The sequence below is a fragment of the Actinoplanes philippinensis genome (assembly GCF_900113015.1).
GTDB classification, from domain to species: Bacteria; Actinomycetota; Actinomycetes; order Mycobacteriales; family Micromonosporaceae; genus Actinoplanes; species Actinoplanes philippinensis.
In genome coordinates, this window is record NZ_FONV01000019.1 from 57,672 (window position 1) to 114,080 (window position 56,409).

Consider the following 56,409-nt stretch of genomic DNA (forward strand, 5'->3'; position numbering starts at 1 on the left):
CCGCCGACCGGCTCCGGGTGATCAGCGACAACGGGCAGAACCTGCGGCACAACCTGGCCGACCACAGCACCGTCGAGGACACCACGCTCACCACCCCGCCGCTGACCGGCCCGGCCCGGGGCGTCACGGCCGCCGCCTACACCAACAACGACCTGGACGCCGCCACCAACACCACTCTCTTCGACATCAACACCACGACCGACCAGGTGATCATCCAGTCACCGGCGAACAACGGCCTGCTGGTGGCGACCGGCAACCTCGGCTTCAACGCCGACGCCAACGCCGGTTTCGACATCTTCAGCGACCTCACCAACGGCCGGACCACTGGTGCGATCGCCTTCGCCAGCCTCACCCCGGTGGTGCCGGCCGGTCAGATCCCGGTGCAGAACTTCTACCGCATCGATCTGCTCACCGGCACGCCGACCCTGATCGAGACCTTCCCGCTGGACGTCACCGACGTCGCGATCGCCCTCGACAAGTAGCGGGGCCGCCGGCCGCCGGCGTGGGGCGCCGGGACCCGCCCTACGCCGGCAACCCGGCGAGTCCCTTCTCGGCGCGCGACTGCTCGTAGCGGAACCCGATCTCCCCGGCGATCCGCAGCGCCGACAGATGATGCGCCCGCGCGTCGGCCAGCCTGCCGGTCGACGCCGCGGCAGCGCCGAGACTGTTGCTCACCCGGGCCTCACCGGCGCGCTCACCGATCCGGCGGAACAGGGCGAGCGCCTCACCGAGCCGGTCCTCGGCCCGCCGGTGCTCGCCGCGCAGCACGTCGACACCGCCCAGACCGTCCAGCGCGTACGCCGTGCCGGCCACCTCGGCAGTGCCGGCGAACACCGACAGCGCCCGCTCGTAGTGGTCGGCCGCCTCCGCGGAACGGCCCGAGGAGGACTCGACATGACCGAGATAGAGCAGGGCGTACGCCTCACCGATCGCGTCGCCGATGTCGTGACAGATCGCCGCCGACGCCCGCAGATCCCGCGCCGCGTCCTCGTGACGGCCCTGCCGCAGCCGTACCTGACCGAGGTTGCCCAGGCCACGCGCCTCCCCGGCCCGGTCCCCGCTGTGCCGGGCCACCGCGACCACCTCGCCGAGGAACCGGGCCGCCTCCGCGTACCGTCCCTGCCACTGGTAGAGATGACCGAGGTTGCCGAGCGCCCGCACCCGGACCAGCGTGTCGCCGACCTCGCGCGCCAGCTCCACGGCCCGCTGCAATTCGGCGCCCGCCTCCTCGTACCGCGCCTGCTGAACGTGCAGCACCCCCAGGTTGATCCGCAGCTGCGCCGCACCGCGCGGGTCCGGCAGGCTCTCCGCGGCCCGCAGCGCGTGCTCGTGCAGCGCCACCGCATCGGTGTAGTGGCCGCCGCTCTCCAGATACCGCAGCAGCACCTGGGCCAGCTGCACCGCATACCACTCCTGGCCGTGCGCCACCGCGTGTACGGCCGTGGCCACCAGGTTCGCCCGTTCGGCGTCCAGCCAGGCCAGCGCGGTCGTGTCCCGCAGCACCGGCGGCGGGCCCGGCGGCTGCGGCACGTGCGGACGCCGGCCACGTTCGGCCGGATACAGCAGATCCATCGCGGTGGCCGCGGTGTGCAGGTAGAAGTCCAGCACCGCGCGGGGCAGACCGGCTTCGCCGGCCTTCAGAGCGAGATCCCTGGCGTACGCCCGGAGCAGGTCGTGCATGCCGAACCGGTCCCCGCCGCGCTGCACCAGATGACTCCCGGCCAGCAGCTCCAGATGCTCCCGCGCCTGCTCCCGGGTCCCGCCGATGAGCGCGGCCACCGCGGGAACGTCCACGTCGGTGCCCGGATGGTGCCCGAGCAGCCGGAACGTCCGAGCGGCCCCGGACGGCAGATCCCGGTACGACCAGGAGAACACCACGGCGATGTCGGAGTGCGGATCACCGGTCGACAGCAGGCCCAGCCGGCCCCGGTGATCGGCCAGCTCACCGACCACCGACGCCAGCGTCGCCGGCGCCCGCCGGTGCACCAGCTCGGCCGCGATCCGCAGCGCCAGCGGCAGCCGGGCACAGTGCGCGGCCAGCTCGTCGGCGGCCGCGGGATCCCCGGCGACACCCTCCCCGGCCAGCCGGCGCAGCAGGGCCAGGGCGTCGTCGCGGCGCAGCACGTCCAGGCTCAGCCGCCGGGCGCCGTGCCGCACGACCAGGCCGGGCAGCCCGTCCCGGCTGGTCACCACCACCACACTGCCGGCCGAACCGGGCAGCAGCGGGCGCACCTGGCCGGCCGACGCGGCATTGTCCAGCAGCACCAGCATCCGGCGCCGGTCCAGCAGGCTCCGGTACAGGGCGGCACGCTCCTCGGCGTCGGCGGGCATCTGCTCACCGGGCAGGCCCAGCGACCGCAGGAACCGGGCCAGCGCCGCCTCCGGAGAAACCGGCTGCTCCGGGTCGTACCCCCGCAGGTCGATGTAGAGCTGACCGTCCGGGAACCGGTCCCGCGCCCGGTGCGCCCAGCGGGTCGCCAGGGCGGTCTTGCCGACACCGGCGGTGCCCGACACGATCGCGATCATCGTCGGGTCCGGTGGGCCGGTCAGCCGGTCCAGCTCGGCGAGCTCCCGGGCCCGGCCGGTGAACCCGGGCACGTCGGCGGGCAACTCGGCCGGCGCGGGGCGGCCCGCCGCCACCGACGGGCGGGCCGGTGCGCTCGCGCGGGCGTCCTCGGTGAGCAGGTCCTGGTGCGCGGCGGTCAGCTCGGCGCCCGGATCCACCCCCAGTTCGTCGGCGAGCCGCCGCCGTACCGTGTGGAACGTCGCGAACGCCTGCGCCCGCCGCCCTGCCGCGGCCAGCGCCCGGATCAGCCCGGCCTGGCCCGCCTCGTCCAGCGGATCGGCCGCCGTCACCTCCTCGAACGCGGCGATCGCCCGGCCGGCCTGCCCGGCCGCCAGCAGGGCCGCGCCGAGCCGGGCCAGCGCGGCCCGGTGCTCGGCCACGATCGACCGGACCCGCGGATGTCCGGCCAGCTGCGGCAGATCGGCGAACGGCTGCCCCTGCCACAGCGCCATCGCCTCGCTCAGCGTCTCCGTCGCGCCGGTGTCGGCGGCCCGGCGCAGCAGGCGGCGGAACCGCAGCAGGTCGATCCGGTCCGGCGGCACCACCAGGTGGTAGCCGTCGCCCAGATAGGGGAGCAGCTCACTGCGCGAGTGCGGGGCGCGGGACGGCTCTAGCACCCGGCGCAGCCGCTTCACGTGGGTCTGGATGACGTTGACGGCGCTGGCCGGGGGATCGTCGCCCCAGATCGCGTCGATCAGGCCCGGCAGGCCGACCGGCTGACCCCCGGCCAGCACCAGCAGGCCCAGCAGGGTCCGTTGCGCGGGCGGCCCCAGCACGATCGGCTCGTCGTCGTGCCAGGCGCGCATCGGCCCGAGCACCTGGATCCGTAGCGTCATCCCGCCGTCCAGTCCCCGTCCAGTCGAGTGACCCACAATGCATCGACGTGAGTTTATCGAGTCGGACCGGGTGGAAGGAGCCGAACATGTCGCGAATCGGACGGGCGCTGGGGGTCCTGGTGGCGCTGGCGGGAGTCGCCGGGCCGGCCGGAGCCGCACGGGCGGCCGGGGCGGCGTGCGCGGTGGAGTACAAGGTGTCGCCGTACACCGGCGGCTTCACCACCGCGATCACCGTGTTCAACACCGGCGACGTGGAGATCCGGGGCTGGACCTTCCGGTTCCCGCTGGACCCGGGCGCCACGGTCGCCGAGTTCTACAACGCCAACCTGGTCTCGCCGAGCACCGTCGTGGTCACCACGGCCAAGGACTGGAACTCGCTGGTGAAGCCGCTCACCAACATCTCGCTGGGTTTCCGGGCGATCGGCACGCCCGGAGCCGACCCGGCCTGGTTCACCGTCAACGACCTCCCCTGCAGCCGCGTCGGCTGACCTACCCATGACTGATCTCGCCCGGCATCGGGTCCTCTTCCGCGGTCTCGGCCGGACAACGGCGTCCCGGTAAAGCCTCACCGTCGGCCGCCCGGCCGACCGGGCACACGGGTCGGACGTCCTGGCTGGTACGGGCGGTCCGCCCGGCCGATCCGGGCGCGAAAGTGGCCCGGCCGGGACATGCCCCGCCGCACACTGAGCCGATGTGGCGAAATGTCCTGGCCAAGGCGCTGGCGCTGGCCTCGGTGATCGGAGCCCTGGTCACCCTGGCGGACCTGTTCGTGAATCAGAAGGTGCACGATCCGGGACTCGGGCCGAGTGGGCTGGCAGCCTTGGCCCGCCTCGCCACCGTCGCGCCCGTGCTGTTCTTCGCGACAGCCGGAACCGTCATGGTGACGCGCAGTCCCCGCAACCCGCTCACCTGGCTGGTGCTGGGCATCGGCGTCACCCTGTCCGGCTGGGAGTGGTACGACACCGAGGTGGCGAGGTGCTCGATGCCGGGGCCGTCCCGGCAGCATGCGCTGGCCGCAGTGCTTTACGGCACGGTCGCTCTCGGCGTCCCGATCGTCATCCTCGCCAGGTATCCGGACGGCCGACTGCCCGCGCGCCTGCGGCATTGGCCGTTCGCGGCAGGCTACGCCGGCGCCGTGGTCCTGGTCCTGCGGGATCTCGGCCCTCTCGATGCCTGTGGCCGATGGGCGTTCGCTCACCAGGGCGCCGCTCAGCCCGTCATGGTGTCGGCTGTCGTGGCGGTGACCGCCGGCGCCGTCCTGAGCAGGCGGCGCTCGGTTGCCCGGCGCCGCCGTCCGCTGGCCTGGGTCATCGGCTGCGGCCTGATCTCGTGTGCCTTCCAGATCCACCATCACGGTCAGGTCCCCGGGCAGAACTCCCACGACATGCTGTCGTTGCTGGCGCATCCGCTCGTCGTGGTGCCGCTCGCCGCCGCCTACGGGAGAGCCCGGCCCGACCGGGTCCAGGTGCGGGCCGTCGTCCGCCGGACGGTGGTCTACGGGACGGTCAGCAGCCTCGTCCTCGTCGTCCACTCGGCCGGGGCCCGGATCTACGAGGGCGTCTGGCGGCCGGCTCAGTTCGCGGTCGCTCTCACGCTCACTGTCGTCCTGGTGGCGGCCTGGGACCACCTGCAGCATGCGGCCAACTACCTTGCCTACGGCATCCGGCGTGACCCCTTGCGGACCCTCGCCGACCTGCGTGCCGGGGTGGCCTCCGGCACGGACTCCGACCTGCTGCCCACTGCCGTCCGGACCGTCGTCGCGGCGGTCCGGGCACAGGGAGCGGTCCTCGTCCTTCCCGATGGCACGGTGTCGGTCCGGGCCGGTGACGAGCCGGACGACCGGTACGTGACCTTTCCCCTCCGTTACGGCGGCACGAAGGTCGGCGAGTTGCGGGTGGCGTGCCGGAACCGGGAGACGCGATATTCGCGCATCGAGGTGGAACTGCTCGAAGCCCTGGCCGCCCAGGTCGCCGTGCTGGTCAAGGCCACCGAACTGGGCGAGGCCCTGGAGGCGGAGCGGGCTCGGGTCCTCGCCGCGACCCGGGATGAACGGGATCGGCTGCGCCGCGACCTGCACGACGGTCTCGGCCCGTCGCTGGCCGGCATGGGCCTGGGCCTCCGGGCGCTGTCCAGCCTGGTCGACGACGACACTCCGGAAGCGGAGATGGTCGGCCGGTTGCGGGAGGCGACGGATCTCGCTGTGGGTGACATCCGCCGGATCATCGACGCGCTCCGTCCCACCGTCCTGGATGCCGAGAACCTCGTCGGAGCCGTCGAGCGGCACGCGGTGGCACTGCGTTCCGCGCTGGCGGTCGAACTCACCGCCGGAACACTGCCGGCGCTCGGCCCCGACGTGGAGGTCGCCGCCTACCGGATCGTCACCGAGGCGCTGACCAATGCCGCCAGGCACGCCCGGGCCGAGCGCGCCTGGATCCACATCACCGCCAACGACGTGCTGCACATCTCGGTCCGCGACAACGGGCTCGGGATCCGGAACGAGGCCCCGCGTCACGGCGTCGGGCTCGTCTCGATGCGCCGCCGGGCCGAACTGCTCGGCGGCGGCTTCTCCGTTCATTCGACGGGGAGCGGGACCACGGTCACAGCCACGCTGCCTTTGAGGAACTCGTGATGCCGATCCGGACCCTGATCGCCGACGACCATCCGATGTTCCTGTACGGGCTGAAGATGAACATGGACATGGCGCCGGAGATCGAGCTGGTGGGTCACGCCGCCTCCGGCACCGAACTGCTCGACCTGGCCGGCCAGACGGCGCCCGACGTCGTCGTCACCGATCTGGTGATGCCGGGTATGGACGGCGCGACAGTGACCCGTCTGCTCCGGGAGCGGCATCCGGAGACAGCGGTGCTGGTGCTGACCATGCACGATGACGACGACGCAGTGTTCGGGGCGATCCGGGCCGGGGCGAGAGGCTATCTCCTCAAAGGGGCGGACGTCGACGACATCGTGCGGGCGGTGCTCACCGTGGCGCGGGGGGACGTCGTCTACGGCACGGGTGTCGCCCAGCGGATCACCGACTTCTACGTGGGCGCGCACCGCGACCACGTGACCACCGTGTTCCCGTCGCTGACCGGCCGGGAGCGGGAGATCCTGGAACTGGTGGCCGGCGGCCTGACCAATCACGGGATCGCCCGCACGCTGGTGCTCTCGGAGAAGACGATCCGTAACAACGTCGCGTCGATCCTCACCAAACTGCAGGTCAACAGCCGTGCGGCAGCGGTCGCCCGGGCGCGGGACGCGGGTCTGGGGCGGGCTCGGTGAGGCCGGCCCCTCACCGGCGACGGTGAGTCGCGCCCTTGGGGAGACGGCCGAGGGCCGCAGCCGACGGTGAGCCTCGTCATGGTGGGTGGCAGGTGGACGCTCGGTCACGTAATTTCGTTAATCAGCGAAATGCCGAAGGATGGTGTGCGGGATGCTGGAGGAGTGCAAGGCGCTGTCCAACGAGACGCGCCTGGCGATCCTGGAGTGGCTGAAGGATCCGGCCACGCACTTCCCGGGGACCGAGGGTGACGAGGCCGGCGTCTGCGTGGGGCTGATCCAGCGCCGGGCCGGGTGCTCGATCTCCACGATCTCCGCACATCTGGCGATCCTGATGCGGGCCGGGTTCCTGCGGGCGACCCGGCGCGGCCAGTGGATCCACTACCGGCGCGACGAGGACCGCATCCGCGCCTTCACCGCACGCCTGCACCGCGACCTGTGACATCGGAAGGCGACACGATCATGCCCACCGCACTCTCCCTGCTCGACCTGGCGCCGATCTCGCCCGGCCAGACCGCCCGCGACAGCTTCGAGGCGAGCATCGCGCTCGCCCGGGCCGCCGAGCGTGCCGGCTACCAGCGGGTCTGGTATGCCGAGCATCACAACATGTCGGTGATCGCCTCCTCGGCGACGAGCGTGGTGATCGGCCACGTGGCAGCGCACACCGAGTCCATCCGGCTCGGCGCGGGCGGCATCATGCTGCCCAACCACTCGCCGCTGGTCATCGCCGAGCAGTTCGGCACCCTGGAGACGCTCTTCCCGGGCCGGATCGACCTCGGGCTCGGCCGCGCGCCCGGCAGCGACCAGGTCACCATGCGGGCGCTGCGCCGCGACCACCTCTCCGCCGACACCTTCCCGCAGGACGTCGTCGAGTTGCAGGGCTACCTGGCCGGCAAGTCGGTGATCCCGGGCGTGCAGGCGGTGCCCCGGGCCGAGCAGCCGGTCCCGCTCTACATCCTCGGGTCGTCGCTGTTCGGGGCCCAGCTGGCCGCCCGGCTCGGCCTGCCGTATGCGTTCGCGTCGCACTTCGCCCCGGAGGCCCTGCACCAGGCCGTCCGGGTGTATCGGGAGACGTTCACCCCGTCCGGGCAGCTCGCCCAGCCGTATGTCATCGCCGGGGTCAACGTCGTCGCGGCCGAGACCCACGACGAGGCCATCGCCCAGATGACGGCGGCCTACCGGGCCCGGACCCGGGCGTTCATCGCCCGCGGCGCCGGCGGCCGCAACTACACCGACGCCGAGATCGACGCGTTCCTGGCCTCGCCCGGCGGGCAGAACCTGGCGGCGATGACCCGGTACACGGCCGTCGGCACTCCCGGCGAGGTGCGTGACTACCTCACCGAGTTCGCCGCGACCGCGCAGGCCGACGAGCTGATCACCGCCCACCACGCGCAGTCCCTGCCGGACCGGCTGCGCTCGGTTGAGCTGACCGGCGCGGCCATGGCGGCCCCGGCGGCCGCCCACTCCTGACGCGTGTTCCGGCCGGGGGCAACCGGCTGCCCCCCTGCCGGAACGGGCGCCGGCTAGACCAGGCCGAGGGCGAGGGCCACGGTGCCGACCGTGGCCATCAGCAGCGTCGTTCCGGCGTGCATGCCGATCGACAACCGGATGTCCTGCTTGCGCCAGACCAGCCAGACCGCCGGGAACAGGAAGATCACCTTGGACAGCACCGTCCACGGCGCCCAGAAGTGGTAGATCGAGAACAGCACCGTGTTGAGCACCGGCGCGCCCGCTCGCAGGTGGGCGATCCGGGGGAGCAGGAACCCGCGGAAGTAGAGCTCCTCGATGAGCGGCAGGGCGAAACCGGTGAGCGGCAGGCAGATCAGCATGGTGGTGACCAGGAGCGAGTGGGCGTACCCGTCCAGGTAGGTCGTCGCGCTGCCGCCCGCGCCCTCGAAGGGCACCCAGGTGAAGAACGTGTCGAAGATCAGGTTGTCCAGCGGGGTGAGCGCCAGCGACACCACTGTCATCCAGACGATCAGCCCGGCGACCGCGGCGATCAGCCGGCCACGGGGGATCGGCCGGCCGGTGTAGCGCAGCACGCCGCGCAGCGAGAGCCGGCCGTTGTCGTGGGCGCCGAGCCACAGCAGGCCGAACAGGATCGGCACGAGCACCACGACCAGCGCGATCGCCCAGGCCAGGAAGATCGGGTAGCCGATCGCCGTCACCAGCGGCGCGGCCAGGAACTGGTAGGCGGCGACGATCAGGATGCCGGGCACGAGGTGCAGCGCGATGGACAGCGGCAGGGAGTGACGGTCGGCGAGCAGCAGCTTTCTCATGCCGTCGACGATCGGCGGGTCCGCAGACACCGCCCTGTCACGGCGCTGACACCGCCCTGACCCCGCATAGGCTGCCGGTATGACGATCGCCCTCACCGGGTTCACGGCGCTCAGTTTCGACTGCTACGGCACGCTCATCGACTGGGAGGCCGGCATCGGCGCCGTGCTCGGGCCGTGGGCCCGCCGGCAGGGGCTGGACGTCACCGTCGAGCGGCTGCTGGCCGGGTATGCCGAGCACGAGGCGGCGGTCGAACGGGAGACGCCGTTCCGGCTCTATCCCGAGGTGCTCGCGGAGGCGTTCCGGCGTACCGGCGCCGCTCTCGGCCGTCGCGTCGACGACGGGTGGGCGGACCGCCTGGGCGGCTCCGTGCCGGACTGGCCCGCCTTCCCGGACTCCGCGGAGGCGCTGGCCCGGCTGGCGCGGCACTACCGGCTGATCATCGTCTCCAACGTGCACCGGGACGGGTTCGCCGGCAGCAACGAGCGGCTGCGCGGCGACTTCGCGGCGATCATCACGGCCGAGGACGTCGGCGGGTACAAGCCGGGGGACCGGCATTTCCGGGCCCTCGACGCGGCGCTGCCCGGCCTCGGCGTGCGGCGCGGTGAGCTGCTGCATGTGGCACAGAGCCTCTTCCACGACCACGTGCCGGCCCGGCGCGAGGGCCTGCCGTCGGTGTGGATCAACCGGCGGCACGACCGGCCGGGGTGGGGCGCCACCCCGGAACCCGGCGAAGATTACACCTACGACCTGGAGTTTCCCTCGATGGCGGCCTTCGCCGACGCCGTCGACGACGCGTTCGCCGCTGTCGTGTAGGCCCGGAGCAGGGCGGCCACCGCGACGGTGAGATCGGCGCGGTTCTCCGGCGTGCCCGGCGGCGGCGCGGTGCGGGCGCCGGCGCCGGCGACCCGGTCGAAGAGCAGACCGTCGATGCAGGCCACGAGATGGTCGCCGGACCGCTCCGGGTCGGGGGCGCCGGCCGCCGCGAGCATCGCCCGGGCCTGGGCGCGGGAGGCGTCGCCGTACGCCAGGATGGTCCGCAGCTCCGGATGGTGGGTGGCCTCCAGCAGGCACGCGTAGCGGGCCAGGGTGCGGGCCCGGCCGGTGCTCATCCACCGGTCGAGCACCGCCGCGATCCCGGCGGCCGCGGCGTCCGGATCAGTGACGTCGAGGGACGGCCCGCCGGCCTCCAGATCGGCCTGGTCGAGGTCGGCCAGCCGGCGCACCACCGCCTCGATCAGGGCCTTGCGGGTGCGGAAATACGCCGAGGTGGTGCCCTGGGCCAGCCCGGCGCGGGCGTCGACCGCGCGGTGGGTGAGCCCGCGCATCCCGAGCTCGGCGACGAGCGCGACGGCCGCGTCGGTCAGCACAGCGAACCGGTCAGTGGCCACGACGTATTATGGCTTTCTACATCTGTAGAAGGCGGGTGAGGGTTGATGACACGGACAGCGGTGGTGATCGGCGCCGGCATCGGCGGGCTGGGCGCGGCCCTCGGCCTGATCCGGCACGGCTGGACGGTGACGGTGCTGGAGCGGGCCCCGGAGTTCCGCCCGGTCGGCGCCGGGCTGGTGCTCCAGGCCAACGGGCTGCGCTGCCTCGACGCGCTGGGCGTGGGCGACGCGGTCCGGGACCACGGCCGTCCCGACGTCTCCGGTGGCACCCGGCGCGCCGACGGCCGATGGCTGGCCCGCGTTCCCGCCGGTGAGCTGGAGCGGGCACTGGGCACCCCGGCGCTCGGCGTGCACCGCGCCACCCTGCACGAGCTGCTGCTCGGCGCCCTGCCGGCCGGTGTCGTGCGGACCGGCGCCCCGGTCACCGCGGTCACCGCCGAGGGCCAGGTGACCTACGACGGCCCGGCCGGCCCGGTCCATCTCGGCGCCGACCTGGTGGTCGGCGCGGACGGCATCAACAGCGTCGTCCGCCGTACGCTGTGGCCGGACGCGGCCGGGCCGGCCCCGATCGGCGTGCGGGCCTGGCGCGGCGTGACCCCACCGTGGAGGGGCGACCTCGTCGTCGCGATCACCTGGGGTCCCGGAGCGGAGTTCGGCATCGTCCCGCTCACCGACGGCCGGGTCTACTGGTTCGCGGCCGTCAACGCCGCACCCACCGCGCCCGCCACCGGGGTGCCCGATCGCTTCCACCGCTGGCACGACCCGATCCCCGCCCTGATCGCCGCGACCGGCACGGTCCTGCGTGACGACCTCGCCTGCCTCGACGAGCCGCTGTCCACCTACGTCCGCGGACGGGTGGTCCTGCTCGGCGACGCCGCCCACGCGATGACCCCGAACCTCGGCCAGGGCGCGAACCAGGCCCTCGAGGACGCCGTGGTGCTCGCCGCCGTCGCGGACCGGCCCGGCGGGCTCGCCGCCTACGACGCCCGGCGCCGTCCGCGCAGCCAACGGGTGGCCCGTGCGTCCCGGGCGATCGGCCGCTTCGGCCAGCAACTGGAGCACCCGGTCGCGGTCGCCGCCCGCAACACCGTCGTGCGGCTGACCCCGCCCCGGCTGGCGCTGCGCTCGATGGCGCGGTATGCCGACTGGCGGCCACCGGCCCCGTCCTCGGGTAGGTTGTGACGCTGGTCGAGGGGAGCAACAGGTGACCACAACCGAGAACGCGGCAGCCCGTGCCGACGAGTCCGGCACACCCGAGCCGGAGTCGTGGCGGATCGGATCGCTGGAGACGCTGGCCGTCGTGCTGGTGCTCCTGCTGCTGGTCCGCAACCGGCTCGCCGGCTGGCTGACCGGTCCCGGCCTGCAGACGTGGACGACGGTGTTCGTGTCGGTGATGGTGCAGGCCGTGCCGTTCCTGGTGTTCGGGGTGGTGCTGTCCGCGGTGATCGCGGTGTTCGTGCCGCGCAGCTTCTGGGCGCGTGCGCTGCCCAGCCATCCCGCGCTCGCCGTCCCCGCCGCCGGCATGGCCGGTGTGGTCCTGCCCGGCTGCGAGTGCGGCAGCGTCCCGATCGCCGGCTCCCTCATCCGCCGCGGCGTGACCCCGGCCGCGGCGCTCGCGTTCCTGCTCGCCGCCCCGGCGATCAACCCGATCGTGCTGACCGCCACGGTGATCGCGTTCCCCGGCCAGCCGCAGATGGCGGTCGCCCGGGGCGTGGCCAGCCTGGTGGTGGCGGTCGCGATGGGCTGGCTGTGGCTGCGCCTCGGCAAGGCCGAGTGGATCAAGCTGCCGCACCGGCCCGATCTCGACGACACCTCCAAGGCGCGCGCGTTCTGGGCGGCCTGCCGGCACGACGTCATGCACGCGGGCGGCTTCCTGGTCCTCGGCGCCGCCGCGGCGGCCACCATCAACGTCGTCGTCCCCGGCGCCTGGCTGCAGAAACTCGCCGACGACCCGATCATCTCGATCCTGGTGCTGGCGACTCTGGCCGTACTCCTCTCGATCTGCAGTGAGGCCGACGCCTTCGTCGCCGCCTCGCTGACCCAGTTCTCGCTGACGTCGCGCCTGGTCTTCCTGGTCGTCGGCCCGATGGTCGACCTCAAACTGATCTCGATGCAGGCCGGGGTCTTCGGCCGCCGGTTCATGCTGCGGTTCGCGCCGACCACCTTCGTCGCCGCGATCGTCGTCGGCACGGCCTTCGGGGCGGCGCTGCTGTGAGCCGGATCACCCAGGCGGTCGTGATGCTGCTCTTCGGCGGCGCGATCATCAAGTCCACCGTCACCGACACGTTCCTGCGTTACGTCAAGGAAGGCCTCCGGCCCTTCCTGCTGGCTGCGGGTCTGCTGCTGGTCGCCGCCGCGATCATGACCATCTGGTACGACCTGCGTGCGGCCCGCCTCCGCAAGGCGGACACCGCTCCCGCTCATCACGACGATGACGACGGGCACGGGCACGCCGGCCACGAGCCCCGCGTCGGCTGGCTCATCCTCGCGCCGGTGATGGCGTTGCTGCTGCTCTCCCCACCGGCGCTGGGCTCGTTCGCGGCCGGCCAGTCGGGCAGTGTCGGCCCGGCCGCCGCCTCCGACTACCCGCCGCTGCCGGCCGGCGACCCGGTCGAGGTGGGCCTGCTCGACTACGCGGGCCGCGCGGTCTTCGACGGCGGCCGCAGCCTCTCCGGCCGCACCGTGAAACTGACCGGTTTCATCACCCCCGGCCCGGACGGCAAACCCATGCTGGCCCGCATGGTGCTGGCCTGCTGCGCCGCCGACGGCCGCCCCATCAAGATCGGCATGACCGGCGCCCCGATCGACGCGCCCCCGGACGCCTGGGTCGACGTGGAAGGCGTCTACAGCCCCGAGGTCGGCACCGACCCGGTCAACCAGGCGCAGATCGCCTACCTCGACGTCCGCTCCTGGCAGGAGATCGACCAGCCGAAACAGCCTTACGCCTGACCGGTCTGCCGAGGTGACCCCGGGCCGCCCCTCGGACCTATTTCAGCATCTCGATGTAGGTCGCCTGGTAGCGGTCGAGGAACGGGGCCACGGGAACTGCATGCCCGTCGAGCAGATCGAACGTCCGGCGGTAACTTGTCACATCCCTGTCGCTCCGGGACAGGAGGCCCGTGTTGTAAAGATCGACCACGACCAGAACATCGTCGATCACGGTGAATCCGTGCAACAGGGGGATGACGGTAGGCGCGTCGTCGGGAATTACTTTCAAGCTCACGTTCGGATGGTGGGCATCGACCTCGCGCAGATGACTTATCTGGGCCAGCATCTCCACCGGAGGCCGGCTCCCGCGTTTCAGCGCTGCCTCGCCCATGACGAATTCGAAGGAGATGGCGGGGTCAGCGAGGGCTTCCTGCCGCCGGAGACGAGCGGAGACCGCAGCCAGTAACGCGGCCTCGGATCGGTCCTCGTCGGTCAGGACGAGAAGTTGCCGAAAGACGCGAAGGATGAGTTTCGCATACCCATGGGTCTGTAGCGATCCGGGCACGAGCGACGGTTCGAACACGCGGATGCAACTGGCGCCGGCCTCCCAATCAGCGAGCGTCTTCTGCTGAACCGCCATCCCGGTCGAGGCCGGCCGCCAGTCGGTCATCCGGTCGAACGTGTGAACCGCGCGGGCCACCAGAGCTTGTGTCTCTGTGTCGTCCGCGCCGAGGGCCCGGGCGATGACGTCGACATCGTCCGGGTTGAGTCCACCTACGCCTCGCTCTATTCGCGAGATCTTGGCCTGGCTCATGCCCACGAGCCCGGCCAGTTCGGTGCCGCTCATTCGCTTGATCCGGCGCATGCGAGCAAGGACGGCCCCGATCGGCTCGTCGTCCCCGAGAGCGCCGATGGCTGTGGGGATGCTACGCCTCCTTCCTCCTGGTTCGATCCCTCTGCAGATCCGAAACATGGAGTGCCGCCTCGGTCAGCAACTCGAGGGGAATGCGCACCAGCACCTCACCGTCGGCGAGAGGGACGCCCGCGCGCTCCGCATCGACCAAGTGTCCCTGCACCACCGCAGTGGTCTGCCCGCCCGCCTCGGAAACGTAGACGGTAGGGCAATTTCCTGCCGTGCACCTGTTCGCGATGGGTTGAAGTGGCGCCAGCGGTCCATCAATGACGTACGAGGAGGACGTGATAGGTGAGAGTGATCTAGTCATCGCATTCAACCTTACTCATCTGTGCGGAAGATCGAAAGATGCCATGCATGGCGGGACGTTCTAGCCGCAATTGTCACTAATTCGCACCTTGTTTAGCTGCCATACGGCAGAACCGGTGCGCAGTCAGATCGACTGGCAGCATGTGAAGGAGACTAGATTAGTCACCAGGTTGAATAGACACTGAGGGGGCCGAGGAAGCCTGATTCGCTTAGGTGGATGCCATGAGTGACCGACCTTCGCAGTACTTTCCTGTGAAGACCGACCCCGAGCCGCCCGTCCGCCGTACGAGGAGGCCCCTGCGGATGCTGTTGCTGCGCATCCTGCCCGCCTCCACTCTCATCAGCGGCGCTGCGGTATGGCTGTCGATCGCCGCGGGGAGCAACGTCCCCGCCGCTGTTCTCACCGGGGGCGGCGCTTTCGCGGGAACAGCCGGTCTCCTTCTGGCGGTGGCGCACTACACGACCACGGGCGAGTGAACCCCGCTGCCGTCAGACGGTACGGAGATCCAGGGAGTTGCGGACGTAGGAGTTGCGGTCGCCGGTCGACCACCACAGCACGCCGGCCCGGTACGAGATGTCGGCGGCATCCGGGCTGACCAGGACGGTGCTGCGGTCGGTCAGGTCGTGGAGCAGCAGCTCCTGGTTGCCGCTCAGCTCCGACTGCGGCCCGACGCGGCCCATCACCTCGAAGCGGTCCAGCACCACCACGTCGCTGATCACCGTGCCGACGGTGCCCTCGGCGATCGTGCGGCGGGCCGACCCGTCCGGATGGGACAGCTCGATGCGGGTGTCGCCGTCCTCGTTGATCGACACCAGCTCGCACCAGGCGGGACTGCACGCGGTGACCGAACGCCGCCCGGTCGGCACGGCCACGGTCTGCCCGGTGTCCAGGTTGCGCAGGGTGCTCGCGCCGGTGGCCGCGGTCTGCCCGTCGACCGCCCACGGCCACGCCGACAGGCCCCAGTCACCGGCCGCACGCTGTGTCGTCACCGGCCCGCCACCGACCGGGACCGACCGGAACTCGGTGCCGTCCCGGTCCGCCGCCGCCCACCGCACCAGGCCGTCGGTGAGGGTCAGGTCGTACTCCGAGTCGTACAGTCGCAGCGCCCCGACATCGGCGGTGAGCAGGCGGGCGGGCGTCCTGCCGGCGCGGTCACCGGTCCACAGCTCCGGCTTGCCCTTGACCGTCTCCACCCACACGAGCGTGTCGCCCGAGCCGGTCAGCGCGGTGAACGGGCTGCGGTCGGCCGACGGCACCCGCCGCAGCTCGCGCACGGGCCGGTCGGGCTCGACGACGACCAGCCGCAGGAACTTGGTGTCCGCGGTGCGGGCGGTCCCGGCCGAGGTGCGGGCGTCGAAGAACAGGCCCGGTGTGTAGAGGCTGCCGTCCGGAAGGTGCGACGGGACGCTGCCACGCTGCGCCCGGGGCCAGGCCGCCGCCACCGACAGCGGCTGCGGTGAGCCCGACTGCGCGGGCGCGCCGAACAGCAGGGCCGCCCCCGCGACCAGCGTCACGGCGAGAGCGACCAGCGTACGCATCAGATGGCCACGCTCCGGCATCCGGCGATGGTAGCTCGCCCGGCTCCGGCACGGTCAGCCCTGTGTGAGGTCGATGACGGCGCCGTCCGGGTCACGCAGCGTGGACGTGCGGGGCTTCCACGCGTACTCGGCAGGCGGCGCGACCTCCACCGCGCCCGCCGCCACGGCCCGGCTGTGTGCCGCCTCCAGATCGTCGGCGAGCAGTCCGAACCGTACCCCGCCGCGGGGCTGCCCCGGACCGGCCTCCTCGAAGGTGATCAGGAAGAACCGGTCGCTGCGATACGTGCCGAACTGCACCGAGGAGATCGCCTCGTTGAAGACGACGTCGAAGGCGGCGGTGTAGAAGGCGGCCGCGGCGGTGACGTCGGCGACCGGGATGCGGATCTGCACGGGACGCGGACTCTGCGGTACGGGCATGGCGGTTCCCTTCTCGATGAACTCGTCGACGGCGACGATCCGCTGCGACACCTCGCGCAGCTGCGCGACCAGCCGGTCCCGGTGCACGTCGAGCGCCGACCGCACGTGCCCGCCGGGCCGTCCCACCACGGCGCGCACCTCGTCGATCGGCACGCCGATGGCACGAAGCCCGCAGACCAGGCGCGCCTCGTCGATCTGGTCCCGCCGATAGCGCCGGTAGCCGCTGCCCGGGTCGACCCGGGCAGGCCGGAGCAGACCGATCTCGTCGTAGTGGCGCAGCGCCGGAATGGTCAGCCCGGTCGCCGAGGCGAACGCGCCGATGTTGAGCAGATCCTCACCGTTCACCCCCACAGCTTCGGACCTCAGGCCACCGGAGAGTCAACCGGCTGCTCCGGCGCCTGGTCGGCGCGGCTTGACTCTCCACCCGCTGGAACGATGAGCCTGTGGGCATGAACGGCGGCCAACCGACGCTGCGGACCATCGGGCAACTGGCCCGGCGGGCCGGGCTGCCGGTGCGCACCGTGCGTTTCCGGTCCGACGCTGGCATCCCGCGCCGTCCTCAGCACGGTGACCCGCCGCGGAAGCACCCCACAGGAGGTGACACGCATGCTGATCACCGCCGTCCGGGCGCGTCGTCCCGGCTGAACCGGTGGCGGTACTCGCTCGGCGTCAGGCCGGTCTCGCGACGCACCAGCGCGCGCAGGTTCGTCGCGGTGCCGAGCCCGCTGCGGCGGGCGACCACGTCCAGCCGTGACTCGCCGCGTTCGAGCAGCCGGCGGGCGAGGGTGACCCGCTCGCCGGTCAGCCAGGCCAGCGGGGTGGTGCCCAGCTGGACCCGGAAGCGGCGGTGCAGCGTCGCCGGGCTCACCGTCATGCGGGCGGCCAGGTCGGCGACGCTCAGCGGACGGTCCAGGTGTTCCCGCGCCCAGGCCAGCAGCGGGGCCAGGGAGTCGTCCGGGATGTCGGGGATCGGGCGTTCGATGAACTGCCGCTGGCCGCCGTCGCGGTGGGCGAACACGAGACGGCGGCTCACCGCGTTGGCGATCTCCGCGCCGTGGTCGCGCCGCACCAGGTGCAGACCCAGGTCGAGGGCGGCGGCGCTCCCGGCCGAGGTGAGGATGTCACCGTCGTCGACGAACAGGACGTCGGTCTCCAGATGTACGCGAGGGAAGCGCGACCGGAACCGGGCGGCCCACTGCCAGTGAGCGGTGGCCCGCCGCCCGTCGAGCACCCCCGCCTCGGCCAGCGTGAACGCCCCGCTGCAGAAGCCGACCAGCCGGGCGCCGCGGGCGTGGGCCCGGCGGATCGCGTCCAGAACGGCCGGCCGGCGGGGGACGTCGATGTCCGGCCGGTTCGGCACGATCACCGTGTCCGCCTCGTCGACGGCGTCCAGCGGGGCGATTCCGGCCAGTTCGAAGAAGCCGTCACGCATCCGGATCCGGCGGGTGGCCGCGCACAGCCGGAAGTCGTACAGGTCGCGGCCCAGCTCGGGGCGGCGCAGCCCGAACACCTCGGTGGCGCAGCCGAGCTCGAACGGGTTGGAGCCGGCGTCGACCAGGGCCACCACCCGGTGCAAGGATTCTTGCGTCATGTGCGATTCCTAGCACTCACGTCGTACCCCGCAAAGATCGCACGATGAGACGGTGAGCGAACCGATCTCCCTGACCACGGCCCTGGCGTCCTTCGCGGAGCTGTGGAGCCCGCGCATCGTGACCCGGGTCAACGACCACGACGTCCGCATCGCCAAGGTGCGTGGCGAGCACATCTGGCACACCCACGAGCACAGCGACGAGTTCTTCCTGGTGCTCGACGGGGACCTGACGATCGACCTGCGCGACCGCAGCGTGGTGCTGCGGCGCGGGGACGTCTTCACGGTGCCGCGCGGCGCCGAGCACAAACCGTCGTCCCAGGCCGGCGCGTCGATTCTCATGGTGGAGCCGACCGGCACGCTGACCGTGGGGGACCGGCCGGGCGACGTGCCGGATCACGTCGACGCGACGATCGGGCACGCGCTGTAGCGCGGGTCACCTGTCCGGGGGGAAACGGCCTCTTTGGTGCCCCGAGGTTTGCGGCGGGGTACACCGGTCGATACACCTCTGCACCGAACGGGGAGGAGTGCCGGATGAGACCAGCGGCCGTGGAGTACATCGCCGCGCGGGAGGTGGGCGAGGTGCTCGCCGCGCTGGCCGACGGGGAGACGTCGGTGCTGGCCGGCGGGCAGAGCCTGGTGCCGGTGGTGACCCGGCCGGGGGCGCCGCCGTGCCGGCTGGTGGACATCAACCGGGTCGGCGGGTTCGACACGCTCGCCGAGGACGACGGCTGCCTGCGGGTCGGGCCGCTGGTCCGGCACCGGGCGTTCGAGTCCGGTGTGGTCGGCGGGGCGCTCGGCGACCTGCTGCGAGTGGTGGTGCAGCACATCGGGCATCCGCCGATCCGGGCCCGCGGGACGATGCTCGGCAGTCTCGCCTACGCCCATCCGGCCGCCGAGTGGCCGGCCGTGGCGGTGACGGTCGGCGCGCGGATGGTGCTCGACGGGCCGGACGGGCGGCGTACGGTGCCGGCGGACACCTTCTTCACCGCGCCCTTCACGACCGCCCGCCGCCCGCAGGAGCTGCTGGTCGAGGCACGGCTGCCGACGCTGCCGGACGGCACCGGGATCGGCTACGCGGAGGACCGGCGCTCCTCGATCTACCCGCAGGCGGCGGCCATGGCGGCGGTGACCGTCACCGGCGGCGTGGTCAGTGCGGCGGCGCTCTGCCTGGTCAACTCCGGGCCCCATCCGGTACGCGCCGTCGCCGCCGAGAACGCCCTGCTCGGCACCAGGTTCTCGGACACCGCGATCGCCTTGACCGCGGAGGTCGCCGCCGAGCAGGACACCCGCCGGCTCGACGACGACGCGACCCGCCCGGCCCGGCGGCAGGCGTACCGGGTGCTGGCCCGGCGGGCGCTGCGGCACGCGCGGCAGGGAGCCGGCCGGTGCGGGTGAGGCTGATCGTCGACGGCGCCCGGCACGACCTCGACGTGGCGCCCGGCCGTACCCTCGCCGACGTGCTGGCCGCCGAGTGCGGGCTGCCCGGATGCCGCGTGGCCTGCACGGACGGCACCTGCGGCGCCTGCGCCGTGGTGGTCGACGGCGATCCGATCCGCTCGTGCCTGATGCTGGCCGTGCAGGCTTCCGGCACCCGGGTGCGGGGAATGTAGGCCGCCGCGGGCGGCGTTGGAATCCGCTGTGACACTTGCCTTCGCCGTCCTCGGGGACTCCATCGCGTACGGGCAGGGCGCCGCACGGCCGGCCGACACCCTCGGCGCCCGGCTGACCGCCGTCCTGGCCCGTGACGGCCACACCGTCGACCTGCGGGTGCACGCCGTGCCGGGCGCCGACAGCCGCGGACTGTCCGCCCAGGTCGCCCGTGCCGCCGCCGGGGCGCCCGGCCTGGCGCTGATCGTCATCGGCGCGAACGACCTCACCCACCTGGTCCCGCCGCGGCAGGCGGGGGAGCTGCTCGGCGACGCGGTCCGGCGTCTGCGGGACGCCGGGGCCCAGGTGGTGGTGGCGCCGGCGCCGGATCTCAGCGTGGTGCCGTGGGTGCCGCCGCAGATGCGGATGCTGGTCAGCGCCGGCAGCCGGGCGATGCGGCAGGAGCAGACGCGTGCGGCGACCGTGGCCGGCGCCCGGGTCGCCGACGTCGACGCCGTCACGTCGGTGGCGTTCGCCGCCGACCCGGCGCTGTTCAGCGCCGACCGGTTCCACCCGTCCAGCGCCGGTTACGCGGTCATCGCCGACGCGCTGGCCCCGGCGATCCGTGACGCCGTGGCGGCCCGCCGGGTCAGCCCCTGACCGGCGGTCACGGGGCGCGGGAGCCGCGGGCCCTCTCCTGCTCGACGAGGGCGTCCAGGTCGGTGAGCCGGCGCAGGCCGCGCAACGGCTGGGCCATCCGGTGGTTGCCGGCCAGCTCCCGCTCGTGGCGGGCCAGGAAACTCCAGTACCCGGCCGTGTACGGGCACGCGTCCGCGCCCGCCCGCACCTTCGGGTCGTAGCGGCAGCCGCCGCAGTAGTCGCTCATCCGGTGCACGTAGGCGCCCCCGGCCGCGTACGGCTTGCTGCTCATCCGGCCGCCGTCGGCGTACTGGCTCATCCCGACGACGTTGGCGGTCATCACCCACTCGTAGCCGTCGACGAAGCACCGGTGGAACCAGTCGGCCACCGCGCCGGGCCGCCAGCCGCGCTGCATCGCGTAGTTGCCGAGCACCATGAGCCGCGGGATGTGGTGCACCCAGCCGCGGTCACGGACCCCGGCGAGCACGTCGGACAGACACCGCGCCTCGACCGCGTCCGCGTCCAGCTCGGCGAACCACTTCGGCAGCTCGGTGCGGGCGTGCAGCTCGTTGACGGCCCGGTACCGCGGCTCGAAATACCAGTACAGGTGCCAGACGAAGTCACGCCAGCCGAGGATCTGCCGGATGAAGCCCTCCACCCCGGCCAGCGGCGCCGCCCCGGACCGGTACGCGTGCTCGGCCTCCTCGATCACCTCCGCCGGGTCGAGCAGCCCCAGGTTGATCGCCGGGCTGAGCAGGCTGTGCGCCATCCACGGGTCACCGGCGAGCATCGCGTCCTCGTAGGGGCCGAACGCGGGCAGCCGGTGCGCGACGAAGTGCCGGAGCCGGGCCAGCGCCTCCTGCCGGGTGACCGGGAACAGGCGGGGGCCGTCCGCGCCGGCGAACGCGATGCCGTCGTCGTGCTGCCAGCGGTCCAGCTCCTCGCGTACCTCCTGGTCGATGTCGTCCTCGGTGATCGCCGGCGGCGCCGGCACGTCCAGCTGCCGGGCACCGCGCGGTGGGGGCTGCCGGTTGTCGGTGTCGAGGTTCCACCGGCCGCCGGCCGGCTCGCCGCCGTCCATCAGCACGCCGTGCAGCCGCCGCGCGTGCCGGTAGAAGTCCTCCAGCCGCAGGTGGTCGCGGCCGCCGGCCCACGCGGTGAAGTCCTGCGGGGAGGTGACGAAGCCGCGCGGCGGCAGCATCTCGACGCCCGGCAGACGCCGGACCAGGCCGCGGGCGGCGCGGGAGGTGGGATGGCAGACGGTCAGCGGTTCGTCGATCACCTCGGCGTACGTCTCAGCGCGCACCAGCCGCACGTCGCCGTCGCGGGCCCGGTGCCGCAGCGCGGAGAGCACGAGGTGCGCCTTCTGCCGGTGGAAGACGCGCCGCCGGAAGACGGCCTTCGACTCGACCAGCAGGACCGGCTGCCCCGGATCGTCGAGGAAGTGCGGCCCGAGCTGGTCCGCGAACAGCCATCGCCTCCGCATGCCGCCCACGCTACGCCGCCGGGATATCGGTTGTCCGGATTGCGCCGGTGCGGCAGCCTGCACGCATGATCGCGACGAGGGTGCTGACCACCGACGACTGGAAGATCTGGCGGGAGCTGCGGCTCGCCGCGCTGACCGAGGCGCCCTACGCCTTCGGGTCGCGGCTGGCGGACTGGCAGGGCGACGGCGACCGGGAGGAGCGCTGGCGGGACCGGCTGGCGATCCCCGGCTCGTACAACCTGGTGGTGACCGTCGACGGGCAGCCGGTCGGGATGGCCAGCGGGGTGCCGGCCGGCGAGGACGGGGTGGCCGAGCTGATCTCGATGTACGTGGCCCCGGCCGGGCGCGGGCGCGGCGTCGGCGACGTGCTGATCGCCGCGGTGGAACGGTGGGCGCGGGACCGCGGGGCACACACGCTGCGGCTGGCCGTCGCCGAGGGCAACCACCACGCGATCGCCCTGTACCGGCGGGCCGGGTTCGGCGACACCGGCGAACGGGGAGATCTGATGGCCGACGGGGTGCGCCACGAGCAGATCATGGCGAAGGCCCTGGAGCCGGGCGCCGACGTGGCGCCCGGCCCGCGGGACTGACTACAGGTCGGCCTGACCGGCGGCGGCCGCCTCGGTCTCGGCCGCCGTCCGCCGCTGCTCGGCCCGCCGGTCGCCGGCCTCCTCGCGGTCGGTGACGGCGGCCGTGGCCCGGCGCTGCGCCGACGCGGTGGCGCCGGACGCCTGCTCACCGATCACCCCGCCGCGGATGCGGTTGTTCGCCGCGACCCGGGCGGCCGGGCTGTTGCCGGTGACCGTCAGCGCGCCGTCGATGATCGTGTCGTCGACGGTGACGCCGCCGGTGGTGCTGGTGATGCTGACGTCGCGTCCGAAGTAGCCGCCGGACGCGCAGCTGTCGAGCCCGCCGTTCGGTCCGAGCTGCACCCCGCCGAGGTTGCCGGAGAAGGTGGACCGGCCGCGGACGGAGCCGCCGCACACCACGGTGCCGGTCGAGCTGTTCAGCACCGACAGCACCCCGTCGACGAACGAGTCGTGCACGTCGGTGTAGTGGGTGTTGGTGGTGCTGACCCCGCCGGACACCTCGCTGCCCTTGTCCAGGCGTACCTCGCCGGCCTGGGCGTTGACCGAGCCGGTGATCGTGGTGCCCTCGGCGAACAGGAAACCGTCGATGGTGGCGGTGCCCTTGGGGCGTACCGTCACCGATCCGGTCGCGGCGTCGCGCAGGTAGAGGCCGTAGCCGCCGGCGGCGAGGATCACCGACCCGGCGACGGTGCTGCCGGAGGCGTCCAGGTATCCGTCGGCGGCGACCCGGATCTCGCCGTCGACGCGGCCGCCGTCGATGACCAGGTTGGCCCCGGCGGCGACGCTGACGTTTCCGGTGATCACGGTTCCGGTCAGGTCGCAGGACTCCCCGGCCGGGACGAGCAGGTCATTGGGTACGGTCACCGCGCCGCCCGTGCCGATGCAGTGGGTGACCAGCGCGGCGCCGGCCGGGACGCCGGTGAGCGCGGTGGTGAGCAGGACGGCGCCGACAGTGGCGGCGATGAGCCTCATGCTGGTTCTCCCTTGTTCGATGCCGCCGCGGCGCGGACGATCGTCCCCGCCTGCCGCTGGGTGAGCTTGCCCGCCGTGACCAGGGTGGTCGTGACGGCCTCCACGTGCCGGACGAAAGCGGCGTGGGTGGGGTAGACGGCCCGTTCGGCGATCAGGTCGTTGATGGTGCAGCCGTTGCCGGTGTCGGTGTTGCGGATCCGGGTGTCGACGCCGTCGATGACGACGGTGTCGCGGGTGTCGGAGTCGGGGCAGGAGTCCGCGCCCCGCTCGGCGACGGTGAAGGCGGCCGACTTCTCCGCCGCCGTGTTCCCGGCGTTGTCGCTCGCCCGGTACCGGACGGTGTGCGCGCCGAGCACCGCGACGGCGACCGGCACGGTGTACGCCGTCCAGGCCCCGTCGTCGAGCCGGTACTCGATCGACTTCACCCCGGTCCCGGCGTCGGTGGCGGTCACGGTGACGGTCGCCGTGCCCAGGTAGTCGCCGTTGCCGGCCCGCTCGCCGGTCACCGTCGCGCCGACCACCGGCGGGGTGGTGTCCGGCACCGGCGGCGTGACGATCGTGAAGTGCGCCATCTGCTCGGCCGACGTGTTCCCGGCGTTGTCGGTGGCCCGGTAGTGCAGCATGTGCGCGCCCACGGCGGTCACCGTGACCGGCGCGGTGTAGACCGTCCACGCGCCACCGTCGAGCTGGTACTCGATCCGGGCCACCCCGGAGCCACCGCTGTCGGTCGCGGTGACGGTGGTGGTGGCCGTGCCGAGGTAGTTCCCGGCGCTGTCCCGGTCACCGGCGACCTGCCCGGACACCACCGGTGGGGTGGTGTCCTGCTGCTGGGCCGGCGCCACCCGGAACGACACCGACCCGGCCGCCGACGTGTTCCCGGCGTTGTCGGTGGCCCGGTACTGCACCGCGTGGTCGCCGGCGGCGCTCACCACGACCGGCGCCGTGTACGCCTGCCAGCCGGTGTCGTCGACCTGGTACTCGACGGCGCGTACCCCCGAGCCGGTGTCGGACGCCGCGACGGTCACGGTGGCCGAGCCCAGGTAGGCGCCCTGGGTGTCGCGGCTTCCGGAGACCTGCGCGGTGACCGTGGGCGCGGTGGTGTCCGGGTCGCCGCCGCCGGCGGTGACGGTCAGCTCGCCGACCATCGTGCTGTGCCCCGGGATGGTGCAGAAGTAGCGGTACTTCCCGGGGGTGAGGGTGACGGTCGTCTGGTGCCGGCCGTTGTTCGCGTCGAACGGGCTGGCCAGGATGTTGACGGTGACGTCGTGGTTGTAGCCGTCGGTGCTGGTGTCGAAGGTGAGCGTGTGCGGCATGCCGGTGGTGTTGCCGGTGGCCGCGCTGTTCTCCCAGACGATCGTGGTGGCTCCGGCGACGGCGGTGGTGGGCGCGGAACGGTAGGCGGTGATGTCGTCGCTCGCGGTCCAGGTCAGGGTCTGCGCGGCGGCCGCCGGTGGGGTGGCGCCGGCGAGGACCGCCAGCAGCAGCGCGACGATGAGCGCCGCCCCGGCCCGCAGGCGTGGGATGGTTCGGTTCATGGCACCTTCCTGACTTCGCTAGAGGGCGCGCACCCGGACGTTGCGGAACTCGGCGATGTCGCTGTCGCCGTGGTTCTGGAGCCCGATGTGCCCGCGCAGGAACTGCCGCAGGTCGGTCGGCGGATCCCCGGCCCTCGACGACTGCTTGCCGGGGGTGTTGTCGAACTCGTTGATGACCACGCCGTTGCGGATGATCGTGTAGTGCTGCCCGACGACCCGGATCTCGTAGTCGTTCCACTGGTTCTTCGGGGTGACGCGGGCGTCGGCCAGGGTCACCGGGTCGAAGTTGTAGATCGATCCGGTCTTCTGCGGCTCGCCGGTGTCCCCGTCGTAGATCTGCACCTCGTGACCGCAGAAGATGGCCACCCAGGCCTGCGACGTCCGGGCCGATCCGACCGTGCCGCAGCTGCCCGCCGGCCGCTGGTCGAGCGGGATCCGCGGGTCGGGGAACCGGGTGAACACCCCGGTGTTGGCCCGGCCGGAGCCCGGCGCGATGTCGCGGAACTGCAGCTTCAGGGAGAAGTCGGCCAGCTCCCGGGTGTGCCACAGCATGCCCAGGCCACCGGCCGGCCGCAGCGAGCCGTCGGGCTGGACGGAGAACGATCCGGTCGGCGCCTGCTGCCAGTCCCGCAGCGACGCGGCGGTCCCGTCGAACAGCGGCTCGTACCCGGTGTGACCCGGCCGGCCGATCGGTGACGCCGCCGCCGCCCTGGTCAGCACGCCGGCCTGCCGGGTGTCGAGGTGCTCGCGGGCGATGCCGGTCACGTGCCGGACGAAACTGTCGTGGTCGGGCCAGGTGCTCTCGTCGTCGATCAGGTCGTTGACGGTGCAGCCGCCACCCACCTGCTTGCTCGGCACCCCGGTGTCGGTGTCGCCGAGCCACACGGTGGCCCGGGTGTCCGGCACCGCACAGCCGGCCTCGACGGTGACCGGCACGGTGACGGTCTCGCCGTCGGCGTAGGTGACGGTGTGCCGGGCGGTGTAGGTGCCCGGTTTCGCGTACACGTGCCGCGGGTCGGCGTCGGTGGAGTTGGTGCCGTCGCCGAACTCCCACCGGTGGCCGACGCCGCCGGACCGCGAGCCGGTGAAGGCGTACGTGAGCGGCTTGTTCTGCACGGCGACCGAGGTGGCCTGCGGCGCCGGGGTGGCCGCCCCGCCGGTGTAGGTGACGCGCAGCAGTTTCTGTGCCGCGTGCAGGCTGAAGAACCCGCCGCCGTAGTCGAGCAGGTAGAGCGCGCCGTCCGGGCCGAACTTGGCGTCCATCCAGCTCATCAGCCGGTTGTCGGCGTTGCCGCCGGGCAGGATGGCGCGCAGCGTCTCCCCGAACAGCGGCGGCCTCTGCTGCGGCACCCCGGCCGGGTCGACGGTGATCGCGACCCGGTTGGCGGCGTTCGACTGGTCGCCGATGAACCACTTGTCGTCCCAGTAGACCGGCCACTTCACGGTGCTGGCCGGGTCGGCCCGGTCGTGGTGGTAGGTCGGGCCGGACATCACGGCCTGGCCGCCGCCGCGCAGGTACGGCTGGGTGTAGACGGCGTCCGCGTTGACGTAGCTGGGGACGCCGCTGCCGTCGGCGCGGGGCGGGAAGACCGGGCCGCCACCACCGGGGGCGTACCAGATCATGTTGTCGCGGGCCGGCGGGATGTCGACCAGGCCGGTGTTGCGCGGCGAGGTGTTCTTCAGGTTGCCGCAGTCGTACCAGCCGGTGAGCTGAGTGGCGTCGGTGCTGCTGCGGTCGCGGTACGGCTGCCGGTTGCCCATGCAGTACGGCCAGCCCTGGTTGCCGGCCGAGGTGATGATGGTGGCCGTCTCGTACTTGGCCGGGCCCAGCTCCGGGCTCGGGTTGGTGGCGTCGGGGCCGACCCAGCCGGCGGTCAGCCAGTCGGTCTCCGGGTCGATCTGCAGGCGGGCGATGTTGCGTACGCCCATCACGTAGATCTCCGGACGGGTCTTGTCGGTGCCCGGCGGGAACAGGTTGCCCGAGGGGATCGTGTAGGTGCCGTCCGCCTCCGGGTGGATGCGGATGATCTTCCCGGCCAGGTCGTTGGTGTTTCCGGAGGTACGCCGCGCGTCCTGGAACGAGATGCCGGCGTACTCCTGGGTCCAGTTGTTGCCGGAGTAGCCCTGCGAGCCCTCGGACGAGTTGTTGTCACCCGAGCCGATGTAGAGATTGCCCGCCTTGTCGAACGCCATGCCGCCGCCGGCGTGGCAGCAGCTGTGGATCTGCACCGGGAACTTGAGCAGGTCCTTGCGGGTCGCCTGGTCGATGGTCTGCGCCTGCGCGTCGTAGGTGAACCGGCTGACGGTCCGTTCCCCGGTGCGTTTGGTGCGGTCGATCGAGTCGTGCGGCATCCAGTAGACGTAGAGCCAGCCGTTCTCGGCGAACTTCGGGTCCGGCACGATGCCGAGCAGGCCCTCCTCGTTCTTCACCAGCTCGGTGCCGCTGCCCCGGTTGCCCATCACCGGCAGCGTGGTCAGCAGCTTCACCTGCTTGGTCCGCGGGCTCCACGAGTGGATGGTGCCGCAGCCCAGGCCCACCTTCGGATCGTCCCAGCTGACGACCGGCCCGCTCGGGCAGGCGGCCTTGCCGACGTAGAAGACGGTGCCGTCGCCCGTGATGGTCAGGCCGTGCGGCTCGCCGATCTGGTCCAGCTGCCCGGTCTGGTTCGCCGTGGTCAGCCGCTCGGTCCTGTAGTTCGCCGCGATGGTGGCCTGGCAGTCTCCGCGTACCACGCCGGAGGCCCACTTCAGGGCGCCGGTCAGGTGCTTGCGGAAGGCGTCCTCGTCGTAGCCGCCCGCGGTGTGGCCCATGCCGGTGTAGAAGGACCGGCCGCCGTCGTAGTCACGGCACCAGGAGATCGGGTGGAACGGACCGTTGGCGCTGGTCCCGGCGTTGTAGTGACGCTCCTCGACCTGCGCGACGGTGTGCACGGCGCCGAGCGGGTTCGGGTCCCAGTTGTACCAGCGGTCCGACCGGGTGAGGGTGCGCGGCAGGCCCGCGGTGGACGGGTGCCGGGTGTCGAGCACGTCGACGACGGCCTGGTTGACAGTGGGCGGCGGGGGAGTGACCGACTCGGCGGTGAACAGCCGCAGGTTCGCCAGCTGGATCAGCGGCTCCCCGCTGTTGGCGGTGACGTCCAGCCGGAAGAACCGGTAGTTCTGCGGCGCGGCCAGGTCGAACCGGCGGGTCTGGAACCGGTCGGCGAACGTCTGGCCGGTCCGCTTGTCCACCTCGGTCCAGGCCTGCCCGTCGGCCGAGGCCTGCAGCGTCCAGTCCTTCGGGTCACGACCGGGGAAGTCGTTGGCCGACGTCAGGGCGTACCCGGTGATCGCCTTCGCGGCGGCCAGCTCGTAGGTCACCCAGCCGGTCGCGGTGCGGACCAGCCACTTGGTGTTGTTGTCGGCGTCGGTCAGCTTCTCCTTGGTCTCGTTGGGCGGGTTCTCGCCGCTCGCGGTGACCTTGCTGACCGGCTCCGACGCCGGGATCGAGCCGGCCGGGCGGGTCCCGATCAGGCCGGTGAACCAGGTCGAGTCCAGTTGCGCCTTCGCGGCGTCGGCGATGCCGACGAAACCACCACCCGCCTTGAGGTACGACTGGAGCGCGCTCTCCTGGTCACGGCTGAGGTCGGCGCCGGTCGCCGACAGGAACACCACGGCCCGGTGCGCGGCCAGTTCCGCCGGGGTGAAGACGGCCGGGTCGGTGGACTCGACGGTGGTGAAGCCGGCCGCGTCCGCGAGCGCGTCGATGGTCGCCGCGGCCTTGGCGACGGGATCGTCCTGATCCTCGGCCGCCCCGTGGAAGACGAGCACCGACAGCGGCGCCGCCGCGGCCGTGGGCGCCGCCGCCGTCGCCGGTGACGTGACCTGTGCTGATCCGGTGAGGACGAGGAGCACCGCGGCCGCGGTGGTCAGCGCTCGCCGTACCCCCTGAGTGGTTTGTGATCTCATGCGCCGTGCCCCCCATGATCGTCGTGGCTTTGCGACGTGGTGGTGTGCGTGTGGCCCTGGAACCGGTGGATCGCCTCCTCGGCGCCCGGCGGCATGCTGCCGTCGGCGTTGCGGACCAGGAAGATCCCGGACATGCCGCCGTCGGAGTGGTTCTGCACGTGGCAGTGGTACATCCAGGCGCCCGGCCCGACGCCCTCGCCGGCCAGCACCTGGAACCCGAACGAGCTGCCCGGGTTGAGGTCCTTGTTGTCGATCGTCGGGCTCGGGTCGCTGATGCTCTCCAACATGCCGGTGCGGTTGTCGGCCCAGCGGTGCGCGTGCAGGTGGAAGGTGTGGAACAGGTTGCCGTGCCCGATGGCCACCCACTCGACCCGCTCGCCGAGGTTCGCCTCGAAGATCGGGGTGTTCGGCGCCATCCGGTTGTTGATCGTCATGTCGTGGAAGACCACGGTGAACTGCCGGTCCGGCAGGATGTCGCCGCGCCGCCGCACGATCAGCCCGCCGTAGAGGCCCTTGGCCACGCCGCCGGTGCCGTGGTCGGTGCCCATCGCGTGGTCGTGGTAGTGCCAGTAGCCGGCGCTGCCCGGCATGAACCGGCGGCCGGCCGCGGCGAACATCTCCCGCGACCGCCAGACGTAGGTACGGGTCTCACCCGGATTGTTGTACGACGCGTGCAGCGGGCTGCCGTCCGAGCTGGTGCTGTAGTCGACCCCGTGCGCGTGGATGGACAGTCGCTGGTTGGTGGTGTTGACCAGCGTGATCTCGAGGGTGTCGCCCTCGTAGATCTCCAGCAGCGGCCCCGGCACGGTCGCCTGCCCCGGCGCCAGCCCGTAGCCGAACAGCCCACCGGGCAGAGCCTCGGCGTAGATGGTGACCTTCCGGGTCGCCCCCGCGTGTGCCGCGCCGGCGTTCCAGGACACGGCCGCGCCGATCGCGGGCACGGCGAGCCCGACAGCGCCGGCGGCGAACAGGGAACGTCGGGAGAGAACGGCGTCGTCCATGCGTCTCCTTCCACTCGTGAGACGGCAGCACAACATCACGGAGTGTGGTGGGAGGTTGTCCCTGCCGGCACGCCGTTCGTCGGGAAGTGTGATGTCGCGATGTCGTCCAGGAATCCATAACTTTCGCTGGATGGCATCAAGCTATGCGTCACATCGACGAAAGTAAAGGTCCCTAAGCGATAAGTCCGCGCCGTGTATCCGCACGTCAGAACGGCTGACGGCCCCCAGCCTCTGCTGAACGATGTGCGATCCGGAATGGCGGTGTTCGTTTCAATGACGTTGCGTCCATGCGACATCGAACCACAGATGATCAGTGGCGATCGATGGCCTGTGGCCCCGCCTGCGCATCGTCGTCATGGGAGCGATCCCACGGAATGTGACGCTGGGTAGCCGATCGCCTGATGACCGCCGGGGAACGAACACGGCGGGGAAGGGGTGGTCCCGCGGCAGCCCCCTCCGGCTGCCGCGGGACCGTGTCGCTCTCGCCGGCCGGGGCCGGCGATGCCGATGAGCGACGCCGGGGCGGGCGCAGCCGGAGGTCGGCCGCTGGGGTGGCCTCCCGGGGGCCACCTTCAGGGGACTTGACTGAAGTTAGGTTAAGTCGCTCAAGTCGCGTGAAGCAAGGTGACGACAGGGATTCATTCACGCTTCTCCGGCGGGGCTCGGCAGGCTGTGCACAGCGGGCCTCCCGGCACTGGCAGTGAGCGATCGATTCCCCTAGGCTTTGCGGATTGTTTTTAGTTCACTGAAGGATTGCCTCCCATGCAGCCGGCACAGCCCGATGGCGCACGCCTCGCACGACGTCTGCGCAAACTGCGGACCCAGCTCTGGCCCGAGCTGAAGGTCACCCAGCAACAGATCGCCGAGGCGCTCGGCGGCGAGCACGGTCCCCTCAGCCTGTCCCTGATCTCCTCGTGGGAGTCCACCCGCAACCCCGCGCTGCCCCCGGCCAGCCGCCTGGCCGGGTATGCGGCGTTCTTCGCCACCCCGCGGTCGGTGGAGTCCAGCCCGGCCCGCCTGCTCGGCGAGCACGAGATGACCGGCGGCGAACGGCACGCCCGCGAGGAGCTGTATGCCGAGCTGTTCAGCCTGCGCTTCCCCGGCGAGCACGAGGAGGACGAGCCGCAGGGCGCCGCCCCGGCCCGGGTGCCCGGCGACGCGGCCAGCGGGACCTGGTTCTTCCCCGACCAGCGGCCGATCATCATCGTGAGCGGGAGCCTGCCGAAGCGGTTCCGCGAGCGGATGCCGTTCACCGACACCAAGGACCCCGACTACGTCCGCTCCTACAGCCTCGCCGACCTCGACGCGCTGCTGGAGGTGCACGGCCACATCCGCGCGGTGAACCCGGCCGCCGAGGTCCGCATCTGCCGGTCCGAGGAGATGGTGGAGGACGACTTCACCTCGCACCTCGTGCTGATCGGCGGCGTCGACTGGAACGCGGTGAACCGCGACATCACCCGCCGGCTCGATCTGCCGGTGCGCCAGCAGCGCCGCCCCAACGACGAGGACGCGGGCGGGTTCTCCACCGTCGACGGGCAGGTCTTCGAGCCCGTGCTCGATGCGTCGAACGGGTCCCTGCTGGAGGACGTGGCCCACTTCTTTCGCGGGAAAAGTCCGTACAACGCACGCCGAACAGTGACATTGTGTAATGGCATGTTCGGGCGCGGAACGTACGGCGCGGTCCGCGCGTTGACCGATCAGAAGTTTCGGGATCGAAACGAAAACCACATCCGGCAACGCTTCCCGGACGCCTCCGCGTTCAGCATCCTGATGCGCGTCCGGATGAACGTGAACGGAGCCGTGGTGACACCCGACTGGACGCAGGACGACGGGCTGCTGCACGAGTGGTCGCCCGTGACCGAGGCATGAGCCGGGTCGGACATCATCCTTCGCACCGCGGCCTGATCCGGGCGCCGGCGCCAGGCGACCGCCGCGCGCCGGTGGACGCCGTGATCGTGCCCAGCGCCCGCGCCGAGGCGTCCCTCGTCGAAGCCGGCCGCCTCGCCGCCCTGCTCGACGCCACCCTGCTCGTGCTCTGCAGCGGACGGTCCCGGCCGGGGCCGGTGATCCGCCGCCTCACCGGCGAGCCCGGGCTACGGGTCGTCGCCGTCGACTTCCCCAAGGACGGCGTCGCGGCGCTGCCCAGGCTGGAGACGTCGACCGTCCTCGGCAGGTCCCGCCTGCAGCGCCGCGCCGACACCAGCGCCAAGCGCAACCTCGGGCTGGTGCTCGCCCGGATGTCCGGCTGGGACACCGTGGTCTTCCTGGACGACGACATCCATGTGCCGGACCCGGCCGACCTGGAACGCGCGGCGGCCCTGCTCGACACCCACGACGGCGTCGGCCTGCATGTGACCGGCTGCCCCGACAACTCGGTGGTGTGCCACGCCAACCGTGAGACCGGGCAGCCGCAGGAGACCTTCATCGGCGGCGGAGCCCTGGCGGTGCCGGCCGGCCGGATCGACTCGTTCTTCCCCGAGGTCTACAACGAGGACTGGTTCTTCCTGCTGGGCGAGACCGGGCTGCGGCCGGTCACCCAGGCCGGCGTCGCGGTGCAGCAGCACTACGACCCGTTCGCCGACCCGGACCGGGCCCGCGGCGAGGAGTTCGGCGACGTGCTGGCCGAGGGCATCTTCGCCGGCCTGGACCACGGGCAGCCGATCCCCGCGGAGACCGGCTACTGGAGCCGGTTCCTCGCCGCCCGGCTCGATCTGATCGAGCAGATCGAGAAACGGATCGGCCCCGGCACCCCGCGCGGCGGGGACATGCTGCGGTCGCTGGGCGCGGCGAAGGGCAGGCTGCGGTTCATCCAGCCGATCGACTGTGTCCGCTACATCGAGGCCTGGCAGAACGACCGCAAGACCTGGCGCGACTACCTGACCGACCTGCCGGTGCGCGCCGGTGGCCCGGCCGGCCCCCGCGAGGTCCGGGCGACGGTCCGCGGGTTCGGCCTGCGGTGCTTCATCTCGCGGGCTCCGGGTCGGCCCCGGACAGCGCCGGAGCCAGCAGCGCCACGGTCAGCACCAGAGGCAGCATGGCGGCGATCGCCGTCTCCAGACCGGCTGCGTGCGCCAGCCGTCCGATGACGAGCGGGCCGGCCACACTCGCGCTGTACCCCACGGCGGTCATCGCGGCGACGGCCGACGGCGCGGCGACACTCCCGGTCGCGCTCAGCGCCGCCGGGAACACCCAGCAGATCCCGGCGCCCCAGCCCAGCGCCGCCACGTAGAGCCATGGGCCGGTGGGGCCGGCCACCACCAGCATGATGCTCAGCGCCGTCACCACCGCGCCGGTCCGGACCAGGCCGACGGCGCCGAAGTGGCGGTGCGGGCGCTCCGCGATCAGCCGGCCGGCCGCCATCGCGGACACGAACAACGCATACCACAGGGCCGCCCCGGCGTGCGTGAGCAGCCGGTCCTGGTTGAGGTAGACGGCCAGCCAGTCACCGGCGGCGCCCTCCACCACCGCACCGCAGAACAGCAGCGTGCCGATCGCCGCGAGCCGTCGTGCCGGTGACCGCAGCCGCGAGCCGGTGGCGTCCGGCCCGCCGCGCTTGGAGTCGTCGAAGGCCGTCACACCACAGGCGAACACCACCGCCGTCGCTGCCAGGACCGCCGACAGATGCGGCAGCAGCCCGACCCGCAGCGCGGCGGCGGCCAGGCCCACCCCCGCGCCGGCCATGCTGCCGATGCTCCACCAGCCGTGGAAACGGCTCATCAGGTGCGTGTCGAGGCGGCTCTCCAGCGCGGCGGCCTGCACGTTCATGCCCGCGTCCCAGACACCGCCGCCCACGCCCACGCCCAGCATCGCCACCGCCAGCGCCGTCGCCGAGTGCGCCGCCGCCATGGTGATCAGCGAGACCATCGTCAGGGCGAAGCCGGCCGTGACCACCGGGCGGCCACCGAAGCGGCTGATGGCGGGGCCGGTCAGGGCCATCGCGACGAGCGTGCCCAGGCCCAGCATGACCAGGCCGGCGCTGAGGCGTACGACATCGGTGTGGGTTTGATCGAGAATCGCGGGAAGCCGGGACATCCAGGACGCCTGGGTCGCGCCACTGCCGGCGAACACGAGACTGATGGCGCGAGTCGCCCGCACGGTTCACCCCCGCCGATGACTGTAGCGGCGGGATCGTCCGTCGTCGATGATCGTCCCCAGCCCAACCGGACTATCCTCCTAGGATGCCGAAGGCGGTGTGACAGACCGCGACACGACGGCGTAACTCATCGACGACGGCTGGGAAACAGGACTGCCGCCGTATCCTCTAGCCTGCCGGGTGCCGGCGCGTGCCTAGGGAAGGGCGAAACATGCGGATCACCGTGCTCGGCGCCGGGTCGTGGGGCACCACGGTCGCCTCGGTTCTCACCCGCCGCGATCACGAGTCGCTGATCTGGGCCCGTAACCCGGCGACCGCCGAGGAGATCAACGCCAAGCACACCAACGAGCGCTACCTCGCCGGGTTCCCGCTGCCGGCCCGGCTGCGCGCCACCGCCGACCTGGCCGAGGCCGCGGCACACGCCGAGCTGCTCGTCGTCGGCGTGCCCACCGGCGCTTTCCGGGACACCCTGCAGGAGGTACGGCCGGACCTGCACCCGTGGATCCCGGTCGTCAGCCTGAGCAAGGGCCTGGAACGCGACTCGCTGCTGCGCATGACCGAAGTGATCAAGGACGTGCTGCCCGGACACCCCGCGGCCGCGCTCACCGGGCCCAACCTGGCCAAGGAGATCATGGCCGGGATGGCGGCGGCGACCGTGATCGCGACCGAGGACCGTACTGTCGCGACCGCGATCCAGCAGGTCTTCCGGCGGGGGCTGCTGCGTGTCTACACCAACCATGACGTGATCGGCTGCGAGGTCGGCGGCGCGCTGAAGAACGTCGTCGCGATCGCCACCGGCATCGCCCAGGGCCTCGGTGTCGGCGACAACACCCGGGCCGGGGTGATCTCGCGCGGGCTCGCCGAGCTGACCACGCTGGCCGTCGCGATGGGCGGCGAGCCGAGCACGCTGGCCGGGCTGGCCGGCATGGGCGACCTGGTGGCGACGTGCATCAGCCCGCACAGCCGCAACCGGCACGTCGGCGAGCAACTCGGCCGGGGCCGGACCCTGGAGGAGATCCTCGCCGAGATGGGGCAGGTGGCCGAAGGGGTGAAGACCGTGCACGCGGCGGTGCGCCTGGCCGACCGGCACGGTCTGGCGATGCCGATCACGCGGACGATCCACCGGGTCGTCACGGGGGACATCACGGCGATCCGGGCGTACGACGGGCTGTTGCGCTCGCATCCGGCCGGGCACGAGTCGGAGCCCGGCTGAACGCGGGAACGGCCGGACCCCGTGGGGATCCGGCCGTTCCTTCTGCCGTCAGGTGCGGCCTTCGACGGTCAGGTGTGTCCTTCGACGGTCAGGCGCGGTCTTCTGCCGTCAGGCGCGGCCGAAGACCTGCGTCCAGTACGGGGTGCCGTCGGACTTGGTGGCCAGGCCGACGCCGATGGCGACGCTCTCGCAGTTGAGGATGTTGGCGCGGTGGCCGGGGCTGTTCATCCAGCCGGTCACGACCTCCTGCGGGGAGCGGTAGCCGTAGGCGATGTTCTCGCCGGAGGGCGCGGTGTAGCCGGCCCGGTTGGCGCGGGTGACGAAGTTGCTGCCGTCGGAGCCGGTGTGGTCGAAGAAGTTGCGGGCGACCATGTCGGCGCTGTGGGCGCGGGCGGCGGCGGTGAGGCGGTCGTCGGTGCGGGCCGCGGGGCATCCGTTGCTGGTGCGCTGCGCGTTGGTGAGGGTGACGACCTCGGCCTCGTAGGCGGCCGCGCCGGTCGGGGCGCTGGTGGTCGGCGCGGCGGTGATCGGGCTGGTCGTCGGGCGGGTGGCCGGCGCGCTGGTGGTGGGACGGGTCGCCGGGGCGCTGGTGGTGGGGCGCGTGGCCGGCGCGCTGGTGGTCGGACGGGTCGCGGGCGCGCTGGTGGTGGGACGGGTCGCGGGCGCGCTGGTGGTCGGGCGGGTCGCGGGCGCGCTCGTGGTGGGGCGCGTGGTCGGGGTGGTGACCGGGGTCAGCGATGCGAGGGCGGCGGCCGGGTCGATACGGCCGTTGCCGAAGTCGTTGTCGAAGCCGGCCGCGCCGAGGTCGACGGCGGTCTTCTCCAGCGTCGTCTCGATCTGGTCGGCGGTCAGCGCCGGGTTGGCGCTCTTGAGCAGCGCGGCGGCCGCGGCGACGTGCGGTGACGCCATCGAGGTGCCGCTCATCTGCTTGTATCCGGGGCCGCGCCGGGCCGGGTAGGTGCTGAGGATGTCGGTGCCGGGGGCGGCGACGTCGACGTAGTTGCCGGCGTTCGAGTAGGTGCCGATCCGGTCGTTCGCGTCGGTGCCGGCGACGCCGATGACGCCGGGGTCGGCCGCCGGGTAGGAGACCGGGCTGCCGGACTGGCGGCTGTTGCCGACCGCGGCGACGACCGTGACGCCCTTGCTGCGGGCGTAGCTGACGGCGTTGCTGACCGCGGCGACCTTGGTGGTCGAGCCGAGGGACATGTTGATGATCTGGGCGCCGTGGTCGGCGGCCCAGATGATGCCCTCGGCGATGTCGGACATGTTGCCGCCGCCGTTGGCGCCGAGCACCTTGACCGGCAGGATCCGGGCGTCCGGGGCGAGGCCGGCGACGCCGACGCCGTTGCCGGTGACGGCGGCGATCGTGCCGGCGACGTGGGTGCCGTGGCCGTGGTCGTCGGTGACCGGGCCGGTCCGGTCGGTGATCGCGTCGTAGCCGTCGAGCACGTGGCCGGCCAGGTCCGGGTGGGTGGCGTCGACGCCGGTGTCGACGACGGCGACGGTGACGCCGGCGCCGGTCGACCGCTTCCAGGCCTGGTCGGCCTTGAGCTTGGTGAGGTCCCACTGCTGGGCGCGGCTCGGGTCGGTGCCGGTGGGCACGCCGTAGGCGTAGGCCTGGGCGTCGACCTCGACGCTCACCGCGTCGTCGGTGCTCTGGCCGTCCTCGACGAGGCGGACCGCGGACTGCCGGTCGGTGGCCTCCTTGACCGAGACGACCGGGCGGCCGTCCTTTCCGACGGTGGTGGTGACGACCCGGGCGGGCCGGTCGGCGGAGACGGTGGCCGGGAGCAGTTGCTCCGGGGCGGCGGTCAGGCCGTACGTGACGGGTTCCCAGCCGGCCGACCCGGTCGGCAGCGCCATCGCGCCGATCGCGGCGAACGCACCGACGGTGGCGGCGGCAACAACGTACTTACGGAACTGAACCTTCAAGACGACGTCCTTCCCCCGAATGACTGACGGGAACCAGATTGCGGGGCGGACGTTGTGACTTGAGATATCGGCCGGGTGCACCCCGGTAGCGGATCCGCTAATCGGCGGCCGGGCCGTTGTCCGTGCACGTGCGGGGCTTGCGGGACGCGTACCCCGCTGGTTGTGAATGTTTTTCTCATCGATGACCCCGATGATGGAGATCAATTGAAGGCGGCATCATGTGGCAATGCGAAAATTCGGGGGTCGCCGATTCCTGCCCGCTGTCGCCGGTGGGACGACAATTCTGATCTTCGCCGCTTTCGCATGGACGTATTTCACCGATCATTCGCAGGACCCTTGGCAGGCGGCGGATCAGAGGGCCAGTGTGGGCGCTCTGGTGCTGACCGGGATCGGGCTGCTGGTCACCGTGTTCACCGTGCGGCAGAGCCGGCGGCCGGCCGCGTCGGAGCACCGGCGTCTGCTCGACGACGCCGCCGCGGAGCTGGCCGAGCTGGTGTCGCGGCAGTGGAGTCACGAGGCCCGGGTCCGTGGTCTGGCGCAGCCGGCGCCGCTGCGGGTGCGGTGGGCGTCGACCGGCCGGGAGGTCGCCGCCTCGGCCGCCGACGTGCTCGGTCCGGGATGGACGGCGGGCCGGCCCACCCGGCTGAAGCTGCACGGTGATGTCACGCAGGTGGCCGCGACGCTGCGCCGGCTGCCGGCCCGGCGGCTGGTGGTGATCGGCGCGCCCGGCTCGGGCAAGACGTCGCTGGCGGTTCTGCTGGTCCGGGAGCTGCTGGCGGTGCGCGAGCCGGGGGAGCCGGTGCCGGTGCTGCTGAGCCTGTCGATGTGGCGCCCGGAGGAGCAGGGTCTCGACGAGTGGCTGGTCGAGCAGATCGGCGGGGCGTATCCGTTGCTCGGCTCGGAGGAGCACTTCGGCGCGGACGCGGTGCGTCGGCTGCTCGGCTCCGGCCGGATCATCCCGGTGCTCGACGGGCTCGACGAGGTGGCCCGTGACCAGGTTTCGCTCGCCGTCACCCGGCTCAACAACTACCTGTCCGAGGACCGGCCGATGGTGGTGACCTGCCGTGCGGCCGAGTATCAGGAGCTGATCGGCCAGGTGGGGGCGGTGCTGGCGCGGGCCGCGGTCGTCGAGCTGGAGCCGGTGTCGCACGCCGAGGCGGCCGCCTACCTGCCGGCCGGCCAGGGCGAGCGGGGCCGGCGGCGGTGGGATCCGGTCACCCGGCATCTGGCGGAGTTCCCGGACAGCGCGGTGGCCCGGGCGTTCTCGACGCCGCTGATGGTGCATCTGGCGCGGGTGGTCTACCGGGAGCCCGACACGTCGCCGTCGGACCTTCTCGCCTTCACCGACCGGGAGGCCCTGGAGGCGCATCTGCTGCGGGGGTACGTTCCGGCCCTCTACGCCGAGCACCGGACCGAGGGCGCGGCCGGGCAGCGGCGGTATCCGCAGGTGAAGGCGGAGCGGTGGCTCGCGTTCCTGGCCGCGCATCTGAACCGGACGCGGGCCCGGGAGCTGACCTGGTGGCAGCTGGTGGAGGCGGTGCCGTTCGGGCTCGGCCGGCAGGCGCTCGCCGGTGTGCTGCTGGTCGGTGTCCTCGTCCAGGTGCTCATCCTGCGTGACAACACCGAGGGCTGGGCCCTGCCGATGACCCTGGGGCTGTCGCTGGTCCTGGGGCCGCTGATCGGCGCCCTGATGGGCCTGGCCGACGGAAAGCCGTCGCGGATCCGGCTGCGGCCCCGGATGTTCCTCAACGGGTTCGCCGTCGGCAGCGGGTTCGCGCTCTGTGCCACGCCGCTGATTCTCGGGGTGCTGCTGCTCTACACCCCGACGATCGGCGGCCTGATCGGAGCGGTGGGCGCGGTGGCCGCGCTGTGCCTGGTCGGGGGTCTGCTGACGGGCATCATCGCGTTTCTGGTCGACGGCATCGGCACGCCCGCCGACGTGAACCGGCCGGCCGGCTCGCGGACGTCGTTGCGGCAGGACCGCACGGTCTTCCTGACGACGATGGCCGCGTCGATCGCCGTGATCGAGCTGCTGGTGGGGCAGGCGGCGTTCACCGGGGCGGTGCGGTGGACGCTGCTGACCCAGGTGTCGGTCGTCCTGGGCACGGTCATCGCCTTCACCAGCGGGGCGGGGTCGGCGTGGCTGCGTTTCGGCTACGCGCGGGCGTGGCTGGCGGTGCGGGGGCTGGCGCCGTGGCGGGTTCTCGACTTCCTCGACGACGCCCACGACCGTGGCATCCTGCGCCGGGTGGGTCCGGCCTACCAGTTCCGGCACGCCCGGCTGCAGGCGTGCCTGGCGTCGCGTCCGGCCGTCGCGGAGCCGGTCGCGGTGACGGTCACGGCGGAGCAGCCGCTCGCCGCCGGCTGACGGTGGGTCACCGGACGCGGTGGGCGCGGTGGGCCCGGGCGGCGAGTTCGACGCGGTTGCGGGCGGATGTGCCGGATCGTCGTCAGCCCGGCTCGTACGATGCCCTGGTCGTCGGCGATGACCCGCGCCCGCTCCACGCTGCGGGCGGGCTTCCGAGGAGGAGACGCATGTTCTTTGACGGGCGGCCCCGGCCGGGCTGGGAGCGGGTGCCGGCGCAGGAGGCCGGCGAGCGCTGGGACCTGCTCGAGATCAGCCAGGACAGCGTCGAGCTGGAGGACCTGTACGGCGAGGAGCCCGAGTGGTTCTTCGTCCACGACGGTGACGTCACCGTCGACGGCCCGCTGGTCGTGCACGACAACGACGGCGACGACATCAGCACGCTGTACGTGATCGACGGGGACCTGACGGTGCACGGCCCGGCGACGTTCCAGAACTGGGACAGCAACACGGCGCTGTACGTCACCGGCGCGGTCACCGTGCGGGATCTGACCTGCGTGTCGCACGGGCAGCTGTTCGTCGGCGGCGCGCTGACCGTCGAGGGTCAGCTGTTCACCGGCCTCGCCGACGCCGGACATCTGGTCGTGCACGGGCCGGTGTCGGCGCGGGTGTGGATCGAGGCGGCGGGGCGGGGCGCGATCTACTTCCCCGGCGTCCCGGAGGCGCGGCTGATCGGGCTTCCCGGCAACCCGTACTTCGGTGACACCGCCACCGTCGAGCCGCTCGACGAGGCGGTCCTCCCGGACCTGGCCGACCGCGGCAGGCTGATGCGGGCGGCGCTCGATCATCGGCCGCTCCTGCGCTGACCCCGTGTCGGTGCTCTCGCGCTCGACCTCGCGTCAGTGGCACAGCAGGAGCAGCTTCCACTCGACCTCGCACGCGACGATCAGCGTGATCAGGACGGCCAGCAGGCCGCGGGCGAGGATCAGCGCGGCGCCGCGGCCCTTCCCAGGTGACCGGCAGCAACTGCTCCACGATGACCGGGCTGCAACCGGCCGGCGCGCTCACCCTCGAAGAAGAAGATCGTCGGCTCCCCGTGTCGCGGTGCCGGAGCCGCCGATGAAAGCACACTCCATCAACCCGCCGGCGGGAGGGGAAGGGCCAGCACGAAGATCGACCCCCGCTCCGGGGCGGGCTCGTAGTGGACGTCGCCGCCGTTGGCGCGTGCCAGTTCCCGGACGATGTGCAGGCCCAGGCCGGTGCCCTTGACCGTGCCGGCGGTCTCCTGGGCGCGGGTGAACCTGTCGAACAGGTGCGGCCGCAGATCGGGCGGAACCCCGGGCCCGGCGTCGTGGACGGCGATGCGGACCGTGGCGGCGTCGCCGGTGACGGTCATCGCGGTCGCGCCTCCACCGTACTTGCGGGCGTTGGAGAGCAGATTGGTGAGGATCTGCGCCAGATGGCCGGGCTGGACGGACGCGACGGTCCCGTCCGGGCAGTCGATCGTGACCCCGCCCGTGCCGGTGTTCTCCACCGCGGCGTCGAGATGGTCGCGGACCGTCACCGCCTCCGGGGTCGCGGTGATCTGCCCGGCGTCCAGGGTGACCAGGGTGAGGACCTCCCGGACGATGCCGTCGATGAGGTGCGCGTTGCGGGAGATCGCGTTCAGCATGGTCTGCTGCCGGCCGGCGGAGAGTTCGCCCCATTCCTCGGTGAAGATCTCCGTGTAGCCGAGGATCGAGGTCAGCGGGTTGCCGATCTCGTGGCCGAGCATGCCCATCAGGTCCTGCTTGAGCCGGTTGGCCTCCTGGAGCTGACGGTTGTGGCCGGCGAGTTCGGCGATGGCCCGGTCCCGGGCGGCCTCGGCGGCCCGGCGGTCGCTGATGTCCTGGAAGAGACAGACGAACCGTTCCGGATGACCGGTCCCGTCGCGGATCACCGAGACGGTCACGTCGACGTCGAGCCGTTCGCCGTCGGCCCGGATCAGCCGGCACACCTGATGGTAGGAGTCGGCCTGGCCGGTGAAGAGGGTGGCCAGCGCTCGGGCCCGGGCGGGTAGCGCCTCCGGGCTGATGTGCCGGCCGATCGTGTCGCCGATCAGCTGGTCCGGGCGGTAGCCGAGCATCGCCGCGAACGCCGGGTTGACCTCCTGGACCCGGTCGTCGGCGCCGCGGATGACCTGGCCGATCGCGGAGTGCGCGAACTGTGAGCGGAACAGCTGCTCACTGTCGCGCAGCGCCTGTTCGGCGTGGCGGCGGGCGGTGACGTCGGTGTTGATCGACAGGATCCCGACCGGGTTGCCGTCCGGGTCGCGCTGCAGGGACTTGCGGGACAGCACTGTCACCCGCCGCCCGTCGGCCCGGCGGTGCTCCAGCTCACCGGCCCACGTGCCGTGCTCGTGCAGGGCCCGGTCGATCCGGGCCCGGTTGAGGTCGGCGGTCCACACGGTGCCGAGCAGACGGTCCAGGTCGTGGCCGGCGGCGACCTCCGGCGCCCAGCCGTAGATGTGTTCCGCCGCCGGGTTCCAGTAGACGACCCGGCCGTCGAGGTCCCGTACGATCACCGCGTCCTGGGTCAGGTCGAGCAGGTCGGCGCGCTCCTGCAGCTGCCGCAGCAGCCGTGACCGCTGCTCGGTGTCGTCGGCGTGCCGCAGCGCGCCGCTGAGCGCGTCGGCCAGCAGCGTCAGCTGTTCGGTGTCCGCGTCGTCGAACGCGTGGGCGCGGGGACTGGACACCCCGAGCGTGCCGAACACCCGGCCGTCGGCGAACAGCGGCGCCACGACCATCGACCGGACCGCCGCGGCCAGGCTGTTGTCCCGGTCGACGCGTTCGTCGGTGGCGATGTCGTCGCAGCGCAACGTGGTTCCGGTGGTGACGACCCGGCCGGCCAGCGAGCCGCTGATCTGCACCCGCACGTCGCTGTGGGCGGTCAGGGTCCCGGCCGCGGCCCCGGCATACAGCTCGGTGCCGTCGACCAGGCCGACCAGTGCCCCCTCGGCGGCGGGCAGGGCCTCGACCGCGCGGTCGGCGACCAGCTGCAGCGTCGCCTGACGGTCGGCCGCGGCCGCGGCGACCTCCCGCTGGACGGAGATCATCGTACGCAGCCGCTGGGTCTCCCGGGCGGCGTGCTCCTCGGCCTCCTTACGGGCGGTGATGTCCTCCACCTGGACCAGCCGCTGGGGCCGGCCGTCGGCGCCGGTGACGCCGGTGATCGTCACCCGCGCCCACACCACCGTGCCGTCCGGCCGCAGGAACCGCTTCTCCAGCTCGCCGACGCCGTCGCGCAGCATCCGGGCCACCGCGTGCGCCGACGACTCCCGGTCGTCGGGGTGGGTGACCTCCCGGTAGTCACGTCCCACCAGGTCGCCGGTGCCGAGCAGCTGGGCGAACGCCGGGTTGAGCCGGACGAACCGGCCGTCGGAGTCGGCGATGACCATCCCCAGCGGGCTGGCCTCGAACGCCATCCGGGACTGCTCCTCGCTACGCCGCAGCGCCTCCTGGACCGCACGGGCCTCGGTGACGTCACGGGCGGTCGCCACCACCAGCCCCTGCCCGGGCGCCGCCGCGCCGTGCCACTGCAGCCAGCGGTACGTGCCCGACGCGGTCCGGTAGCGGCTCACCACGGTCACGGCCTGCTCCGTCTGCCGACCGGACGCCGCGGCCCTGAGGAAACCCCGTACCTCCGCCTGATCGTGTGGATGGACCATCGCCGTGACGTCGGCGCCCAGCAGGTCACCCTCCGTCCAGCCGAGCACCGTGCCCCAGGCGGCGTTGACCCGCAGCGCGACCCCGTCGGGGGTGGCCAGCAGGTGCGGGTCCGGTGCGGCGGCGAAGGTGACGTCCAGCAGCTCCCGGCTGCGCCGCTCGGCGTCGACCTCGACGATCTGCGACAGGAAGTGCTGCGGTGCGCCGGTGTCGTCGCGGACCAGCGCGACCGACAGCAGGCACCACACGGTCGTGCCGTCCTTGCGCAGGTAGCGTTTGTGCATCCGATAGTCCGAGATCTCCCCGGCGAGCAGCTGCTCGACCAGCCCCAGGTCCTGGTCGAGGTCGTCGGGGTGCGTGATCGTCTGGAAGTCGATCGCCAGCAGCTCGTCGGCGGTGTGACCGGTGATCACGCTCATCGCCGGATTGACCCGCAACCACGCGCCGTCCAGCCCGACCAGCGCCATGCCGATCGGCGACGACTCGAACAGCGACCGGAACCGGGCCTCGCTGTCGGAGATCTCCTGCTCGCGGGCCTTGCGGTCGCTGATGTCGTGCAGGAACGCGTGGAAGAACGTGCCGTCGTCACCCACCTGCGCCTGCAGGACCATCTCCACCGGGAACTCCCGGCCGGCGCGGTCCAGCGCGGTCATGTCGAGTCGTTGCCCGGCCAGGCGGGAACGGCCCTCGGCCCGTACCCGGCGCAGCCCGGCCTCGTGCCGCTCCCGGAACCGCTCCGGGATCATCAGCTCCGACATCGGCCGGCCCAGCGCCTCGCACTCGCTCCATCCGAACAGCTGCTCGGCGGCGACGTTCCAGCTGTGCACCAGGCCGTTCTCGTCGGCGGTCACGAACGCGTCAGCGGCCGCGTTGAGGATCGCCTGCCGTCGCCGGGACTCGCTCATCAGCTCGGCCTGCGACAGCCGCATCGCGATCTCGGCCTCCGCCGCGGCGGCCAGGTCCTCCACCACCGCCAGCTCGGACGGCGACCAGACCCGCGGCCGGTTGTCGATCACACAGAACGAGCCGAGGGTGTGGCCCTGCGGACTGCGCAGCGGGAATCCGGCGTAGGCGACCACACCGATGTCGTCGATGGCGAGGTTGTCGCTGACCCGGTCGTCGCCGCGGGCGTCGGTGACGATCAGCGGCGCGTCGGCCATGACCACATGCCGGCAGAACGAATGCGACAGCGGGGTCTCGGCGCGGCTCGCCCACGGCTCCGGCAGGCCCACGGCGCAGGGGAACACCTGCCGGTCGTCGGTCACCAGCGACACCAACGCCACCGGGGCGTTCACCAGCCGGCCGGCCAGGCGGGTCAGCCGCTCCAGCACGGCGCTGGACGGCTGCTCCAGCAGGCCGGTGGCGCGCAGCGCCCGCAACCGCGCGGGCTCCTGCAACTCCCGCGCGGCGATCAGCGGCGCCGGGCCGGACGACGGACTCACCATGCCCGCACCATCGGATGGGCGGCACCGTTGCTGAGGCCGGGTCAGGCGCTGCCGCTGCAGAGCGGCGCACCGTACCTGCCCTCGGCCGTCGTGGTGGCCAGCACCTTGCCGGCGACCGTGATCGTGCAGGTCACCGGGCCGGCGTCGCCGCCGCCCTTGCGCTGGGCGTCGAGGACCAGGGGATGCCGCTGCGAGCCGGCGGGGAACGTGGTGCGCCACGGCAGCGGCACCCCGTTGCGGCGGATGATGTCGCCGTCCTGGTCGGTGTAGGCGATGCTGCCGATGTTGCCGGAGCCGCTGGCGGTCACCTCGTAGACGACCAGCGGGCCGCCGGCGTCCGCCGGGGCCGCGGCGGGGGAGCGGTCCGCCGGGGTTGCGGCCGCGGTCGAGGCCCGGTCGGCGGGGGCCGGGGACGACGAGGCGGGGGTACGATCGGACGGCGACGCCGCGACGGACGGTGTCGTGGCCGCCGGCGGGGTGACGCCGCGTGCGCCGTCGTCGCCGTCGTGGTCGCCGAACAGGTCGACGGCCAGGATCGCGGCGAGGAACACCGCGCACCCGGCGAGAACCGCGACGAGCAGCCGTCGGGGCCGGCGCCGGCGACGGCGCTCAAGGGTGGCGAAGACCGGGCCGCCCTTGAGCGGACTGCCGTGAGCCGGACCGCCGGGGACCCAACCACCGTGGACCGGGCCGCCGGACACCGGACTGCCGGACACCGGACTGCCCTGGACCGGGCCGCCGTGAACTGGACCGCTGTAGGACGGTGCCGCGGGGTCGACCAGGGTCGCGTCCGGGCCGGCCGTCGTGGTCGCCGGGTCCGGGAAGGACTGGGTGGCCGGGTCCGGGACCGACTGGGTCGCCGGGTTCGGGAAGGACTGGAGGGTGGCCGGGTCCGCGATGGCCGAGGTGGGCGCCTCGGTCAGCCACGGGTCGGCGGGAGGGGTCAGGCGTACCGGATCGGGGTCTGGGGTTGTCGCCTTTGCCGGGCCGGAGGCCGCGGCGTCGTGCCGGGTGGAACCGTCGTCATCGAGACTGGTCACGCTGCCGAGGTTACGGTGGCCGCACAATGCCTCCCGCCGGCGGCCCGGTCACGCCGGCCGGGCCTTCTGCGGGTAGAACGTCTCCTGGCGGGCCAGCATCGCCACGAACTCGACGATCTTGCGCTCTCGGGTCTCGGCGCGTTTGACCGCGTTGAGCCGGTAGATCAGCGCGAACCGGTTCGCCTTGGTGAGCACGTCGAACATCGACTGGGCGGCCGGGTCGGCGGCGATCGCGGCAAGCAGGTCGGCCGGCGCCTCCGCCTCCGACGGCGGGGCGTAGGCGGCCGCCCACCGCCCGTCCGCCTTGGCCGCCTCCACCGCGGCACGGCCCGCGGGCTGCATCAGCCCCGCCGCCTCCAGCCGGGCGACGTGCCCGACGTTGCGCTGCGACCAGGAGCTGCGGGCGCGGCGCGGGGTGAACCGGATCCACGAGGAGGCCTCGTCGCGCTTGCGGGCCTGACCGTCGATCCAGCCGAAACACAGCGCCTCGTCGACGGCCTGCTGCCAGGTCAGTGTGGTGACGTCGCCGCCCTTCTTGGTCAGGGCCAGCCACACACCCGGCGACGCGTCGTGGTTGGCCAGCAGCCACTCACGCAGCGCCGCCGCGTCCGGCACGACGAGTTCCTCGAGCTCCGCTTTACCCATAGGGGGCAGGTTAGCGCCGCGGATCACTCATCGGGATCCGCCGCGAACAGGGTGTCCTTCCGGTCGGCCACCCAGCGCTCGATGTCCACCGTGTACCACACCTTTCCCTGGCTCAGGTCGGCCGCCGGTGGCGGGAAGTCGGGGCGGCAGGTGAGCTGGTAGACCCGCTGTCGCGTGATCCCGCCCAGCAGCATCCGGATCTCGTGGGTGCCCATCAGGTGCCGGCAATCAGTCATGCACCAGACTATAGGCCATGGACAAGTGGTCATGGGACCCCTGTGCACGAATTCGCCCGTCCGGGGCGGCAACCGGACACCGGACCCGGGAGTACGCCTTTCGGGTGAAGGGTGATGTGTGGCAGATTGGTGCCGCAGAGCGGTAAGGGACGGGGGTCCGGTACGAGATGACGGCGGAACAGACACGCTCCACCACCCGGCGGTTGCTGTCGGCGATGACACTCGCCGCGGCGGCATGGTTCGCGCCGTTGCCGGCGTTTGCCGGGGTCGCGGTGGCGGCGCCGGCCGGCGCGCAGGCCCCGTGCCTGCCGGGCGTGACCACCGCGGCCGACCGGGTGGTCGCCGACGAGCTGCGGCCCGCGATGACCGGCCCTCGCCTCGGCCCGGCGCTGTCGGCCCGCCACGTCTCCTGCGCCCGCGTGATCATCGACGCGGTCAAGGCGCGCGGGCTGACCCCGCGGGCCGCGGTCATCGCCGTGACCACCGCGATCGCCGAGAGCACCCTCAACAACCACATGGTCGCCCTCGACCACGACAGCCTCGGCCTGTTCCAGCAGCGGCCCTCGCAGGGCTGGGGCCGGCCCGACCAGGTCGTCGACCCGGTGTATGCGACGAATGCGTTCCTCACCTCGATGCTGCGCAAATACCCCGGCGACAGTTGGATGAGCGGTGACATCGGGGCGATCTGCCAGGCCGTGCAGCGGTCGGCGTTCCCCGCGGCGTACGGGCGGGAGGCCCACGACGCCGAGCTGATCGTGGAGCGGCTGTGGGCCCGGCCGGTGCCGCCGTCCGCGCCGGCGCCGGGCACGTCGGCCACCGCGGCGGCGTCCGCGCCGGCCGGCCCGTTCCAGAAGGCGCTCGCCGTCGCCGGGACCCAGCTGGGCCCGCTCGACGGGCGTCACGAGCTGGCCCTCGCCGACTGGAACGGTGACGGCCGCCCCGACCTGTTCGTGGTCAAGGGCACCGCCACCGCCACCGGCAAGACCGAGGTCCGGATCATGGACGGGGCGACGTCGTTCTCGGCGCTGCTGCTCGACCGGGCCACCGCGCTCGGCGCGACCGACGACCGGCACGACTACACGGTCACCGACTGGGATGGTGACAAGCGGCCCGACCTCGTCGTGGTGCAGCGTTCCGGCACCGCCAGCGGGCGGACCGAGGTGACCGTCCTCGACGGGGCCTCGGCCTTCCGCCGGCAGCTGCTGCACACCGTGACCGGGCTCGCCGCCACCGACCAGCGGTTCCGGTTCGCCGTCACCGACTGGAACGGCGACGCCCGGCCCGACCTGGTGGCCGTCCAGACGTCCGGCGCCGCCGACGGCAAGATGCAGGTCCAGACCCTCGACGGCGCCTCGGACCTGCAGCGTGCGCTCACCCCGCCGACCGCCCTGCCGGAGCCGGCGAGCACCGAGCACCGGGTGCTCGTCGCCGACGTCGACAACGACCGGCACCCCGATGTCGTGGTGGTGCACGCGTCCGGCACCGCCGACGGCAAGACCCACGTCCGGGCGTATGACGGGGCGGAGAAACTTCAGCCGCTGCTGCTCGACGCCGACACCGCGCCCGGCGCCAGCGCGCACCTCGACATGCTGGTCACCGACTGGAACGGGGACAAGCGTGCCGACCTGATGATGGTGCAGAAGACAGGAGCCGCCAGCGGCCGTACCGAGATGGTCGTCCTCGGCGGCTGACAAGTAAGGCGAGCAGCGCCCGGCCGGGGGCGGCTTTCCGGCCGGGGACAGCACCCGGGTCCAGCGGCGCCCCGGCCGGGTCACGTGGCCGGTAGGCGTACCTCGAACTGGCAGCCGCTGCCGGTGTTGCGGACGCCGACCCGGCCGCCGTGGGCCTCGACGAGACCCCGCACGATCGCCAGGCCCAGCCCACCGCCGCCGGAGCCGTCGGTCCCCGGTGTGCGGGCACGCTCCCCACGGAACGCCACGTCGAAGACCCGCGAAAGATCACCGTCGGGGATGCCGCCGCAGGTGTCGGAGACGGCGAGCCACACGCTGCCCTGCTCGTGGCCGGCGGCGATGTGCACGGTCCCGTCCGCCGGCGTGTACCGCACCGAGTTGATCAGCAGGTTGCTGACGATCCGGCTGAGCTCGCGCTCGCCGGCCCGCACGACCGGCCATCCGCTGTCCGCGGCGACCAGCCGGATCCGGCGGCTCGCGGCCAGCGGCGCGACCCCGGCGATCGCGTCCGACACCACCTCGCTCAACGGCACCGTCGTCGGCACCAGCTGCAGGGCGCCCGCATTGATCCGGGACAGCTCGAACAGGTCGTCGACGAGACGCGTCATCCGGTCCGTCTCGACCCGGATCCGCCGGTGGTAGTCGTCGACCGTGACCGGATCGCGGATGATCCCGTCCTCCAGGGCCTCCGCCATCGCTCGCAGACCGGCCAGCGGCGTACGCAGATCGTGCGACACCCACGCGACCAGCTCCCGCCGGCCCGCCTCCAGATGCCGCTCCCGGTCGCGGGCCGCCTGCGCCCACACCGCCGACGCCGCCAGCCGGTGACCGAAGACCGCGCCGACACCGAGACTGATCACCGCGGACGCGGTCACCGTGACCAGCACGACCCACAGATCGTGCCCGGACAGGAACATCGCCCGCGCCACCGTGGCGACGCCCGCGACCACGGCCAGCACGGTCACCGCCAGCAGGACCAGCACGTGCACCAGAATGGAACGGCCCCGCAGCAGCCGCAGCACCCCGGCGCCGGCCAGCCCGACGACACCGCCGGCGGCGAGCGAGTACAGCCCGATGAGCAGCGTGTCCTTCATCGCCGGGTCCCCTGCTCGACGGGGTCGTAGCTGTAGCCGACACCCCAGACGGTACGGATCCGTGCCGGCTCGGCCGGATCGTCCTCGATCTTCTCCCGCAGCCGCCGGACGTGGACGGTCACCGTCGACTGGTCGCCGAACTGCCAGCCCCACACCCGGTCCAGCAGCTCGGCGCGCGACCAGGCCCGACCCGGATGGCTCATCAGGAAGACCAGCAGATCGAACTCGCGGACGGTCAGCGACAGCGGCACGCCGGCCCGGTCGGCGACGCGACGGGCCGTGTCCACGATCAACTCCGCGTCACGCAGCGTGGTCGACGCCACGGGGTACGCGGCAGGCCCGGCCGCGCGGCGCAGCACCGACTGGATCCGCAGGACCAGCTCGCGCGGCGAGAACGGCTTGGTCACGTAGTCGTCCGCGCCGACCTCCAGACCCAGCACCCGATCCGCCTCCTCACCCAGGGCCGTCAGCATGATCACCGGCAGTCCGGGCAGCTGACGGCGGATCCGCCGGCACACCTCCAGGCCGTCGATCCCGGGCATCATCAGATCGAGGACGACCAGGTCCGGCCGGTGCGCGGCGATCGCGGCGAGCCCGTCGGCGCCGTCGGCAGCCAGGTGCACCTCACAACCCGCCTGCTCCAGGTAGCGCCGGACGACGTCACTCACCGTCGCGTCGTCGTCGACCACCAGCACCCGATGTCCCATCCGGCCACGCTACCCATCACCGGTTCCGCGTACCGCACCGCCGGGCCTTTCGGATTTCTTACGACCCGCCCGCCACAGCGTCCCGGCGACGGCGACGGCGAACAGCACGACAAGAAGATTCCGGAGGTACGGGGAAGGCAGCGCCGAAGGATTGCCGTCCTCCCGCCCGAACCCCAGGACCAGCGGCAACGCGACGATCGAGACCGCGGCGGCGGCGACCGTCACCACGACGGCCGCCGGGCGCCGCCGCCGGGGCACGAACCGCGTGATCACCGCCCCCGCCGCGAGCACCAGCGGCATCCAGACCAGATCGTGCACGACCAGCACCCCGGCCAGGAACGTCAGCACGCCGGCCGGCGCGAGGTCCGGGTCGGCCAGGGCGCCGGCCACGGCGTACCCCATGATCAGAATTCCGGCCGTGACCAGCGCCGCCCGGGCTCTCATCGGACCTCCAGCACGGTGATCCGGCCGACCCATTTGGTCTGCAGCACGCCGGGCCGGTTCGGGGCGATCAGACGCGCCGGATATCCGTGGTCCGGATGCAGCGGCTCCCCACCCAGACGCAGCGCGATCAGGGTGAGCGGATCCCGCGCGTGCGACGGCGGCACGGTCGTCGACCGGTAGCGGCCGCCCGCCTGCAGCGACTCCACCAGCACTGTCGCGTCGTCCGGGTCGTCGCCGGCGAGCGCCACCAGATCCCGCAGCCGCACCCCGGTCCACCGGCCCGACGCGCTCCAGCCCTCCACGCAGGCGATCGGCAGGTCCGCGGTGTGCTGGGGGAGCGCGGCCAGGCCGGGCAGGTCGAGACTCAGGCTCCGCCGGGCGCCGGTCAGCGCCAGCCGGTACCCGGGGTCGCGTACCAGCTCGGCCACCCCGGCGCCGGTCGCTGTCGCGTTGACCGGCAGACCCTGGGGGCCCACCTGCGGCAGACGCGGCGCGAGGACCGCCAGACCGGACAGCGGGCGCACGGTCTGACCGACGGTGGTCACCGTGATCAGCCCGGCCGCGGTCCCCACCGCGGCGAGGACCCCGCGCCGGCTCAGCCCACCGTGGTCGGGTCCGGCGGCAGCCGCGGCGGGGCGGCCGTGGTGGGCCGGTTCGTGGTGGTCGGGCTCGGCGGTATTCGCGGCGGGGCGGCCGTCGAGGGTCGGTTCGTGGGCCGGTTCCTCGTGGTCGGGCTCGGCGGCATCCGCGGCGGGGCGGCCGTCGAGGGTCGGTTCGTGGGCCGGTTCGTCGCGGTCGGGGTCGGCGGTGCCGGTGGCGGGAAGGCCGCGGCGCGGCGGGCCGGCGGGATCGGGGGCGAGCGCATCACGGACCACCGGCAGCTGTACGCCGATGTGCGTCAGCAGCGCACCCACCGCCAGCCACGCCACCCAGTAGTGGGCGGACGTGAAGAAGAACGGCATCGGCGCATACCAGCGGGCCACGTTCAGGACTCCGCTGACCACCTGGAACAGTGCGGCGGCGACCAGCACGGCGACGCTCGCGCGTTCGGCGGCGTGCGCGACCGACCGGATCGGCGGCCAGGTGAACAGACGCGGATAGACCGACCACAGTTTCGCGCCGAGCAGCGGGACCGTGGCCAGGCCGGTCGCCACGTGCAACCCCTGGGTGAACCGGTAGAGCCCGACCGGCCGCGACGGCCACCAGAACCAGCCGGGCGGCTGCTGGACGAGATGACTGACCACGCCGGTCACGAAGCACACCGCGAACGCCACCCCGAGCGCGATGCCGAGCCGGCTGGTCAGTCCCGGCGAGCGTACCGCCGAGGTGAATCGTCCCGGCCGCATCGGTCCTCGCCGCAGCGCCTCGGGCGGGGCCGGCAGAGGCGCGTCGAGCCACCGGGCCAGCCGTCGTAACGGGTGCGGGTGGCCGGTCATCGGGGTGTCAGGGTGGTGAACCATCGACCCGCCTCCGTCCAGGTGTCGAGGACTCGCAGGGCCGTCGCCGACGCCAGCGCGGCGAGACCGTCCAGCGGGACGCTGGCCCAGCGCAGCGGACCGGCCGCACCGGTCGTGGAACGCACGGTGGCCACCCCGGACCACGCGGGCGTGCCGGGCGGCGCCACCTCGGCGTGCAGCCGCCCACCGGGGCCGAGCAGCTCGCCGCACCGCAGCAGCAGCCGGTGCGGGTCGCCGCCGATGCCGATGTTGCCGTCGGCCAGCAGCAGATGCCGCCACCGCCCGGTCCCGGGAACCGGGTCGAAGACGTCACGCTGTAACGCGACAGCGCCGCGCTCCCGGGCCAGGCGTACCGCCGCGGCGCTGATGTCGATGCCGAGCGCCGGGCGGCCCGCCTCGGTCAGAGCGCCGGTGAGCCGCCCCGGCCCGCAGCCGACGTCCAAGGTCGGCCCGGTGCAGCGTTCGAGCAGCGTGGCGTCCCCGGCGATGACGTCCCGGCACCACGCCCCCGGGTCGAAGCGCAGCACCGCGCCCCCGGCATGGTGGGCGGTGAACACGGCGGGAATGCCGGCCGCCGCCCGGCTGATGGCGGCGTCGAAGACCGCTACGGCGCTCATCGCCCGACCACCGTGGACACCGTCCCGGCCGCGAGTCCTGTCCCGGCGGTCGTTCTTCCGCCGGCCGGCTCCGCGCGCGTCGGCGGATCCGGAGGCGGCGGCACGTCGTCGGCGGCCGGGTCCAGCGGTGCGGGCCCGTCGGTGGCGGCCGCGTCCGGGAGTGCGGGCCCGTCGGTGGCGGCCGCGTCCGGGAGTGCGGGCGCCTCGGAGACGGCCGCGTCCCGGATCGCCGGCACGTCGGTGGCGACCGCGCGGGCGAAGCGGCTGTCCGGCGGGCACAGCGCGGCGACCGTACGGGCGTCGGCCGCGGTGTCCACGTCGCGCAGCCGGGGCAGCAGGTGCACCCGCAGGCCGCGGCGGCGCAGGGCGGTCAGCGTCTCCCACCCGGTGGTGGCCGTGGAGGTGGCGATCCGGCGCAGGACCTCGGCGTGTCCGGGATCGCGCAGCCCGAGCGCCCACCACCCGCCGTCCTCGGCCGGCCCCAGCACCGCGTCCGAACCGGTCAGCCGGCTCAGCGCCGGATCAAGGTGGGTGGACGCGGTGAGTTGCGGGGTGTCCATGCCGATCAGCAGCACGGCCGTGCCCGCCGGCCGGGCGTCCGCGAACGCGTTTGCCAGACGGTCGCCGAGGAGACCGCCGCGCTGCGGGAGCGTCGCCCAGCCCGGGGGCGCCGGATGGTCGCCGTCGAGGACCAGGGTGCGGGCGGTGGCCGTACATCCGGTGGCTGTCTCCAGGGTGTCGGCCAGCGCGGCGGCCGCGATCCGGGCCGCCTGCGCCGGTGTGCAGGGTGGGCACAGGCGGGTCTTGACCCGGCCCGGCACCGGCGCCTTCGCGATCAGCAGGATCTGGGCGGCGTTCATCGGGCCAGCACCGCGCTCATGTCCCGGACCGCCCGCAGCGTGCCGCGGACGGTGCCGGTAACCTTGGACCGGGTGCCGGCCGCCCGGGGCAGGTAGTCGACGTCGACCTCGACCACCCGCCACCCGGCGCGTCCGGCGGCGATCAGCAGCTCCAGGGGATAGCCGAACCGCCGGTCGCGTAGTTCGAGCCCGAGCAGGTCGTCGCGGCGTACCGCCCGGATCGGCCCGATGTCGTGCACGTCGAGGCCGGTGGTGCGCCGCAGCCGCCGGGCGAGGAACGCGTTGGCGGCCCGGGCGTGCAACGGCCAGACCCCGGCCGCCACCGGCCGCCGCCGCCCGGTCGCCAGCCGCGCCTCGCCCGCCCGGACCGGATCGGCCAGCAGCGGCAGCTGCGCCGGGTCGAACGATCCGTCGGCGTCCAGCACGCACACCACGCCGTCGTCCGGGTCGGCGGCCAGCACCCCGGCGTGCACCGCGGCGCCGTAACCGGGCCGGTCCACGGTGATCACCTCGGCCCCGTGGGCGCGGGCCACCGCCGCCGACCCGTCGGTCGAGCCGTTGTCCACCACGATCGGCCGGTAGCCGGCCGGCATCCGGGTCAGCAGGCCGGGCAGGGCCGCGGCCTCGTCCCGGCAGGGAAGCACCACATCGGTCATGCTGCGGACGCTAGGGCCGGATCGGCCGGGAAATCCTTACGTCGCGATGACGGAGTCTTACCGAACGATGACGTCGCCCGGCAGTTCTTACGATCCCCTGACGGACGGCCCCGACCGGCCCCCGCGACGTCGTCCCGGCCCTACCGTCGGCGCCGTGACCCATGTACTCGTGACCGGCGGCGCCGGTTTCATCGGAACCCATGTCGTGACCGCTCTGCGGGAGGCCGGCCACCGGGTGACAGTGGCGGACGCCGGCCACCCCGGCGCCCATCGGGAGCCGCTGCCGGACGCGGTGGCCGGCGCCCCGGTGCGCCGGCTGGACCTGCGCGACCGGGCGGCGATCACCGACGCCCTGGCCGGTGTCGACGTCGTGGTGCACCAGGCCGCCATGGTCGGGCTCGGCGTGGACCTCGACGACCTGCCCGAGTACGTCGGCTGCAACGACCTCGGCACCGCCGTCCTGCTCGCCGCGATGGCCCGCGCCGGGATCCACCGGCTCGTGCTGGCCAGCTCGATGGTGGTCTACGGCGAGGGCGCCTACACCTGTCCCGCGCACGGGCCGGCCCGCCCGGCGCCGCGCACCGTCGCGGACCTGGCCGCCGGACGGTTCGAGCCCGCCTGCCCACAGTGCGGGACCGCCCTCGAACCGGGCCTGGTCACCGAGGACGCGCCCCTGGACCCGCGCAGCGTGTACGCCGCCACCAAGGTCGCCCAGGAGCATCTCACCGCCGCCTGGGCACGGCAGACCGGCGGCGCCGTGGTGGCGCTGCGCTACCACAACGTGTACGGCCCGGGCATGCCGAGGGACACCCCGTACAGCGGGGTCGCGGCGATCTTCCGGTCGGCGCTGGAGGCCGGCCGTGCGCCACGGGTGTTCGAGGACGGCGGCCAGCGCCGTGACTTCGTGCACGTGCGGGACGTGGCCGCGGCCAACCTGGCGGCCCTGACCGCGACCGGCACGATGAGCGGCTGGCGTGCGTACAACGTCGCCTCGGGTCATCCGGTCACCGTCGGCGAGATCGCCGGGGAGCTGGCGCGCGCCGCCGATGGGCCGTCTCCGCTGGTCACCGGGGAGTTCCGGCTGGGCGACGTACGGCATGTGGTCGCCTCCCCGGCCCGTGCCCGCGCCGAGCTGGGATTCCGGGCGGCCGTCCCGCCCGCCGCCGGGATCGCCGAGTTCGCCTCGGCCCCGCTGCGCGGATGAGCGCCCGCCCGCCCCGGCCCGATCTGATCGCCGCCGCCGTCGCGGTCGGCCTGTTCGCGGTGGCCGCGATCACCGGCGGGGTGCTGCACCGGCTCGGCCGTCCGGTGTACGCCGGAGCGCCGCCCCTGCTGGCCCAGTGGCTCCCGCACGTCGGCCCCGGCACCCCGCTCGCCGTTCTGGTGGCGGTGCTGACCTGGTGGCGTGGCCCGGCGCTGGCGGCCCGTCTCGGCCGGCGTCCGCTGCTCGCGCTGTCCTATGTCACCGCCGTGGCCTGGACGCTGTCGCTGGCGCTGATCGACGGCTGGCAGCGTGGCATCGCCGACCGGCTCACCACCGAGCACGAGTACCTGCACGAGGTTCCCGGCATCACCGACATCCCGGCGACGCTGTCCGTGTTCACCACCCGGATCCTCGACTTCCAGCCGGACTCCTGGGCCACCCACGTGTCCGCCCACCCGCCGGGCGCGCTGCTGGTCTTCGTCTGGCTCGACCGGATCGGGCTCGGCGGCGGCGCCTGGGCCGGCCTGCTGTGCATCCTGGTGGCCGGGCTGGTCGCGGTCGCGGTCCCGCACACGGTACGGGTCCTCGGCTCCGACGAGGCGGCCCGCGCCGTGACGCCGTTCGTCGTGCTGTTCCCCGGCGCGGTCTGGTTCGGGGTGTCCGCCGACGGCCTGTTCGCGGGCGTGACGGCCACCGGCGTCGCGCTGCTGGCCCACGGCGTGGCCCGCCGCAGCGGTGCGGCCGCGGCCGGCGGTGGCGTCCTGCTGGCCTTCGGTTGCTACCTCTCGTACGGCCTGGTCCTGATGGCCGCCGTCGTCCTCGCCGTGATCGTCCTCGGCCGCACCCGGCGCACCGCGCTCTGGGCCCTGGCCGGCGCGGCGCCGGTCGTGGCCGCGTTCACGCTGGCCGGCTTCTCCTGGCCGGAGGGCTACCACCTGCTCATCGAGCGTTACTACCAGGGCATCGCCACCGATCGGGCGTACGGCTACTGGGTCTGGGCGAACCTGGCCCTGCTGACCGTCTCGGCGGGCCCGGCGGCTGCCGTGATCCTCCGCCGCGCGGTGGCGGCCGCCCACCCGCGGGCCCGCGACGCGACCTGGGTGCTGCCGCTGGCCGCCGCCACGGCGATCGCCGCCGCCGACCTGTCCGGCTACAGCAAGGCCGAGGTGGAACGGATCTGGCTGCCGTTCGCGGTGTGGCTGACGGCCGGCGCGGCCCTGATCCCGCCCGCCGGGCGCCGCACGTGGCTCGCCGTGCAGGCGCTG

Annotated in this window: 48 protein-coding genes (2 of these 48 running past the window's edge); 23 read left to right on the plus strand and 25 right to left on the minus strand. The window is 72.9% G+C overall.

All coding sequences use genetic code 11. The features are described from left to right. On the plus strand, positions 1 to 482 hold the 3' portion of the coding sequence (locus BM290_RS39145) for a DUF4394 domain-containing protein (protein WP_093621024.1). The gene continues 385 nt to the left of window position 1, outside the view; the window shows 482 of its 867 coding nt (coding positions 386-867); its start codon lies off the left edge, out of view; the stop codon is at positions 480 to 482. 40 nt (positions 483 to 522) lie between these two features. Here the strand turns inward: BM290_RS39145 and BM290_RS39150 are convergent, their stop codons facing one another. Then, positions 523 to 3,402: an AfsR/SARP family transcriptional regulator gene (locus BM290_RS39150; RefSeq protein ID WP_093621025.1), complete on the minus strand. Its 2,880-nt coding sequence runs from the start codon at positions 3,400 to 3,402 to the stop codon at positions 523 to 525. A gap of 86 nt (positions 3,403 to 3,488) precedes the next feature. Here BM290_RS39150 and BM290_RS39155 point away from each other — a divergent pair, with 86 nt between their 5' ends. The 5 genes from BM290_RS39155 (at position 3,489) to BM290_RS39175 (ending at position 8,148) form a co-directional block, all read left to right on the plus strand. Beyond that, a complete protein-coding gene (locus tag BM290_RS39155; protein WP_093621026.1) occupies positions 3,489 to 3,890 on the plus strand; it encodes a cellulose binding domain-containing protein in 402 nt (133 codons plus the stop codon). A gap of 203 nt (positions 3,891 to 4,093) precedes the next feature. Next, positions 4,094 to 6,031 (plus strand): GAF domain-containing sensor histidine kinase, encoded by a 1,938-nt coding sequence (locus tag BM290_RS39160; RefSeq protein WP_093621027.1) that lies wholly within the window; start codon positions 4,094 to 4,096, stop codon positions 6,029 to 6,031. Next, a complete protein-coding gene (locus BM290_RS39165; RefSeq protein ID WP_177320082.1) occupies positions 6,031 to 6,681 on the plus strand; it encodes a response regulator transcription factor in 651 nt (216 codons plus the stop codon). The genes BM290_RS39160 and BM290_RS39165 overlap by 1 nt, the downstream gene beginning before the upstream one ends. Positions 6,682 to 6,832: 151 nt before the next feature. Further along, positions 6,833 to 7,120, plus strand: a complete 288-nt coding sequence (locus tag BM290_RS39170) for an ArsR/SmtB family transcription factor (RefSeq protein ID WP_093621028.1) — start codon at positions 6,833 to 6,835, stop codon at positions 7,118 to 7,120. Between the two features lie 20 nt (positions 7,121 to 7,140). Next, positions 7,141 to 8,148 (plus strand): LLM class flavin-dependent oxidoreductase, encoded by a 1,008-nt coding sequence (locus BM290_RS39175; RefSeq protein ID WP_093621029.1) that lies wholly within the window; start codon positions 7,141 to 7,143, stop codon positions 8,146 to 8,148. Between the two features lie 53 nt (positions 8,149 to 8,201). On the opposite strand, the gene BM290_RS39180 is transcribed toward BM290_RS39175, so the two are convergent. After that, positions 8,202 to 8,957, minus strand: a complete 756-nt coding sequence (locus BM290_RS39180; protein ID WP_093621030.1) for a CPBP family intramembrane glutamic endopeptidase — start codon at positions 8,955 to 8,957, stop codon at positions 8,202 to 8,204. 79 nt (positions 8,958 to 9,036) lie between these two features. Here BM290_RS39180 and BM290_RS39185 point away from each other — a divergent pair, with 79 nt between their 5' ends. Continuing rightward, positions 9,037 to 9,771, plus strand: coding sequence for an HAD-IA family hydrolase (locus BM290_RS39185; RefSeq protein WP_203779588.1), 735 nt, complete (start codon positions 9,037 to 9,039; stop codon positions 9,769 to 9,771). Here the strand turns inward: BM290_RS39185 and BM290_RS39190 are convergent. Further along, positions 9,699 to 10,346, minus strand: a complete 648-nt coding sequence (locus BM290_RS39190) for a TetR/AcrR family transcriptional regulator (protein WP_093621031.1) — start codon at positions 10,344 to 10,346, stop codon at positions 9,699 to 9,701. The two genes, BM290_RS39185 and BM290_RS39190, sit on opposite strands and share 73 nt — an antisense overlap. 45 nt (positions 10,347 to 10,391) lie before the next feature. On the opposite strand from BM290_RS39190, the gene BM290_RS39195 reads away from it, so the two are divergent. The 3 genes from BM290_RS39195 to BM290_RS39205 are packed head-to-tail and all read left to right on the plus strand — an operon-like array spanning position 10,392 to position 13,295. After that, on the plus strand, positions 10,392 to 11,528 hold the full coding sequence (locus tag BM290_RS39195) for an FAD-dependent monooxygenase (protein WP_093621032.1): 1,137 nt from the start codon (positions 10,392 to 10,394) through the stop codon (positions 11,526 to 11,528). Between the two features lie 22 nt (positions 11,529 to 11,550). Beyond that, positions 11,551 to 12,561 (plus strand): permease, encoded by a 1,011-nt coding sequence (locus tag BM290_RS39200; RefSeq protein ID WP_373871106.1) that lies wholly within the window; start codon positions 11,551 to 11,553, stop codon positions 12,559 to 12,561. After that, positions 12,558 to 13,295: a TIGR03943 family putative permease subunit gene (locus BM290_RS39205; protein WP_093621034.1), complete on the plus strand. Its 738-nt coding sequence runs from the start codon at positions 12,558 to 12,560 to the stop codon at positions 13,293 to 13,295. Before BM290_RS39200 ends, BM290_RS39205 begins: the two co-directional genes overlap by 4 nt. Positions 13,296 to 13,332: 37 nt before the next feature. Here the strand turns inward: BM290_RS39205 and BM290_RS39210 are convergent, their stop codons facing one another. Further along, positions 13,333 to 14,247 carry a helix-turn-helix domain-containing protein gene (locus BM290_RS39210; RefSeq protein WP_093621035.1) on the minus strand — a complete coding sequence of 305 codons (915 nt, stop codon included), beginning with the start codon at positions 14,245 to 14,247 and terminating at the stop codon, positions 13,333 to 13,335. Between the two features lie 471 nt (positions 14,248 to 14,718). On the opposite strand from BM290_RS39210, the gene BM290_RS39220 reads away from it, so the two are divergent. Further along, positions 14,719 to 14,973 carry a hypothetical protein gene (locus tag BM290_RS39220; protein WP_143134091.1) on the plus strand — a complete coding sequence of 85 codons (255 nt, stop codon included), beginning with the start codon at positions 14,719 to 14,721 and terminating at the stop codon, positions 14,971 to 14,973. A 12-nt stretch (positions 14,974 to 14,985) separates the two neighbouring features. Here BM290_RS39220 and BM290_RS39225 read toward each other — a convergent pair whose 3' ends face one another. The 3 genes from BM290_RS39225 to BM290_RS39235 form a co-directional block, all read right to left on the minus strand. After that, positions 14,986 to 16,056: a hypothetical protein gene (locus BM290_RS39225; RefSeq protein ID WP_093621037.1), complete on the minus strand. Its 1,071-nt coding sequence runs from the start codon at positions 16,054 to 16,056 to the stop codon at positions 14,986 to 14,988. Between the two features lie 33 nt (positions 16,057 to 16,089). Continuing rightward, the gene (locus tag BM290_RS50360) at positions 16,090 to 16,797 is read right to left on the minus strand and encodes a MerR family transcriptional regulator (RefSeq protein WP_143134092.1); all 708 of its coding nucleotides are present in this window, start codon (positions 16,795 to 16,797) and stop codon (positions 16,090 to 16,092) included. 268 nt (positions 16,798 to 17,065) lie between these two features. Next, on the minus strand, positions 17,066 to 18,043 hold the full coding sequence (locus BM290_RS39235) for a GlxA family transcriptional regulator (protein WP_093621039.1): 978 nt from the start codon (positions 18,041 to 18,043) through the stop codon (positions 17,066 to 17,068). A 52-nt stretch (positions 18,044 to 18,095) separates the two neighbouring features. On the opposite strand from BM290_RS39235, the gene BM290_RS39240 reads away from it, so the two are divergent. The 4 genes from BM290_RS39240 (at position 18,096) to BM290_RS39255 (ending at position 20,290) form a co-directional block, all read left to right on the plus strand. Next, entirely contained in the window at positions 18,096 to 18,470 is a 375-nt protein-coding gene (locus BM290_RS39240; protein WP_093621040.1) for a cupin domain-containing protein, read from the plus strand. 104 nt (positions 18,471 to 18,574) lie between these two features. Next, entirely contained in the window at positions 18,575 to 19,438 is an 864-nt protein-coding gene (locus BM290_RS39245) for an FAD binding domain-containing protein (protein WP_093621041.1), read from the plus strand. After that, positions 19,429 to 19,653, plus strand: coding sequence for a 2Fe-2S iron-sulfur cluster-binding protein (locus BM290_RS39250; protein ID WP_093621042.1), 225 nt, complete (start codon positions 19,429 to 19,431; stop codon positions 19,651 to 19,653). Before BM290_RS39245 ends, BM290_RS39250 begins: the two co-directional genes overlap by 10 nt. A 28-nt stretch (positions 19,654 to 19,681) precedes the next feature. Continuing rightward, the gene (locus BM290_RS39255) at positions 19,682 to 20,290 is read left to right on the plus strand and encodes an SGNH/GDSL hydrolase family protein (RefSeq protein ID WP_093621043.1); all 609 of its coding nucleotides are present in this window, start codon (positions 19,682 to 19,684) and stop codon (positions 20,288 to 20,290) included. A 7-nt stretch (positions 20,291 to 20,297) separates the two neighbouring features. Here BM290_RS39255 and BM290_RS39260 read toward each other — a convergent pair whose 3' ends face one another. After that, entirely contained in the window at positions 20,298 to 21,755 is a 1,458-nt protein-coding gene (locus tag BM290_RS39260; protein WP_093621139.1) for a cryptochrome/photolyase family protein, read from the minus strand. A 65-nt stretch (positions 21,756 to 21,820) separates the two neighbouring features. Here BM290_RS39260 and BM290_RS39265 point away from each other — a divergent pair, with 65 nt between their 5' ends. After that, positions 21,821 to 22,345, plus strand: coding sequence for a GNAT family N-acetyltransferase (locus BM290_RS39265; RefSeq protein WP_093621044.1), 525 nt, complete (start codon positions 21,821 to 21,823; stop codon positions 22,343 to 22,345). Here the strand turns inward: BM290_RS39265 and BM290_RS39270 are convergent, their stop codons facing one another. From BM290_RS39270 to BM290_RS39285, 4 genes are read right to left on the minus strand one after another with little or no spacing between them, the layout of a single operon-like run. After that, complete coding sequence (locus tag BM290_RS39270; protein ID WP_093621045.1) at positions 22,346 to 23,317, minus strand: hypothetical protein; 972 nt, start codon at positions 23,315 to 23,317, stop codon at positions 22,346 to 22,348. After that, on the minus strand, positions 23,314 to 24,852 hold the full coding sequence (locus BM290_RS39275) for a cupredoxin domain-containing protein (RefSeq protein WP_093621046.1): 1,539 nt from the start codon (positions 24,850 to 24,852) through the stop codon (positions 23,314 to 23,316). The genes BM290_RS39270 and BM290_RS39275 overlap by 4 nt, the downstream gene beginning before the upstream one ends. An 18-nt stretch (positions 24,853 to 24,870) precedes the next feature. Further along, positions 24,871 to 28,800, minus strand: coding sequence for a ThuA domain-containing protein (locus BM290_RS39280; RefSeq protein WP_093621047.1), 3,930 nt, complete (start codon positions 28,798 to 28,800; stop codon positions 24,871 to 24,873). After that, positions 28,797 to 29,801, minus strand: coding sequence for a multicopper oxidase domain-containing protein (locus BM290_RS39285; RefSeq protein ID WP_093621048.1), 1,005 nt, complete (start codon positions 29,799 to 29,801; stop codon positions 28,797 to 28,799). The genes BM290_RS39280 and BM290_RS39285 overlap by 4 nt, the downstream gene beginning before the upstream one ends. 762 nt (positions 29,802 to 30,563) lie before the next feature. Between BM290_RS39285 and BM290_RS39290 the strand changes: the two genes are divergently transcribed. Beyond that, entirely contained in the window at positions 30,564 to 31,670 is a 1,107-nt protein-coding gene (locus BM290_RS39290) for an XRE family transcriptional regulator (RefSeq protein WP_203779586.1), read from the plus strand. 1,092 nt (positions 31,671 to 32,762) lie between these two features. On the opposite strand, the gene BM290_RS39295 is transcribed toward BM290_RS39290, so the two are convergent. Then, entirely contained in the window at positions 32,763 to 33,896 is a 1,134-nt protein-coding gene (locus BM290_RS39295; RefSeq protein WP_093621050.1) for an MFS transporter, read from the minus strand. Positions 33,897 to 34,105: 209 nt separating this feature from the next. On the opposite strand from BM290_RS39295, the gene BM290_RS39300 reads away from it, so the two are divergent. Next, on the plus strand, positions 34,106 to 35,107 hold the full coding sequence (locus tag BM290_RS39300; protein WP_093621051.1) for an NAD(P)H-dependent glycerol-3-phosphate dehydrogenase: 1,002 nt from the start codon (positions 34,106 to 34,108) through the stop codon (positions 35,105 to 35,107). 108 nt (positions 35,108 to 35,215) lie between these two features. Here BM290_RS39300 and BM290_RS39305 read toward each other — a convergent pair whose 3' ends face one another. Further along, positions 35,216 to 37,039, minus strand: a complete 1,824-nt coding sequence (locus tag BM290_RS39305) for a S8 family serine peptidase (RefSeq protein WP_093621052.1) — start codon at positions 37,037 to 37,039, stop codon at positions 35,216 to 35,218. A gap of 226 nt (positions 37,040 to 37,265) precedes the next feature. Between BM290_RS39305 and BM290_RS39310 the strand changes: the two genes are divergently transcribed. Further along, complete coding sequence (locus BM290_RS39310; protein WP_093621053.1) at positions 37,266 to 39,407, plus strand: NACHT domain-containing protein; 2,142 nt, start codon at positions 37,266 to 37,268, stop codon at positions 39,405 to 39,407. Positions 39,408 to 39,574: 167 nt separating this feature from the next. Further along, the gene (locus BM290_RS39315) at positions 39,575 to 40,210 is read left to right on the plus strand and encodes a hypothetical protein (RefSeq protein WP_143134093.1); all 636 of its coding nucleotides are present in this window, start codon (positions 39,575 to 39,577) and stop codon (positions 40,208 to 40,210) included. Between the two features lie 269 nt (positions 40,211 to 40,479). Here the strand turns inward: BM290_RS39315 and BM290_RS39320 are convergent, their stop codons facing one another. From BM290_RS39320 to BM290_RS39335, 4 genes are read right to left on the minus strand one after another with little or no spacing between them, the layout of a single operon-like run. Beyond that, on the minus strand, positions 40,480 to 44,493 hold the full coding sequence (locus BM290_RS39320) for a PAS domain S-box protein (RefSeq protein ID WP_093621055.1): 4,014 nt from the start codon (positions 44,491 to 44,493) through the stop codon (positions 40,480 to 40,482). 41 nt (positions 44,494 to 44,534) lie between these two features. Beyond that, on the minus strand, positions 44,535 to 45,533 hold the full coding sequence (locus BM290_RS39325; RefSeq protein ID WP_093621056.1) for an MmpS family transport accessory protein: 999 nt from the start codon (positions 45,531 to 45,533) through the stop codon (positions 44,535 to 44,537). Between the two features lie 48 nt (positions 45,534 to 45,581). After that, complete coding sequence (locus BM290_RS39330) at positions 45,582 to 46,178, minus strand: YdeI/OmpD-associated family protein (RefSeq protein WP_093621057.1); 597 nt, start codon at positions 46,176 to 46,178, stop codon at positions 45,582 to 45,584. A gap of 23 nt (positions 46,179 to 46,201) precedes the next feature. Beyond that, complete coding sequence (locus BM290_RS39335) at positions 46,202 to 46,414, minus strand: hypothetical protein (protein ID WP_093621058.1); 213 nt, start codon at positions 46,412 to 46,414, stop codon at positions 46,202 to 46,204. 167 nt (positions 46,415 to 46,581) lie between these two features. On the opposite strand from BM290_RS39335, the gene BM290_RS39340 reads away from it, so the two are divergent. Next, entirely contained in the window at positions 46,582 to 48,105 is a 1,524-nt protein-coding gene (locus BM290_RS39340) for an FG-GAP repeat domain-containing protein (protein ID WP_239143867.1), read from the plus strand. A gap of 80 nt (positions 48,106 to 48,185) precedes the next feature. Here BM290_RS39340 and BM290_RS39345 read toward each other — a convergent pair whose 3' ends face one another. From BM290_RS39345 to BM290_RS39375, 7 genes are read right to left on the minus strand one after another with little or no spacing between them, the layout of a single operon-like run. Further along, entirely contained in the window at positions 48,186 to 49,199 is a 1,014-nt protein-coding gene (locus BM290_RS39345) for a sensor histidine kinase (protein WP_093621059.1), read from the minus strand. Further along, positions 49,196 to 49,906: a response regulator transcription factor gene (locus BM290_RS39350; protein WP_093621060.1), complete on the minus strand. Its 711-nt coding sequence runs from the start codon at positions 49,904 to 49,906 to the stop codon at positions 49,196 to 49,198. Before BM290_RS39350 ends, BM290_RS39345 begins: the two co-directional genes overlap by 4 nt. A gap of 9 nt (positions 49,907 to 49,915) precedes the next feature. Next, on the minus strand, positions 49,916 to 50,350 hold the full coding sequence (locus BM290_RS39355; RefSeq protein WP_093621061.1) for a hypothetical protein: 435 nt from the start codon (positions 50,348 to 50,350) through the stop codon (positions 49,916 to 49,918). Beyond that, on the minus strand, positions 50,347 to 51,810 hold the full coding sequence (locus tag BM290_RS39360; RefSeq protein ID WP_203779584.1) for a molybdopterin-dependent oxidoreductase: 1,464 nt from the start codon (positions 51,808 to 51,810) through the stop codon (positions 50,347 to 50,349). The genes BM290_RS39355 and BM290_RS39360 overlap by 4 nt, the downstream gene beginning before the upstream one ends. Continuing rightward, on the minus strand, positions 51,783 to 52,424 hold the full coding sequence (locus tag BM290_RS39365; RefSeq protein WP_093621062.1) for a class I SAM-dependent methyltransferase: 642 nt from the start codon (positions 52,422 to 52,424) through the stop codon (positions 51,783 to 51,785). The genes BM290_RS39360 and BM290_RS39365 overlap by 28 nt, the downstream gene beginning before the upstream one ends. After that, entirely contained in the window at positions 52,421 to 53,284 is an 864-nt protein-coding gene (locus BM290_RS39370) for a TIGR04282 family arsenosugar biosynthesis glycosyltransferase (protein ID WP_093621063.1), read from the minus strand. Before BM290_RS39370 ends, BM290_RS39365 begins: the two co-directional genes overlap by 4 nt. Beyond that, on the minus strand, positions 53,281 to 53,940 hold the full coding sequence (locus BM290_RS39375; protein WP_093621064.1) for a glycosyltransferase family 2 protein: 660 nt from the start codon (positions 53,938 to 53,940) through the stop codon (positions 53,281 to 53,283). The genes BM290_RS39370 and BM290_RS39375 overlap by 4 nt, the downstream gene beginning before the upstream one ends. Before the next feature lie 154 nt (positions 53,941 to 54,094). Here BM290_RS39375 and BM290_RS39380 point away from each other — a divergent pair, with 154 nt between their 5' ends. Both BM290_RS39380 and BM290_RS39385 read left to right on the plus strand, forming a co-directional pair. Then, entirely contained in the window at positions 54,095 to 55,144 is a 1,050-nt protein-coding gene (locus BM290_RS39380; protein ID WP_239143866.1) for an NAD-dependent epimerase/dehydratase family protein, read from the plus strand. Further along, positions 55,141 to 56,409, plus strand: the 5' portion of a protein-coding gene (locus BM290_RS39385; RefSeq protein WP_093621066.1) for a hypothetical protein. The gene runs 42 nt beyond the window's last position; 1,269 of the gene's 1,311 nt are visible here — the first part of the coding sequence; it begins with the start codon at positions 55,141 to 55,143; the stop codon falls past the right edge of the window. The genes BM290_RS39380 and BM290_RS39385 overlap by 4 nt, the downstream gene beginning before the upstream one ends.

Bases quoted from the DNA above. Each gene is read 5' to 3' on its own strand.
- BM290_RS39150 (WP_093621025.1), bottom strand. From the start codon at position 3,402: ATGACGCTACGGATCCAGGTGCTCGGGCCGATGCGCGCCTGGCACGAC.
- BM290_RS39155 (WP_093621026.1), top strand. From the start codon at position 3,489: ATGTCGCGAATCGGACGGGCGCTGGGGGTCCTGGTGGCGCTGGCGGGA.
- BM290_RS39160 (WP_093621027.1), top strand. From the start codon at position 4,094: ATGTGGCGAAATGTCCTGGCCAAGGCGCTGGCGCTGGCCTCGGTGATC.
- BM290_RS39165 (WP_177320082.1), top strand. From the start codon at position 6,031: ATGCCGATCCGGACCCTGATCGCCGACGACCATCCGATGTTCCTGTAC.
- BM290_RS39170 (WP_093621028.1), top strand. From the start codon at position 6,833: ATGCTGGAGGAGTGCAAGGCGCTGTCCAACGAGACGCGCCTGGCGATC.
- BM290_RS39175 (WP_093621029.1), top strand. From the start codon at position 7,141: ATGCCCACCGCACTCTCCCTGCTCGACCTGGCGCCGATCTCGCCCGGC.
- BM290_RS39180 (WP_093621030.1), bottom strand. From the start codon at position 8,957: ATGAGAAAGCTGCTGCTCGCCGACCGTCACTCCCTGCCGCTGTCCATC.
- BM290_RS39185 (WP_203779588.1), top strand. From the start codon at position 9,037: ATGACGATCGCCCTCACCGGGTTCACGGCGCTCAGTTTCGACTGCTAC.
- BM290_RS39195 (WP_093621032.1), top strand. From the start codon at position 10,392: ATGACACGGACAGCGGTGGTGATCGGCGCCGGCATCGGCGGGCTGGGC.
- BM290_RS39210 (WP_093621035.1), bottom strand. From the start codon at position 14,247: ATGTTTCGGATCTGCAGAGGGATCGAACCAGGAGGAAGGAGGCGTAGC.
- BM290_RS39220 (WP_143134091.1), top strand. From the start codon at position 14,719: ATGAGTGACCGACCTTCGCAGTACTTTCCTGTGAAGACCGACCCCGAG.
- BM290_RS39225 (WP_093621037.1), bottom strand. From the start codon at position 16,056: ATGCCGGAGCGTGGCCATCTGATGCGTACGCTGGTCGCTCTCGCCGTG.
- BM290_RS39235 (WP_093621039.1), bottom strand. From the start codon at position 18,043: ATGACGCAAGAATCCTTGCACCGGGTGGTGGCCCTGGTCGACGCCGGC.
- BM290_RS39245 (WP_093621041.1), top strand. From the start codon at position 18,575: ATGAGACCAGCGGCCGTGGAGTACATCGCCGCGCGGGAGGTGGGCGAG.
- BM290_RS39260 (WP_093621139.1), bottom strand. From the start codon at position 21,755: ATGCGGAGGCGATGGCTGTTCGCGGACCAGCTCGGGCCGCACTTCCTC.
- BM290_RS39265 (WP_093621044.1), top strand. From the start codon at position 21,821: ATGATCGCGACGAGGGTGCTGACCACCGACGACTGGAAGATCTGGCGG.
- BM290_RS39270 (WP_093621045.1), bottom strand. From the start codon at position 23,317: ATGAGGCTCATCGCCGCCACTGTCGGCGCCGTCCTGCTCACCACCGCG.
- BM290_RS39275 (WP_093621046.1), bottom strand. From the start codon at position 24,852: ATGAACCGAACCATCCCACGCCTGCGGGCCGGGGCGGCGCTCATCGTC.
- BM290_RS39280 (WP_093621047.1), bottom strand. From the start codon at position 28,800: ATGAGATCACAAACCACTCAGGGGGTACGGCGAGCGCTGACCACCGCG.
- BM290_RS39285 (WP_093621048.1), bottom strand. From the start codon at position 29,801: ATGGACGACGCCGTTCTCTCCCGACGTTCCCTGTTCGCCGCCGGCGCT.
- BM290_RS39290 (WP_203779586.1), top strand. From the start codon at position 30,564: ATGCAGCCGGCACAGCCCGATGGCGCACGCCTCGCACGACGTCTGCGC.
- BM290_RS39300 (WP_093621051.1), top strand. From the start codon at position 34,106: ATGCGGATCACCGTGCTCGGCGCCGGGTCGTGGGGCACCACGGTCGCC.
- BM290_RS39310 (WP_093621053.1), top strand. From the start codon at position 37,266: ATGCGAAAATTCGGGGGTCGCCGATTCCTGCCCGCTGTCGCCGGTGGG.
- BM290_RS39315 (WP_143134093.1), top strand. From the start codon at position 39,575: ATGTTCTTTGACGGGCGGCCCCGGCCGGGCTGGGAGCGGGTGCCGGCG.
- BM290_RS39320 (WP_093621055.1), bottom strand. From the start codon at position 44,493: ATGGTGAGTCCGTCGTCCGGCCCGGCGCCGCTGATCGCCGCGCGGGAG.
- BM290_RS39330 (WP_093621057.1), bottom strand. From the start codon at position 46,178: ATGGGTAAAGCGGAGCTCGAGGAACTCGTCGTGCCGGACGCGGCGGCG.
- BM290_RS39335 (WP_093621058.1), bottom strand. From the start codon at position 46,414: ATGACTGATTGCCGGCACCTGATGGGCACCCACGAGATCCGGATGCTG.
- BM290_RS39340 (WP_239143867.1), top strand. From the start codon at position 46,582: ATGACGGCGGAACAGACACGCTCCACCACCCGGCGGTTGCTGTCGGCG.
- BM290_RS39345 (WP_093621059.1), bottom strand. From the start codon at position 49,199: ATGAAGGACACGCTGCTCATCGGGCTGTACTCGCTCGCCGCCGGCGGT.
- BM290_RS39350 (WP_093621060.1), bottom strand. From the start codon at position 49,906: ATGGGACATCGGGTGCTGGTGGTCGACGACGACGCGACGGTGAGTGAC.
- BM290_RS39355 (WP_093621061.1), bottom strand. From the start codon at position 50,350: ATGAGAGCCCGGGCGGCGCTGGTCACGGCCGGAATTCTGATCATGGGG.
- BM290_RS39360 (WP_203779584.1), bottom strand. From the start codon at position 51,810: ATGGTTCACCACCCTGACACCCCGATGACCGGCCACCCGCACCCGTTA.
- BM290_RS39365 (WP_093621062.1), bottom strand. From the start codon at position 52,424: ATGAGCGCCGTAGCGGTCTTCGACGCCGCCATCAGCCGGGCGGCGGCC.
- BM290_RS39370 (WP_093621063.1), bottom strand. From the start codon at position 53,284: ATGAACGCCGCCCAGATCCTGCTGATCGCGAAGGCGCCGGTGCCGGGC.
- BM290_RS39375 (WP_093621064.1), bottom strand. From the start codon at position 53,940: ATGACCGATGTGGTGCTTCCCTGCCGGGACGAGGCCGCGGCCCTGCCC.